Genomic DNA, 57,671 nt, shown 5'->3' with positions numbered 1-57,671 from the left:
CGCCAGGATTGCCGTCCAGAGCCAGGACGAGATGGGCGAACTGGCCCACGTGATGAACGAGATGTCGGGGCGGATCGAGCGGCAGCTGGAGCTGATCTCCTCGGAAAAAAACCAGCTGGATGCGATCTTGAACGGCATGGGGGAGGGGGTGATGGTCACCGACCGGGACGCCGTGGTGACCCTGGTGAACCCCGCTTTTTGCACCATGTTCGCCACCGGCGCCGAGCTGCAGGGGCGGCCGCTTCTGCAGATCACCCGCCACCCGGACCTTTACGCCGCCTGCAGGGAGGTGCTCTCAGCGCGGCAGGAGCAGCACCAGGAAATAGCCCTTGCCGGAGGGAAGACCGTGCTGGTGCACTGGGTCCCCCTGCGCGACGGGGACGGGCTGCAGGGGGCGGTGGCGGTGTTCCACGACATCAGCGCCTTCAAGAGGGTGGAAAAGATCCGCCGCGACTTCGTGGCAAACGTCTCTCACGAATTGAGAACGCCGGTCACGGTGATCAAGGGGTACGCCGAGACGCTTCTCTCGGGAGCGCTCGCGGCCGACCCTGAGCGCGCCGAGCGTTTCCTGCTGATCATCCAGAACCACGCCGACCGCCTTTCCGGCCTGGTCCGCGACCTCTTGACCCTCTCCGAACTGGAGTCGGGGGAGATGGGGATGCAGTTGAAGCCGGTGGCGCTCGACGAGGCGATCCGGCAGGCGCTCCTCCTGGTGGGGCAGCGGGGCGAGGAAAAGGGGGTTCAACTGGAGCAGCCGGCGGGGGAGGCGGGGTTGACCGTCCAGGCGGACCGCGGCCGGCTGGAGCAGGTGCTGATTAATCTTTTGGACAACGCAATCAAGTACAGCGAAACGGGGAAATCCGTGGGAGTGGAGACGGCGCGGGAAGGGGACCTGGTGCGGGTTTCGGTGCGGGACTCAGGGATCGGGATACCGGAAAAGGACCTGCCGCGCCTCTTCGAGCGTTTCTACCGGGTGGACGAGGCGCGCAGCCGCGACAACGGAGGGACCGGTCTCGGGCTCTCCATAGTGAAGCACATCGTGCAGGCGCACGGCGGCACGCTGGAAGTGAAAAGCGAGCAGGGTAAAGGGTCCGTCTTCAGCTTCACGCTGCCGATAGCCAGATAAAGTTGGAACGGCTCCCAAACCTCACTAACGTCAAAGGCATTTAACAGGGATAAAGGCGGATGAAAGGGATAAAAGCGAACAGCTTCTGGTTTAACTCATAAAGCTTTTGCAGTTATCCCCTGTATCCCCTTCATCCCTGTTTAAAGCCTTGGGTTCTTAAGCTGAAGCTTGGGAACCAGAGAACCCGCCTTCGCCCTTTGGGCTACGGTGGGCAGGCGCCCATTGTCAATTGTCAATTGTCAATTGTCAATTGCTGTTTATTGCTTCCCCAAGCACCCTGCCGATGTCGCCGGCGGTGTAAGGCTTGACCAGTGTGGCGCAGAAGCCGAAGCTGCGGTGCTCGGACATGACGGGGTCGTTGGAGTAGCCGCTGGAAACGATCAACCGCGCCTCAGGGTCGAGCTCCAGGATCCGACGCGCCGCATCTTTGCCGCCCATCCCCCCGGGGACGGTGAGGTCCATGATCACGGCCGAGTAGCGTTCCCCGCGGGCGCAGGCGGCGCGATAGAGTTCGACCACCTCGGCGCCGTCGGAACATACATCCACACGGTAGCCGAGCTCGACCAGCATGGACTGGGTGAGGTCTCTGATCATCTCCTCGTCGTCCATGACCGCCACCATCCGTCCCCCCCCATGCAAACGCTCGGCCTTGTCCTGCCCCGCCTCTTCCGCCACCGAGTGCCCGGTGGAGGGGAGGTAGATGGTGAAGGTGCTTCCCTTTTCCGGAGCCGAGTCCACGAGGATCATGCCGCCGTGCCTGGTGACGATGGAGTGGGTCGATGCAAGGCCAAGGCCGGTGCCGCTGGTCTTGGTGGTGAAGTACGGATCGAAGATTTTTTCCAGGTCGGCCTTGGGGATGCCGCATCCCTGGTCGCTGAAACTCAGCCGTACATAGGGGCCCTGCGTGAGGCCGAAGCGGTTTCCTGCTTCCATCACGGCATCCTCGCCCGTTACGGTGAGGGTTCCCCCCCCCGGCATGGCGTGCACGGCATTGATGATGATGTTGTTGAAAGCCTGGTTTATTTGTCCCTCGTCCGCCTCGATGACGCAAAGGTCGTCGGCGATGTCGATGACCCCCTTGACGTTGGTGCCGCGCAGAACCAGCGAGAGCGATTCCCCGACCAGCGGCTTGACGGAGAACGCCTTCTTGATAGGCTGCCCACCCCGGGCGAAGGTCAAAAGCTGGGAGGCTAGTTCCGCCGCTCTCTGGCAGGCCTTCTCGGCCTTCAACAGCGGTGCCCCCGCCTTGTGTGCCGCGGGGAGCGCCAGTTGGGCGAAGCTGATGTTACCCACTATCCCGGTGAGGATGTTGTTGAAGTCGTGGGCGATGCCCCCCGCCAGCACCCCGAGGCTTTCCAGTTTCTGCATGTTGAGCATCTGCGCCTCGATCCGCTTGTTCTCCCGCTCCAGCCGCATCTCCTGGGTGATATCCTGCCCCAAGACCAGAAGGTGGGGCTTCCCCTCCACCTCAAAGCGCGAGAGGTGGCAGCGCAGGGTGACCTCGTTCCCCCCGGCGGTGTGCAGCTGAGCCTCTAAGGGGCGCGCGCCGCCGTCGGCGAGAACCTCTTCCGCGATCGCGGTCAATCCGCCGTCGCGCCAGGAGGCCGAGTTTCTGAAGTTGCGCCCGAGCAGGGACTCCTTCCCCCAGCAGGAGATATCGGCCGCCGCCTGGTTCAAAAGGATGCAGGAGCCGGTTTCCCCGTCGAAGACGATGATCCCCATGGGGGAGTGGGCCAGCAGGGTCTCCAGCAGCATGAGCGCCTTCCCGCGTGCCTCCTCCGCCTTGATGCGGTCCGTTATGTCGGAGATGATCCCTATCAGCGCCTGCAGCTTGCCGTCGGGAGTCTCCAGTCTTCTGCCGGAGAGGTAGCCCCAGAAATCCCCGTGCTCCCCGCACAGGTAGCGGCGTTCCGTGCAGGCCTGCTCCATTTCTCCGCGGATCAGTTTCTCCATAAGTTTGCTCCCCACCTCGCACTGTTCCGGGTGGAGATGGCTTTTGTAGTCGGAGCCGATCAGCTTGTCGTGAGGGCAGCCGAACATCTCGGCCATCCTCTTGTTGGCGAAGCGGATGACCCCCTGGGGGTCGACCATGATGATGCCGGCCTGTGAGGTCTCGAAGATGACGCGCAGCCGCTCCTCGCTTTCCCTGAGCGCCTCCTCCGCCGCCTTGCGTTCGGCCACCTGTGCCTTGAGAGTTCGATTCAACTGCCTGAACTTCATCACGATGACGACCAGGACCGCTATGACGGAACCGCAGACCAGCAGTATTTGGAGTATCACGCGATAGTACTTGCCGGGGGCGGGGTCGAAGCTCACGCCGGTGCTGTCGAAGCCTTCCGGGACCATGCCGAGCTTCGCGAACGACTCGCCGATCTGGCGCCAGCGCTCAGGGTTCTGGTACCCCAACTCAACCAGGGTGGGCTGGATCAGGGCCTCCATCTGGTTCGCCTCGAAGATGAGCCAGTCGCGGCTTTTTTCCCGGGAGTACTTGGCGAGGATCAGGTCGACTATTTCGGACTTGTTGGCCATGGCATAGCGCCACCCCTCCAGCGTCGCCTTGCGGAAGGCGCGGACCAGTTCCGGCCTACTCTCGATGTTGGCCCGCGTGGTGAAGAAGTTGTCGCCGTAAAAATCTATGCCGTAGGTAAGCGGGGAGAAGAGGAGGTAGGGTACCCCTTCCTGCTCCAGTATGAAGGGCTCGTTGAAGCTGTACCCCATCATGACGTCCGCCTTGCCGCTGATGAGGCCGCGGGGGTCGCCGTTATGGGGGACCTGCACCAGCTCTTTTTCGCTGACGCCGTTTTGCCTCAAAAGGGTCAGCATGTCGCCGTGCTGGTTGGAGTACATGAACCTGCGGCGCGCCATGTCGGCGATGGAGCGGATTCCGGTGCTGCGGGGGGTGATCAGGACGGCGGCCGAATGCTGGAAGATCTGCCCCAGCACCACCAGGTCTTCGCCGCGGGCGCGGCGCAAAAGGATTGCCGAGGTCCCGACGCCGAACTCCGCCCTGCCGGAGAGTACCTCGTCCTCCACCTCGGTTCTCGGCCCACCCTCCTTGATGGTCACGTCGAGGCCGGCCCGGCGGTAGAACCCTTTCTCCAGCGCCGCGTAGTACCCCGCGAACTGGAAATGATGCAGCCATTTCAGCTGGACGGTCGCCTTTTCCAGCGCCAGTGCCCCCTTCGGGACAAGGACGAGGGCGATGACGGCGAGGGAGACTGCAATGAGCGGGAGGCGGCGCCCCCGGCGATAGTGGTTCATACACATTCCTCAAGGACCGGCAGCGCCGGTGCCGGCGGGTCAGCGCGGCCCGCAGTATTCGGCGAGGTAGGCCCGGATCCGTTCCAGGTACTCGTCCCCGTTTTGCGGGGTGTCGCTCATCAGCTTCATCAAAAAGAGCAGGCGGCGCTCGGCGTCTTCCTTGCTCTCCAGAAATTTCACCCCTAGCAGTTCGTCGCAGCCGTGGACCACCTCGCAGGCTATCTGCAGGGGAGGGAGCGGCTTCTCATCCACCTGGAACTGTAAAACGCAATTGTCCCCAGCAGCGAAGGAAACTGCGGCGTCCAGGCGCAAAAGCGCGCCGTTCAGGGATATGTTCTCCAGACAGCCGGTGTGACGGCTCTCACCTGCCAGCAGTTCGACACTGTGGGACGAGGGGGCTCGGTAGAATTGGCGCGAATAGTTCATGTTTGCCACTCCAGTTGATGTCGGACTTTGTCTCAGTGCCTGCATCGTCAACAGTATCGGCTTGCAGGCCATGATGCTTGAGAGGTTTTACTTGAAAATATCACAGCTTCCTGACCATTTGACAGTGGTATCTACGGAAATTAATATCTCTTGAAACTGAACCCTCACTCTTGTATAAGATAAAAACATTCACAGAGAAGCTTTGCCAATATGTTGCTGGATCTATAATAGAGACAACCCTGGTAATGCCACACTTCACCCCCGCATATTGCTTCTGCAGCTGTAGTTTCGGCACTAGCCGCCATGTACTGTCGTCTCTTTTTCCGTCCCCATTTAACATCTTGGTTAGCGACGATCTTTCGCCGAGCCTCCGTCAAGAGTCCCACTTTCAACGGGTGAAGAGTGCTGCGGAGCGTTCCAGATGCTGATCGCGCCTGCCCCCGCTAGAGCGGATATCCCCTGTTTCCCTATTTTGTTCCTTTTCCTTTTGGCCGCCCTTACTGCGGCGGGAACCGTCCCTTTGCCGATCCTCTTCGTCTATCTTGTTTCCGGCGCCGCAGCCGCTGCGGCTTACGCTGCCGATAAGTGGGCGGCGGAACACGGCCGCCGCAGGGTGGCGGAGAGAACCCTGCACCTGCTGGGGCTTGTCGGGGGATGGCCGGGCGCGGCCCTGGCCGGGTGGGCGTTCAGGCACAAGACCCGCAAGCGCCGATTCGTCCTTGTTTTCAGGATCACCGCGGTGATTAATTGCGCAGCGCTGGCGGCTTTGGTGGCCTATTGTTATGACATGCGATAGCTGAAATGCTTTTGGGAGGGACCATTGCACTATTTTCAGCAGACAGGTACGAACGACTCTCTGGACCACGCGCAGCAGGAACTGAAGGCTGCCAGGCTTGAGCTGCAGGCGAAAAGCGCGGAGCTTGAACGCGCTCGAAACGACCTGGAGAATTTTCTGAGCTGCGCCTGGACCGCCACCGCCTTCTTCGACCGCGAACTCAGGCCGACTAGACTGACGCCGACCCTGGCGCAGCTTTTGGATCTTTCCCCCGACGACACCGGAGAGCTTTTGCCGAAGCTTTGCCGCAGGCTCGACTGGCCCAACGCGGATGCGGAACTCCGGAGCGTGGTCGGCGGCGCCGTCGTCTCGGAGCGGGAGGTGTCGGACCTGCTGACGGGGCACCAGTTCCTGCTGAGGTTCTTCCCCTATCTGAACGCCGAGGGAGAGACCGAGGGGGCCGTGCTGAAGCTGATAGACATAAGCGATTACAAGCTTGCCGATCAGCGGCTCCTCGAATACCGCGCGGTGTTCGAGTGCACCGGCGACATGATCTACGTGTTCGACCGCAACTATCTTTTCCTCCTGGCGAACAAGGCGTACCTCGAGTGCCACCGGGTGCGGCACGAGGAGCTTGTCGGCCGCACGGTGCAGGATCTTTTGGGACCAATGATGTTCGCGGAGGTCAAGGGGCACATCGATGCCTGCTTCGCCGGCGAAGAGGTGATCTTCGAGAGCCGGTACGACTACCCCGCCAAGGGGGTTCGGGACATCCTGATCACCTACACGCCGCTTAAAAAGGGGGACCGGGTCGACAGGGTCGCCTGCCTGATCAAGGACATGACGGAGCGGACCCAACTGGAGGAGCAGCTGCGGCATGCGCAAAAGATGGAAGCGATCGGCACCCTCGCCGGTGGGATAGCGCACGACTTCAACAACCTTTTGACCGTCATCGCCGGCTATGCATCCCTGATCCAGTTCAATTCGCAGGGAAGCGAGGTCGCCTCCATGGCCGCCGAAATCCAGGGGTCGGTGGAGCGGGCGGCGGAAATGACCCGCGGTCTCCTTGCTTTTTCCAGGAAGCAGGCGGTGAACCTGATGCCTGTCGAACTGAACCAGCTCGTCGAGGGGCTGCACAAGAGCCTGAGGCGGCTCATCACGGAAGATATCGAACTGGCGGTCGAGGTCTCCAGCGTCCCGCTTATCGTCTCCTCGGACAAGGGGCAGCTGGAGCAGGTGCTCTTTAACCTGGTGGTGAACGCGCGCGACGCCATGCCGTCGGGGGGGAAGCTCTTGATCCGGACCGAACGGCTGCAGCTAAACCACGCCCTGATCACGGTTGCCGATACCGGGGTAGGGATGAGCCGCGAGGTGCAGGACCGTGTCTTCGAGCCTTTTTTCACCACCAAGGAACTGGGAGTCGGGACCGGGCTCGGGCTTTCCACCTGCTACGGCATCATCAAAAAGCACAACGGCATAATAGAGCTGCAGAGCGAGCCGGGTGCCGGGACCGTTTTCAGCATCTACCTGCCGCTCTCCGAAGAGCTGCCGGAAGCCGATAGCGCCGGCGGCCGGGCTCAGTGGGCGACCGGCAACGAGACGGTGCTCTTGGTCGAGGACGACGAGACGGTGCGGACGATGACTCGTCTTTTGTTGCAGCATAACGGCTATCGCGTGCTCTGCGCCAGGGAGGGGGAGGAGGCGCTGAATATCTTCGCCGAGCAAGGCGACGGGGTGGACCTGCTGCTCACCGACCTCGTCATGCCGCGCCTGAACGGGACTGAGCTCGGTCTGCGGATCCACGCCCAGAGGCCAGATTTTCCCACCATCTTCATGAGCGGGTACCCGGCGGACATCGTGTCGCAGAAGGGGATCGCCGCAACCGTTGACTACCTCGCTAAGCCGATAAAGCCGGAGCTCTTGTTGCGCCGGATCCGCGAGGCGCTCGATGCGCCCGGTGTCGCGTCTGGCTAGCTGCTTAGACACTGAAAAGGGAAAGCACAAAGAAGCCCCCGCGCCAATTGCAGGCACGGGGGCTTTTTCGTCTGCGGCAGACAGCACCGAGCCCTCCCCCTCCCTTGACGGGAGGGGGAATTTGCGGGGCAGCCAGGTAAAACTCCCACTGTCATAGCGCGTGTGGGAGTATGTTGAAGCATTGTTATAAAACAATAATCTTATACCGGAGTGTCAGCAACATATAGTATCAGCATCTGCGCTTGAATACAGGAGTTTTTCTGGTAAACATTTTGGCTGTCAGTATGTCCTGCAATTTCACTTCTTTTGACTTTGGTCAAATCCTTTCATACTAGTTTGTAGCATCTAATACAGCGCTTTAATTTTGCAGAACCACTACACATGACGACAGGAGGGAAAACATGCTGAAGAGGAACCTGGCTTTGACAGCGGCAGCGGCGGTTGCGGCGGGATTTTTGTCGCTCCCCGCGCTGACCACTGCGGCAAAGTCCAACCCGGCGGCTAAAGTCGCCAGCGACGGCAGGGCGAAGTGCTACGAGTGCCATGACGAGGTGAAGGCCCTGAAGGAAGGTTCCAAGCACGCGAAGCTCTCCTGCAAGGTCTGTCACGAGAAGCTCGACGCCCACATGAACGATCCGGAAAAGAACAAGCCGGTGACGCTGATCGACCAGGCCCTCTGCGGCAAGTGCCACAAGGAGCAGTACAACAGCTTCTACGAGGACAACTACGAGGCGGCGGCCAGGAAGGAGAAGGGAACCCCCACCGGCCGCTCTCCGCTTCAGGACAAGCTTTTGGCCGGCCACGGTTTCACCTTCGAGCATGACGAGCCGCGCGGCCACGCCTTCATGGTGATCGACCAGTTCGCGGTGGACCGCTTCCAGGGGGGGCGCTTCCAGCTCAAGGAGGGGTGGAAGGGGATAACCTCCACCGGAAAGACCTGGGACGTGCTGACCGATACCGGGAAGAAGCTGCCGGAGACGGCCATGGCGGGGAACGCGACCTGCATCCAGTGCAAGACCTCCGACCATCTGCTCAAGTGGAAGTTCCTGGGGGATAAGGACCCCAGGGCCAAGTGGGACCGCACCTCCAACGTGGTTGACGTCGCCAAGGACACCCACAACCCGGTAGGTTGCGTACACTGTCACGACCCGCACGGGACCCAGCCCCGCGTGGTGCGCGACGCCCTGATCCAGGCGATCCAGAAGGACCCCAAAGGTAACATCTTCGCCAAAAACGGCGCCACCGACCTGAAGGTGATCGACTTCCGCGACTTCAGGAAGATCGGCGTGATGCAAAAGACCGACTCCCGCATGATGTGCGCGCAGTGCCACGTCGAGTACAACTGCAACGCCGGGACCCAGTGGAGCGACGGCAAGAAGGTCGGGTACGATGACCTGAGGACCAACCATTTCCCGCTCAAGAACTCGCTGCAGCTTCTGAAGCATTACCAGGAGCTCAACTTCTTCGACTTCAAGCATGCGGTAACCGGGGCGCGCCTGATCAAGTTCCAGCACCCGGAGGCCGAGACCTATGCCGGAAGCGTCCACGACAAGGCAGGGGTCCAGTGCCACCAGTGCCACATGCCGAAGAAGAAGGGAAAAGACGGCAAGATGTTCTCCACCCACGGTGTGATCCGTCCCAAAAACCACATCAAGGAGGCCTGCCTCGGCTGCCATCCCAAGGAAGGCAAAGACAAGAAGCTCTACCAGTTGGACGCGGTGCAGAACTATGTGAAGGGCAAGATGCGCAAGTCCGAGTACTGGCTGGGGCAGTTGATCGACACCTACGCCGCGGCGCAGCGGGCCGGCGTGTCGCCCACCGTGCTGGACGAGGCGCGTCTCAAGCACGAGGAGGCGCATGCCCTGTGGGAATACTGGACCGCTGAGAACTCCGACGGCTTCCACAACCCCGAGCTTGCCCGCGAGTCGCTGACCGGCTCCATCGCAGCCTCCAAGGCGGGGGTGAAGATCCTCAACGACGCCATGTCGGTGGCTAAAAAGGACGAAGCTAAGAAGTAGCAGGATCAATACGCCAGCCCAGGCCGGCGGCAAGCATCAAGGAGCCCCGTTTCCCTCAGGAAACGGGGCTTTTTGCGTCTGCGACTGTCATGACAACTTCAGTGTTGTGGTTAATTGACAACGCAAATTCACGCAGCTCATTGAACTAAAATAATTTACGTTTGCGGAATTGCCCATTAAGAAACCGGGAAATAGTTCCGATAGGAGTAATCGTTGCGTCTTTAACGATAACTCCCGAGTGTCGTACTCCTGACCTGAAGGAAATGTTTACTCATAGTTGAACGAAAGGGGAGAGCATCGATGCTTTACGTCAACGCCCATGGTAGGGGCGGGTAGTGATCTTCTTACGGTAGCTGTGACTGTTATCAAACACTTTACACAAGGAGATAATCATGAAGTGGTTTTATGACTTAAAGCTTGGCACCAAGCTGATCAGCGGCTTCATATCAGTCGCCGCCATCGCGGCGATCATCGGGTACTTCGGCATAAAGGAAATGCACGCCGTCGAGGAATCTGGTACGGCCTTGTACGAAAAAATCACCGTGCCGATAACGGAGCTGCAGGATATCTCGACCGCCTTTCAGCGGGTGAGGGTGAACCTGAGAGACCTCTTGCTGGCCACGACCCCGCAGGACGCCCAGGACAAGGTGAAGCGTATCGTGGAGCTCAGGGAGGAGATCAGAAAGGCGTCCGGGCAGTTCGAGAAGACCATCCTGACCGACGAAGGGCGAAAGCTGTTCGAGGAATTCAAGCAGTCACGCAGCGTCTACGGTCCGCTCATTGATCGCATGGTCCAGCTTGCACAGGCCGGGCAGGGCAAGGAAGCCCTGGCTCTGATGCGAGGGGACGGGGCCGTTGCCTCCAGAAATGAGCAAAACGCCATCGAGAAACTGGTAGATGCCAAGTTGAAGCAGGCGAAACTTTCCAGCGACGCGAACATCGCTCTTGCCGACAAGGCCACCAAGATAATGCTGGTCCTCATCGCCGTCGGCGTGCTTCTGGCCGTGGGACTCGGGCTCTTCATCACCCGCATGGTGCAGGGGCAACTTGGCGCCGATCCCAAGGAGGTGGCTGAGGTCGCCAACCTGGTCGCGGCGGGCGACATGACGGTCACCATCGATCTGGCCGGAAAGCGCGACGACAGCGTCATGGCGGCCATGCAGAAGATGGTCGACTCCATCAAGGCGCTGGTGTCTGACGCTTCCATGCTCGCCGACGCGGCCATAGCCGGAAAGCTCGCCAGCCGCGCCGATGCGAGCAAGCACAAAGGGGATTTCCAGAAGGTCATCACGGGGGTCAACGACACCCTCGACGCGGTTATAGGCCCCCTGAACATGGCGGCGGAGTACGTGGACCGTATCTCCAAGGGGGACATCCCGCCCAGGATCACCGACAACTACAACGGCGACTTCAACGAGATCAAGCTGAACCTCAACAACTGCATCGACATAATGAGCAACCTGATCGTCGAGATTAACAAGGTAACCCTGGCGGCGGCGGAGGGAAGGCTGGACGAGCGCGCCGACGCGGGGCACTTCATCGGCGAGTGGAAGGAAGTGGTGACCGGCGTGAACAACATCGTCACCAACATCGTGAATCCGCTGATGATGATGGCCGACTATGTGGACCGCATCGCCAAGGGTGACATGCCCCCGGCGATAACGGCCGAGTCCAAGGGTCAGTACAACCTGATCAAAAACAACCTGAACGTGCTGATCGAGGCCATCAACAAAATCACCGACGCGGCCAAGGAGGTCTCCAACGGGAACCTGATGGTGACCCTGAAGGAGCGCTCCGGGCAGGACGAGCTGATCCAGGCGCTCTCGGCCATGGTCGGGAAGGTCACCGAGGTGGTAACCGAGGTGAAGATGGCGGCGGACAACGTAGCGAGCGGCAGCGTGCAGCTCTCCGCCAACGCCCAGTCCATGTCGGAAGGTGCCTCGCAGCAGGCGGCGGCGGCCGAGGAGGCCTCCTCCTCCATGGAGGAGATGTCGGCCAACATCAGGCAGAACGCGGACAACGCCATGCAGACCGAGAAGATAGCGGTGAAGTCGGCTGCCGACGCGCATGAAGGGGGCAAGGCGGTGGCCGAGACGGTGCAGGCGATGAAGGACATCGCCGGGAAGATCTCCATCATCGAGGAGATCGCGCGGCAGACCAACATGCTGGCCCTGAACGCGGCCATCGAGGCGGCGCGCGCGGGCGAGCACGGCAAAGGGTTCGCGGTGGTGGCAAGCGAAGTGAGAAAGCTCGCCGAGAGAAGCCAGGTGGCGGCAGGCGAGATCTCTGAACTCTCCGTTTCCAGCGTCGAGGTGGCCGAGAAGGCCGGGGAGATGCTCTCCGGCATCCTCCCCGACATCCAGAAGACGGCCGAACTGGTGCAGGAGATCAACGCCTCCAGCAAGGAACAGGACACCGGCGCGCAGCAGATCAACAAGGCGATCCAGCAGCTGGACCAGGTGATCCAGCAAAACGCATCGGCCAGCGAGGAGATGGCCTCCACCGCGGAGGAACTCTCCTCCCAATCGGCGCAGCTGCAGTCGACCATCTCCTTCTTCAGGGTGGACGGTTCCAATGCGCAGCACGCCCCGGCATCGAGGCCGCTTACCAAGTCGGCGGCGAAGAGCGAGGCGAAGGTGGCCAAGCAACCGGCCAAGGTGCAGACAAGGAAAGCGGTGGGGCACGACCTCGTCCTGAACGAGGTCGACAGCGACTCCGACTTCGAGCGGTTTTAAGCGGAAACAGTTGGAGCCAGGGGGACAGGCACCTGCGGAGCCAGTCCCCCCCTCTGCTAGGCTTAAGCTTTGCGCCGCATTGGGTTCCCAAGCTGGAGCTTGGGAACCAGGAGAACACCGGCTAAAAAAGGGAGCCCCGTTTCCAACAGAGACGGGGCTCTCTTTCGCCTGGGCCTGGTATAAGACGGATCGGGCAGCAAGAGCTCCCCGTTCTGAATTAGCCCGAAAGATTACTGGCATAGCGATTTATCCCTCTTACGTTTTTCTCCCACCCATTGTCTAAAACTCCCATTGAGTGACCGTACGGCCATCCCGACAAGATACCAATCAGGTGAAACTGCCAAGGACCGAGATAATGCAGTGACTGACCATCTACACTCGATGTGTATTCAATGCAGCTAACCGGTAAGGGAGGTAGTCATGAAGTGGTTTTATGATTTAAAGCTCGGCACCAAGCTGATCAGCGGATTCATATCGGTCGCAGCCATTGCGGCGATCATCGGTTACTTCGGCATCAGGGAAATGCACGCCGTCGAGGAATCTGGTACGGCCTTGTACGAAAAGATCACCGTGCCGATAACGGAGCTTCAGGACATCTCGACCAGCTTTCAGCGGATAAGGGTGAACCTCAGGGACATGATTCTGGCCACGACCCCGGAGGAGGCCCAGGACAAGGTGAAGCGGATCACGGAGCTAAGGACTGAGCTCGACAAGTCAACCGGGCAGTTCGAGAAGACGGTCCTGACCGACGAGGGGCGCAAGCTGTTCGCTGAGTTCAAGCAGGCAAAAGATGCCTACGCCCCTGTGATCGACAACATGATACGGCTTGCCAAAGCCGGGAAGCACGATGAAGCGCTGGCCCATATGCGCGGCGACGGGGCCGTCGCCTCCAGAAACGAGCAGAACGCCATCGAGAAACTGGTGGATGCCAAGCTGAAGCAGGCGAAACTCTCAAGCGCGTCGAACACGGCGCTCGCCGCAAGCGCCACCAAGATCATGCTGACCCTGATCGCAATCGGCGTGCTTCTGGCCGTGGGGCTCGGCCTTTTTATCACACGCATTGTGCAGGCGCAGCTAGGGGCCGATCCCAAGGAGGTGGGCGATGTGGCCAACCGGGTCGCGGCCGGCGACATGACGGTCACCATCGATCTGGCCGGCAAGCGCAACGACAGCGTCATGGCCGCCATGCAGATGATGGTCGATTCCATCAAGGCGTTGGTGTCTGACGCCTCCATGCTCGCCGACGCCGCCATAGACGGGAAGCTCGCCAGCCGCGCCGATGCGAGCAAGCACAAAGGGGATTTCCAGAAGGTCATCACGGGGGTCAACGACACCCTCGACGCGGTTATAGGCCCCCTGAACATGGCGGCGGAGTACGTGGACCGTATCTCCAAGGGGGACATCCCGCCCAGGATCACCGACAACTACAACGGCGACTTCAACGAGATCAAGCTGAACCTCAACAACTGCATCGACATAATGAGCAACCTGATCGTCGAGATTAACAAGGTGACCCTGGCGGCGGCGGAGGGGAGGCTGGACGAGCGCGCCGACGCGGAGCACTTTGTGGGCGAATGGAAGGAAGTGGTCACCGGCGTGAACAACATAGTCACCAACATCGTCAACCCGCTGATGATGATGGCCGACTACGTGGATCGTATCGCCAAGGGTGACATGCCCCCGGCGATAACGGCCGAGTCCAAGGGGCAGTACAACCTGATCAAGAACAATCTGAACGTGCTGATCGAGGCGATCAACAAGATAACCGACGCGGCCAAGGAGGTCTCCAACGGGAACCTGATGGTGACCCTGAAGGAGCGCTCCGGGGAGGACGAGCTGATCCAGGCGCTGTCGGCCATGGTCGGGAAGATCACCGAGGTGGTAACCGAGGTGAAGATGGCGGCGGACAACGTCGCCAGCGGCAGCGTTCAGCTCTCCGCCAGCGCCCAGTCCATGTCGGAAGGTGCCTCGCAGCAGGCGGCGGCGGCCGAGGAGGCCTCCTCCTCCATGGAAGAGATGTCGGCCAACATCAGGCAGAACGCGGACAACGCCATGCAGACCGAGAAAATCGCGGTGAAGTCCGCCGACGACGCGCATGAAGGGGGCAAAGCGGTGGCCGAGACGGTGCAGGCGATGAAGGACATCGCCGGGAAGATCTCGATCATCGAGGAGATCGCGCGCCAGACCAACATGCTGGCCTTGAACGCGGCCATCGAGGCTGCGCGCGCAGGCGAGCACGGCAAGGGGTTCGCGGTGGTGGCAAGCGAGGTGAGAAAGCTCGCGGAGAGGAGCCAGATCGCCGCGGGCGAGATTTCGGAACTCTCCGTTTCCAGCGTGGAGGTGGCCGAGAAGGCCGGGGAGATGCTCTCCAGCATCCTCCCCGACATCCAGAAGACGGCCGAACTGGTGCAGGAGATCAATGCCTCCAGCAAGGAACAGGACACCGGCGCGCAGCAGATCAACAAGGCGATCCAGCAGCTGGACCAGGTGATTCAGCAAAACGCCTCGGCCAGCGAGGAGATGGCCTCCACCGCGGAGGAACTCTCCTCCCAATCGACGCAGCTGCAGTCGACCATCTCCTTCTTCAGGGTCGACGGCTCCCAGGCGCAGCATGCGACGGCGCCGAAGCCGCTTACCAAGTCGGCGGCGAAGAGCGAGGCGAAGGTGGTCAAACAGTCGCCGAAGGTGCAGACCAAGAAGGCGGTGGGACACGACATCGACCTGAGAGACACCAGCAGCGACAGCGACTTCGAGCGGTTCTAAGGGTAAAACCGGCACCTTCCCCCACCCCCTACCCCCTCCCGCAAGGGGAGGGGGGACTTTACCCGCTGAAAGGAAAGCCCCGTTTCCATGGAGACGGGGCTTTTGCGTGAGCTTAATTTAATTCGCAACCCGCATTAAAGAGTTTCAGCAAATCTAAACGGCACCGATGCGATTATTATCAACCACACCAGGAGATCACATGGCCTTCACTTTTTTCATGCGGGACCAACCGACGCTCGAACACGCCGCCGACCACATGATCGCCTACGCCTCCGGGCGGAGCAGGATCAAGATCTGGGACGCCGGCTCCGCGCTCGGACAGGAAACCTACACCATCGCGATGATCTTCGCGGAAAAGATGAACTCCTTCGGGTTCAAGAACCTCCGCATCGACGCCACCGACTACGACAGCGCCAACAACTTCGGCGACGTGGTCAAGGCCGCCACCTACCCCTACGAGGAACTGCAGCGCACCCCGGTGCCGCTCTTCTCCAAGTACTTCGAACCGGCGGAGAAGCCCGGCCAGCACCGGGTGGTGCAGCTTTTGCGCGACAGGGTGTTCTTCCAGTACCACGACCTCCTCTCCCTCCAACCGGTCGGAAACGACTATTGCCTGGTGGTATGCAAGAACGTCATGCTCCATTTCCAGTACAAGGAGCGAGTCGAGGTCTTCAGGATGTTCCACAAGGCCCTCGCTCAGGGCGGGTACCTGGCGACCGAAAATACGCAAAAGTTGCCGCCGGAGGTGGCCCACCTCTTCGAGCAGGTGGTGCCGGACGCCCAACTTTACAAGAAGGTCGGCGGCTGACGGTGAAGATCGTCCCGCTACATAAGCACTTCGACCAGCGCTGCAGAACTTGAGTCGAAAGAGGATCGACCGGATCTATTCGGGGCACGACGAGCCGCTTCTTTCCGGGGGAGGCGCCATGATAGCGCAGACCATTCGCCACGTGCTGGCGAGCGCGGTTACTGAATGAGTCGCTCCCCGCACTGGATCGGGAGGGCCTGTTTTTGCGTATAGAAAAAAACGTAGCACTATATACCATTTCTCCTACAGTCAGGAAGATTTCTGCCGATAGATCAGCTATGTCAGCCCAAAGGGGTTGGAGCGGCGCGTATCTATTTCGAAGCAGTACTAACTGGCACTAGGGGGGATTTATGACGTGGTTTCACAATTTGAAGCTGGGCGCAAAACTGATGACGGGGTTTATCTCCGTCGCCCTCATAGCAGCGGTGATCGGCTATGTCGGCATCTGGAAGCTGAAGGCAATCGACGAGGCTGACAGAAAGCTGTACGAAAAGATCACTATCCCTATTTCCCAGCTCCAGGACATCTCCACCTCCTTCCAAAGAATCCGCATCAATATCCGAGACATGGTCGCGGCGACCGCTGCCGCCGACCGCAAAGGCTTCGGTGACCGCATCATCCAGCTGCGCGAAGACATCAACAAGACCTCCGGCGAGTTCGAGAAGACCATCATGACTGAAGAGGGACACAAGCTCTTCGCCGAGTTCAAGCGGGCCCGCGGCGTGTACGGCCCGCTGCTGGACCAGATGATTCAACTGACCCAGTCGAATCGGACCCAGGAGGCGCACGCGCTCGTGCTGGGGGAGGGCGCCAAGGCGGCCAAGGAGGAGCAGGCAGCTATCGACTCCCTGGTGGAAGCGAAGCTCGCCCAGGCGAAGCTGACTGCCGACGGCAACAACGCCCTTGCCAAGAGCGCCACCACCATCATGCTGGCCCTGCTCGCGGCCGGGGTGCTCCTCGCGGTCGCCCTGGGGTACTTCATCACCAGGCTGGTGCAGGGACAACTCGGAGCGGACCCCAAAGAGGTGAGCGAGGTGGCGAGCCGGGTCGCGAAGGGTGACATGTCGGTCGCCATAGATCTCGCCGGGAAGAAGGGGGACAGCGTGATGGCCGCCATGCACACCATGGTGGAGTCCATCAAGGCGCTCATCGCCGACGCGGCCATGCTCTCCGAGGCGGCCGTCGCCGGAAAGCTAGCCACCCGCGCCGACGCCGGGAAGCACGAAGGGGACTTCAGGAAGATCGTCAGCGGGGTGAACGATACCCTCGACGCGGTGATCGGGCCGCTGAACGTGGCCGCCGAGTACGTGGACCGGATCTCGAAAGGGGACATCCCCCCCAGGATCACCGACAGCTACAACGGCGACTTCAACGAGATCAAGAACAACGTGAACCAGTGCGTGGAGACGTTGAATGCGCTGATCTCGGACATGAACAACATGTCGGCCCAGCACGACCTGGGGGACATCGACGTGCAGATAGAGGCCGAGAGCTACCAGGGGGTCTACCGGGAGATGGCAACCGGGGTGAACAACATGGTGAGCGGCCACATCGCGGTGAAGAAGAAGGCGATGGCCTGCATCGGCGAGTTCGGGCGCGGCAACTTCGAGGCGCCGCTGGAGCAGTTCCCGGGGAAGAAGGCCTTTATCAACGACACCATCGAGCAGGTGCGGGTGAACCTGAAGGCGCTGATAGCCGACGCCAACATGCTCTCGGAGGCGGCCGTCGCCGGAAAGCTAGCCACCCGCGCCGACGCCGGGAAGCACCAGGGGGACTTCCGCAAAATCGTGCAGGGGGTGAACGAGACGCTGGACGCGGTGATCGGCCCGCTGAACGTGGCGGCGGAGTACGTGGACCGCATCTCCAAAGGGGACATTCCACCCAGGATCACCGACAGCTACAACGGCGACTTCAACGAGATCAAGCTGAACCTCAACAACTGCATCGACATCATGAACAACCTCCTTTTGGAAGCGGACAAAGTGGTGCGTGCCGCGGCGGAGGGAAGGCTGGATGAGCGCGCCAACCCGGAACTGTTTGTCGGCGGCTGGAAGGAACTTGTCGTAGGGGTGAACAACATCGTCGCGAACATCGTAAATCCGCTAATGGTAACGGCCGATTATGTCGATAAGGTAGCAAAAGGCGTGATACCGCCGGTGATCGTGACGGAGTACAAGGGGCAGTACAACATCATCAAGGAGAACCTGAACGCGGTGGTGAAGATGATGAACGAGCTCCTGGAGCAGACGGACATCATCATCAAGGCCGCGGCGGATGGAGAGCTGGACCGGCGGGCCGACGCCTCCCTCTTCGTGGGTGGGTGGAACAAGCTGGTGGCAGGGGTGAACGACACGGTCACCAACATCGTCAACCCGCTCATGGTGACGGCCGACCACGTGGACCGCATCGCCAAGGGTGACATGCCCCCGATGATAACTGCCGAATACAAAGGGCAGTACAACCTGATCAAGAACAACCTGAACGTGCTGATCGAGGCGATCAACAAGATAACCGACGCGGCCAAGGAGGTCTCCCACGGGAACCTGATGGTGAGCCTGCAGGAGCGCTCCGGGAACGACGAGCTGATCCAGGCGCTGTCGGCCATGGTCGGGAAGATCACCGAGGTGGTGACCGAGGTGAAGCAGGCGGCGGACAACGTCGCCAGCGGCAGCGTGCAACTCTCGGCGAACGCCCAGTCGATGTCGGAAGGGGCCTCGCAGCAGGCTGCGGCGGCCGAGGAGGCCTCCTCCTCGATGGAGGAGATGTCGGCCAACATCAGGCAGAACGCGGACAACGCCCAGCAGACCGAGAAGATAGCGGTGAAATCCTCCGAGGACGCGAAGGAAGGGGGGAAAGCGGTGGCCGAGACGGTGCAGGCGATGAAGGACATCGCAGGGAAGATCTCGATCATCGAGGAGATCGCGCGGCAGACCAACATGCTCGCCCTGAACGCGGCCATCGAGGCGGCGCGCGCCGGCGAACACGGCAAAGGGTTCGCCGTGGTGGCAAGCGAGGTGAGAAAGCTCGCCGAGAGAAGCCAGGTGGCGGCGGGAGAGATCTCGGAGCTCTCCGTTTCCAGCGTCGAGGTGGCCGAGACGGCAGGGGAGATGCTCTCCGGTATCCTCCCCGACATCCAGAAGACGGCGGAGCTGGTGCAGGAGATCAACGCCTCCAGCAAGGAGCAGGACACCGGCGCGCAGCAGATCAACAAGGCGATCCAGCAGCTGGACCAGGTGATCCAGCAAAACGCCTCGGCCAGCGAGGAGATGGCCTCCACCGCGGAGGAGCTCTCTTCCCAGTCGGCGCAGCTGCAGTCGACCATAGCCTTCTTCAGGGTCGACAATTCCGCCGCCGGAGCGCATCAGGCGGTGAAGCATCTTACCAAGTCCGTCTCGAAGGGTGCCGTTAAGGTCAAGCAGACGCCCTTGACCAAGCGCGCTATGGGGCACGACCTGTCCATGTCAGATCCGGAGCAGGACACGGAGTTCGAAAGGTTTTAAAACCGACCGGCCGGGGGAGCGCAGCCGCTCCCCCGGCCAGCGCATCGCCAGCACAGATTTCCACTGACGCCGGACTTTCTTCGCGATCTCGACATGCGACAGCGGGTGCCGGTTATCCAGCTTTAGCACCGGATCCAGACGGCAGGCAGGGAACGCCGGGGCGCCTGAAGCGAGAGGCAAGGCTATAGGAGGGGGAGAAGTATGGCTACCCAGTTGCTGAAGATCACCAAGAAGAAAGATGTGACCCTGGTGGCGATCAACGGGGCTATGACCATCGGTCAGGCGTCGGAGCTTAAGGCGGGTCTCTTGAAGGCTTTCGAGACGGGAAAGCCGGTGGAGATACAGCTTGCCGGGGTGACGGAGGTGGACGTGACCGGGCTGCAGCTTATCTGCAGCGCGCACAGAAGCTCGGTGGAACGAGGGTGTGCGCTGACGGTTTCCGGGGCCGAGGCCGAGGATTTATCCCGCGTGGCCCGACAAGCCGGCATGCTGCGCCACGTCGGGTGCACCCACGACGTGACCAATACCTGCGTTTGGAAAACGGACGACTGAGATGAACATCAAGCTGCGGCAAAAGGGGGGGACCATGCAGGATAATTTTATCCAGGCCTTCAAGGACGAGGCGAGGGAACTGCTGGCGGACCTGGAGGATGCGCTCCTGGAGATGGAGGAGAATCCGGGAGATCTTGGCATCGTCGGTCGCGTCTTCCGCACCATGCACACCATCAAGGGGTCCGGGGCCATGTTCGGCTTCGACGACATCGCGGCCTTCACCCACAACGTGGAGACCGTGTACGACCTGGTGCGCAACGGCGAGTTGGCCGTCAGCAAGGAGCTGGTCACCCTGAGCCTGGAGGCGCGGGACCGCATCCTCGCCATGCTGGAGGCGGCCGAGTGCGGACTTGCGGTGGACCAGGGGCTGAACGACCGTGTCATCGAGCGTTTCCGGGCGCTGGTCCCCGGCGGCTCGACCGGAGCAGGCTCCTCCCACGCTTCCGCCGCAGCAACGGCACCGGAACCGGAGGAGCAGGCGGCTGTCACCTACCGGATCCGGTTCCGTCCATCCCCGGAAATCTTCAACGCCGGCATCAATCCTCTCGCCCTGATCGCCGAGATGCAGGAACTCGGCCCCTGCACCGTAGTGGCGCATGCCTCCTCGATAGAGCCCCTGGAGAGCTTCGAGCCCGAGCAGTGCCACCTTTTCTGGGACATCATCCTCACTACCTCCGCGGGGGAAGACGCCATCAAAGATGTCTTCATTTTCGTCATCGACGACTGCGAAATCTCTATTACCGCGATCGACGACGGCTCCAGGCAGGACGAGTACAAGAAGCTGGGGCAGATCCTCATCGAGCGCGGCGACATGACGGCGCAGCAGATGGAGGCGATCCTGGGGCGCCAGAAGAGGTTCGGCGAGCTTGCCGTGGAGGCGGGGGTGGTCGATGCCGAAACGGTGACCTCGGCCCTTTTGGAACAGCGCCATGTCAAGGAGGTGCGCCAAGAGCGCCAGTCGCAGGGGCCTGAGGGCGCATCGAGCATCAGGGTGGCAGCCGAGAAGCTGGACGTGCTGGTCAACCTGGTGGGTGAGCTGGTCACCGTTCAGGCCAGGCTCAGCATGGTGGCCCAGGAGCTCAAGAAGCACACCGAACTGGTTTCGGTGGCCGAGGAGGTGGAGCGGCTCACCAACGACCTGAGGGACAACGCGCTCGACATCAGGATGCTCCCGATCGGCGCCACCTTCTCCAAATTCAAGCGGCTGGTGCGGGATCTCTCCTCGGAACTGGGCAAGGAGATCGAGCTTACCACCGCGGGGGCGGAGACGGAGCTCGACAAGACCGTCATCGAAAAGCTGAACGACCCGCTGGTGCACGTGATACGCAACAGCATCGACCACGGCATAGAGACCCCGGAGGAGCGGACGGCCAAGGGGAAACCAAGGGCCGGCACCATCAGGCTCTCCGCGGTCCACTCCGGCGATAGCGTGCTCATCACCATAAAAGACGACGGCGCGGGGCTTAACGTCGACGCCATAAGGGCCAAGGCGGTGGAGCACAAGATCATTCAGCCTAACGCCGAACTCACCGAGAAGGAGATCTGGAACCTCATCTTCGCCCCCGGTTTCTCAACGGCCGCCAAGGTCACCAGCGTCTCCGGGCGCGGCGTCGGCATGGACGTGGTGAAGCAGGCGATCGAGGGGCTGCGCGGCACCATCGACGTGAACAGCTCGGCTGAGGGGACCAGCATCATGCTGAAGATCCCCCTCACCCTGGCCATCATCGAAAGTCTCCTGGTGCAGATCGGCAAGGACAGGTTCGTCTTGCCGCTCTCCATGGTGGACGAGTGCATCCTGCACTCCAAAGGGGATATCGACAAGAGCCACGGGCGCGAGATCCTGATGGTGCGCGAGAAACTGGTCCCCTACGTCCCGCTCAGGAGGATGTTCCGTATCCCGGGGGACGCACCCGACATCCAGCAGGTGGTGATCTGCCAGCTGGAGGGAAAGCGGGTGGGCCTTTTGGTCGACTGGGTCATAGGCGAGCACCAGACGGTGATCAAGTCGCTGGGGCGGATGTACCAGCAGGTGGAGGGGATGTCCGGCGCCACTATCCTAGGCGACGGCTCGGTCGCGCTCATCCTGGACGTACCGACCATCATGCAGGCGGCGGAGCATGCGCCATGAGTGGTCCGATGCGTGCCTGCGCTGAGCCCGCAGCAGGCAACCGGGGAAGCTAAAGGCAAACAATCCGCGGCGGAATCTGCGCCGGCGCGGCACACGGAATCCGGAGTCCACTGGTGAGGCGTCTCACTCTTTTACTCGCTGCGTTTTGCTTTCTTTTAGCCGCCTCCGCGGCTTTGGGTGCGGACTCCAAGGCGCGCATGATCCGGGTCGCCGCGTTCAATTTCTACCCCTGCATCTTTCAGCAGGAGGGGAAGGTCCAGGGGGGCTTCGTGGACCTGATCGACGAGGTGGCCCGGCGCGAAGGATGGAAGGTCGAGTACCTCTACGGCGACTGGGCCGACGGCATCTCCCGCATCAAGAACGGGGAGGTCGACCTCCTCACCGCCGTCGCCTGGACCCCCGAGCGCTCCAAGTTCCTCGACTACTCGAAGACCCCTCTTCTGACCGTGTGGGGGGAGTTGTACGTCCGCCGCCAGTCCCAGCTGAGCAACCTGAAAGAGATCCAGGGAAAGAGCGTCGCCGTGATGAAGGCCGACTTCAACGGCGCCAGCTTCCGCAACATGATCGACAAGTTCGGCATCAGCTGCCGATTCGTCGAGTACGGCAACTTTGAGCAGATCTTCGACGCCGTCTCCTCGGGCAAGGTGGACGCCGGCGTGGTCAACAACACCTTCGGCACCGCCAAACAGCACCAGTACGGTCTCGCCTCCTCCGGGATCATCTTCAACCCCTTCGATATCTATCTCGCCGCCGGCAAGGGCGAAAACGTCCAGGTGCTCGCCGCCTTGGACCGGTACCTGGCCGCCTGGCGCGCCGCAGAGGGCTCCCCCTACCACCTTGCGCTCAAGCGCTGGTCCTACGGCAACGCGGCCGCGCTCCACGTCACCCCCCAATGGCTCTTTCCCGCCTTGATCGGCTGCGTCCTTATCTGGGGGGCGGCGACTGCGTTCATCGTACTTTTGCGCAGGCAGGTGAACCGCAAGACCCGGGAGATGGCGCGACAGGCGGAGGATCGCCTGAGGATCGAGGAGACCCTCTTCTTCATCAACGAGTGCGGTGCCCGACAGCGCGAGGACGAGCTCCTTGCCGGGATCTGCCAGTACCTCTGCGCCTGCCTGGATACCGACTACGCCTTCGTCGGAGAGCTGTTGGCGGAGAAGGGGCGCATCAGGACCCGCAGCTTCCAAGGGCGAGGCGGCGGGATCGAGGACCTGGAGTACGACCTGCTGGGCGCGCCTTGCCAGGATGTGGTGGGGAAAGCGCTTCGCATCCACCCAAGCGGGGTCAGGGAGCTGTACCCGCTGCAGCGCATGCTGCAAGATCTGGAGGCGGAGGGGTACGCCGGCTTACCGCTCAGGGACAGCCAGGGGAACGCGATCGGGATCCTCGCCATCTTGAGCCGCCGGCCGCTGGCCAACCTCCCCATCATCGGGACAGTGCTCCGGATCGCCGGCGCGCGGATGGCCCAGGAGCTGGAGGCGATGAGCCACCTGGAAGACCTGAACCTCAAGGACTTCACCATAGAGAACATCAACGACGCCGTCTATTGGGTGACGCCGCAAGGAAGCATCTGGTACGCCAACCATGCCGCCTCGGCCATGCTCGGCTACAGCAGGGAGGAGTTTCTCTGCATGGCGGTAGCGGAGCTGAACCCTGCCTACCCGATGGAAGTCTGGAACGAGTACTGGCAAGAGCTGAAACTGAAGGGGACCCTGCAGCTGGAGACGGCGCACCGGGCGAAGGACGGCCGGATGGTCCCGGTGGAGATCACCTCCAACTACTGCAGCTACAACGGGACCGAGTTCAACTGCGCCACGGTGAGGGACATTGCCGAGCGCAAGCATATGGAACTCGCGCTGGAGCACCGGCTGGCGGTTCTGACCGAGCCGATGGTGAACCTGGCCCGGATTACGGTGGAGGACCTCTTCGACCTGGAAGAGCTGCAGGCGATCCAGGACAGCTTCGCCGAGTCCCACGGGGTAGCTTCCCTCATCACCGACGCTCAAGGGCGTCCCGTCACCCGCCCCAGCAATTTCTGCGAACTCTGCGAGGTGATACGCGGCACCGAGGCCGGGCTTGCCAACTGCAGGCACTCCGATGCCGCTCTGGTGGGGATGGACCGGTCCGGCCCCTGCCTGCAGCCCTGCCTGAGCGGCGGGCTCTGGGACGGCGGCGCGGGGATACACGTAGGCGGCTACCACGTGGGCAACTGGCTGGTGGGGCAGGTGCTGGACGAGTCCTGCGACCTTGAGCGCATGGTGCAGTACGCAGACGAGATTGGGGCCGATCCGGTGCGTTACCGCGACGCGCTCTCCCGGGTTCAGAGGATGTCCAGGGAGCAGTTCGAGAAGGTATGCCGCTCCCTGTTCCAGATCGCCGGGCAGCTCTCCCGGATGGCGATCCAGAACGTGCAGCAGGCCCAGCATATCGCCGACCGCGTCCGCAGCGAGGAACTGCTGCTGGAATACCGCAAGGTGATCGAGTGCTCCCAGGACCAGATCTGCGTCATTGACCGCGACTACCGCTACCGGATAGCCAACCGCTCCTTTTTGGAGTACCGGCGGATGAGCCTGGATGAGGTGGTGGGGCGGACCGTGGCGGAGGTGCTGGGTGAAGAGCTTTTCGCGGAGGTTAAGCCGCAGGTGGATGAGTGTCTGGCAGGAAACGCGGTCAGCTTCGAGATCGAGACCGAATCGGCGGAGCAGGGGGCGCGCTCACTGGCGGTGGCCTACAACCCCATCGAGGACAAAAGCGGCAGCATCCGCGTCGCTTGCGTCATCAGCGACCAGACCGAGAAGAAACATCTGGGCGAGCAGCTGAGGCAATCGCAGAAGATGGAGGCGGTCGGCCACCTGGCTGGCGGCATCGCCCACGACTTCAATAACATCCTGACCGTTATCGTCGGCTACGGGAATCTCCTGGAGATGGACGGGAGCCTGACCCCGCACCAGAAGGAGCAGGTGGAACAGATCGTGGCGGCCTCGGAGAGGGGGGCGCAGCTTACGCGCGGACTCCTTACCTTCAGCCGCAGGCAAATCATGAACCCGTGCGTGCTCGACCTGAACGCGCTGGTGAACCAGATCCAGAAGTTCCTGTTGCGCATCATCGGCGAGGACATCCGACTCCGTTTCAATCCGCATCCCGACGCGCTCAACGTCTGGGCCGATGCCAGCCAACTGGAGCAGATCCTGATGAACCTTGCCACCAACGCCCGCGACGCCATGCCCCAGGGCGGCGGACTCTCCATCGAGACGGGGGTGCAGGAGATCGACGAGGCGTACGCGCGTTCCCAGGGGTACGGCAGCCCCGGACGCTACGCCTGCATGATGGTGTCCGACACCGGCGAGGGGATGGACCAGAAGACCCGGGAGCGGATTTTCGAGCCCTTCTTCTCCACCAAAGTGGTCGGAAAGGGGACCGGGCTCGGCATGTCCATCGTCTACGGCATCGTCAAGCAGCACAAGGGGTTCATCAACGTCTACAGCGAGCCGGGGGAAGGGACCGCCTTCAAGATCTACCTGCCGCTGATCGAAAGGGAAGCGGAGCAGGAGGCGCGCCCCTACGCGAGCGATATCCCGGAAATGGGGTCCGAGACCATCCTGCTGGCGGAGGACGATTCAGGGGTGAGGAGGCTGGTCGAATCGCTCCTGGAGCAATACGGCTATCGCGTCATCCTGGCCGCGGATGGCAGCGAGTGCGTGCAGAAATATTTCGATCACCGGGACGAGATCTCGCTGATCCTGATGGACGTGATCATGCCCGGCAAGAACGGGCGCGAGGCGTTCGAAGAGATTCGTACCATCGACCCCAAGGCGAGGGTGCTCTACTCCAGCGGTTACACCGCCGACTTTATGAAGATCCGGGGCGTGTTCGAGGAGTCCGTCGACCTGGTCATGAAGCCGGTCCAGCCGGTGGCGCTATTGAAAAAGGTGAGAGAGGTGCTGGATCGGTGAAGCGAGATAAAGATAAAGATAGAGATAAAGATAAAAAAGGGGGACAGGCTACTTTTTGATTTCAAAAAGTTGCCTGTCCCCTTTGCTGTTCCTGCCACTGGCGATATTCAGCCTTAACTTGCGGTTCTAAGTCTAAACCTCAATCTTAATCTTAGTCTTTATCTCTATCTTTATCTTTATCTTTATCTTTATCTGGGGTTTCAGACTTGATTTATCCCCGACAGCCTCCAGGGGTTGTTCCCTACCGGCCTTGCGAAGGTCCAAAGTTCTTCGAATTTGACCGGCTCGGTCTTGCTTCCGGTTATCACCTGCCCGTTTTCATCGGTGGTGTAGTCGAGGAGGTTGGCGTAGATGCGGGCGGTGACGTAATCCTGGCCCGCCTCCTGCCACACTTCAGTGATCTCCACGTTCCTAACTGCTATGTTCTCCAGCCTGTTCACCTGCCTGTCGCGCAAAAGCCGGTCGATGTCGTCGCGGAAGATCCCCTTCATCTCCTCGGTCACCAACGGGGCGAGGACAGCAAGGTCGCGGTTCATCCATCCGCCCTGGATCTTGAAGAAGTTGTCCATGACCAGGTCGTTGAAGCGCCCCTCGTCGAAGCCGGGGTCCATCTGACGCAAGTGCGAAAGGCCGGTAGCGACGTCGTTGTAGGACGGTTCAATCACCCGGTAAGGGGCTGAAATGGTGGCGCCCTGCTGCTCGTAACCGCCATAGGAGTAGCTGCCTGCGCCCTGCAGCGCCGCCTCGCTTCTGCGCTTTTTCACCATGCGGTAGATGAGGTAGCCGATGCCGGCCAGGAGCAGGATCTCGAAGATGCCGATGCCGCCACCCGCTCCGCCGACCCCGCCCGCGCCTGCCATGCCGCGAAAGAGCATGCCGCCCAGAAGGCCGCCGGCGACACCGCCGGCCATGGAGCGGAGAAAAGAACCGCCCTGCTGCTGCATCGGGCCTGCTGTCGGGGGGACCTGCTGCCGGTAGGCGCTCCCCTGTGGCTGCGCGTAGGACGGAGCCGCCTGCCCGGAATAGCTGCGCGTGCCGCGGCTCCCCATGGAGCGGCCGCCGCCGACCCGTGCCTCGGCGCCCATCTCCAGCACGGTCACGCTCAGAAAGAGGACTGCTGCGGCTAAGGTGAATGCTCTTGCTAGATGTCGTTTCATGTTGTTCTGTCTCCTTGTGTGTCTAGTTGCATTAGGGATTGGTCTGCAGGGTGTGCCTGAAGGTCTTGGCCGCGCGCTGTCCCTGGCGCTTGGCGAGCCAAAAGCCGATAGCCTCCCGCACCAGGTCAGATACGTTCTGCGAGGTGGACTCGGTGAGCCGCTCCAAGAGGTCTTTCTCCTGGTCGCTTACCCGGAGCGACACCACGTTTTTCAGAACCTGGTTCACTTTCTTGCGCGGCGATTTTCTTTTGGCGCCAGGCATTTTTCTTTCTGCTGTTTCAGCGTATTTGCTTGATTCGTCGTGCATTTCTCCTCCTTTTGCAGCGGATGCAATACCCGCATCGGGGCGCGCGTTGAGGCGCTTGGGAAAGGCCGGGGTAAAAAAAAAGACCTTTACCCACGGCGAATGTCTTCGCTTGGGTAAAGGTCTTGCTGTTAGATGAATCCGTATCCCCTGGTCCGGGTGTTGCCACCGTCTTGACGAACCAGGGGTCGGCCATTTCTCCGGCCGATAGCTACTCCCCTTTACAGGTGGCCATAATATTAACTGTCTGACGCTATGTCAACCCTTTCTTCCAAAAAAAGTATACGAACTTCGGCTTGCGCAAAATGGGCTCAACCACCTGGGCCGGGTCCGTGACTGTTCCCTCGCTTGGAAGATAGGATCGCTTCAAGGATAAGATGGTTAAATATTCTTAACAATTTGTGGCGATGCTATACAATTGTCCGCGAGATTCAGAAGAGGCCTACGCCTGTGGCTGTCGGGGAAGGCCTCGGAGGAGGCGAGGGATGAACATCAAGCCTGCGACCAGCATCATTCGCTATACCAGATTTTTCCGGCTGATACGGGCGAACCGGGTGCTCGACTACGGCACCGGGTCGCTCAGGAACGCTCTCTATCTGACAGAACAGGGATTCACCGTCTATGCTGCCGACGTCCTAGAGCAGGTGAAGGTCCTGAAGGCTCATCCAAAGGCGAAGGCCCTGGAGCGATTGCTTGACGTCTCGGAGCTTGCGCAGAGCGATCTCTGTGTAGATCTGGTGCTTTCGACCTATGTCTTCAACATAATCGAGACCCGGGCGCAACGTAAGCAATACCTTGAGAACGTGGTGGCGAACCTGCGTGAGGGGGGATACTTCCTCATCGAAGTCAACAGCAGGCCAGATGACATAAGTTGCGCATCCCCCTTGCATCATTACCTGAGCTGTGACGACAAAGCCCGCAGTTACACCCACGACGATCTTGACCGCTTCCTGGTTCCTTACAAATTCGAGCCCATCTGTCATTACTACAGCACGCATGCATTAGCTGCAGTTTATCGGTTGACAGAGAGGAAATTTTAAGACATAAAACCTGTCAACTTGGTAAATGTGTAGCAGGTAAGGTAGAAGGCGTGTCCAGGTGAACTGCGGTTTTCCGTGTGGAGGCAGGCATGGCTTTAAAAGATGTAAAGATTTTGGTCGTCGATGACGAGATATTTTTTCGGAAGGTTTTACGTGACCTTTTGGAGAAGATCGGTTTCACCGTAGTAGGCGAGGCTGCGGATGGTGGAGAAGCGGTAGAGAAGTTCAAGGCCCTGCGCCCCCACATCGTCATCATGGACATCTACATGCCTGACAAGAACGGGATAGATGCGACGAGAGACATGGTGGCCCATGACAAGAATGCGAGGGTGCTGGTTGCCAGCGCCTCCACTTTCGACAGTGATACCCAGGCCGCGCTGGATGCCGGCGCCAAGGCGATACTTATGAAACCGTTCGTTCCCAAGGAAGTATACGAGACCATAAGGAAGCTTTTGACCGGCAAGTAGTTGGTATGAGGAAGTAGCAGGAGAAAAGCGGTGCAGAAAAAAAGGCTCGAAGCATTCGGGCTTTTTTATTGTCCTGGAATTTTTTCTACATTGAGAGCAGCTTTTGTGTTGACTGTCGGAAATCGATTTGCTATAAGACAGGACTCGTTGAGCGGGAATAACTCAGTGGTAGAGTGCAACCTTGCCAAGGTTGAAGTCGCGGGTTCGAATCCCGTTTCCCGCTCCAAATAACTACAAAGAATCCCAGCGGGTTCTTCCCTTTAAGCCCCGGCTTTCGCATGAACTTTCGCATGCAGCCGGGGCTTTCGCTTATCTGCCCTTTTTGAAGTCCCTCCCGACGTAGGCGAGGGTCTTCAAGCGCTCCTGTTCCAACCCCTCCACGTACCTCCACGTACCTCCACGTACCTCCCGTACACCATCTGCTCGCGGTGTGCCCCATCAGGTTTACCAACCGGTTCTGTCCGTCCTGCTCGCCGACCCCTTTTCGAAACGGAACACCTCCACAACACCTGCACGAGTCAGAAAGATTCCAACCAAAGCAAGCTGCCTATATTGGGGGATAAATCTAAGTTTTTTGCTTCTCAAATTAGTCGTTTTAGCCTATAAAGGTGTCCTGATTTGACCCAAAACTTAGGCATACAGAACAGCAGTTTTCATTACCCGGTTAATTCGTATTTTTTGTTTAAACAGTTTAATAGAAGGGTGGACATGGATCAGAAAATCGCCATTATTATTGGAGCAGGTCCAGCAGGGCTTACAGCCGCGTACGAATTGTTGGATAAAACGGATATAGTTCCAATTGTTTTTGAAATGACTAACGAAATAGGTGGCATTTCGAAAACAGTCGAATACAAAGGTAATCGCATTGATATAGGCGGTCACAGGTTCTTTTCCAAGTCTGACCGAGTCATGAAATGGTGGCAAAATATCTTCCCTCTCCAGGGGGCGCCTGCCCGTGACGACCGTCAATTGGGACGTAGTGTGTCATTGGCGGATAAATGCCAGATACGCCATTTGAGGGAGCTATCCGAAACCGTTGTTTCAGCCCCTGATCCAGAGAATGTAGATGAAGTCATGCTGGTCCGCCGTCGCCTCTCCCGGATATTCTTTTTGAGGAAGTTCTTTAATTATCCCATCAAATTGACTGTTGATACCCTGGCAAATCTTGGCTTAATCCGGATTATCAAAATCGGGTTTAGTTACATTTGTGTCAATCTCTCTCCGATACAAAAGGAAAAATCTTTAGAGGATTTTTTTATCAATCGTTTCGGCAAAGAATTGTACCTGACCTTTTTTAAAGATTATACGGAAAAGGTCTGGGGTGTTCCCTGTAATGTTATAAAGCCAGAATGGGGCGCACAACGTATTAAGGGCCTCTCAATTACTAAATCCATCATTCATGCGGTATCTGGAATATTTCGAAAGGATAATGGTATAGACCAGAAACAAGTCGAGACCAGCCTGATTGAACAGTTTCTTTATCCAAAACTCGGACCGGGCCAAATCTGGGAGAAGTCAGCAGAAATGATTGAGGCCTCAGGTGGACAAGTAATTCGCTATGCACGGGTGACAGGTCTAGAGACAAAGGACAACAAGATAATTGCTGTCACTGTTAGGAACGAACAGACCGGAGAGGTCACTTGCCATGAAGGAGATTACTTTTTTTCCAGCATGCCCGTCCAGGAGTTGATTGCAGCTATGGGCAATGCAGTTCCGCAACCGGTCAATGAAATTGCAAATGGCCTCATGTACCGGGATTTTATAACCGTTGGCCTACTTTTGAAAAAGCTTCAAATCTCTAATGACACCTCTCACAAGACCATAAACAACATTGTCCCGGATAACTGGATATACATTCAAGAACGGGAGGTGAAACTTGGAAGGCTCCAGATTTTCAATAACTGGAGTCCCTACATGGTGCGTGACCCGAATGCAGTCTGGATGGGGTTGGAGTATTTCTGTACTGAGGGGGACAGTCTTTGGACGATGGCTGATGCTGATTTCGCAAGCTTCGCCATTAACGAATTAGCTAGCATTGACATCATTGATCCTTCTGACGTAATTGATTTTACTGTTATACGCATACCAAAAGCATACCCAGCCTATTTTGGGTCTTACGATAGCTTTGGGTCCATTCAAGCGTTCACCGATAGGTTCACCAACTTGTTCTTAGTGGGCCGCAACGGCATGCATCGATACAATAATGCCGACCATTCAATGCTAACATCAATGGTCGCCGTGGAAAACATCATCAATGGCATTGAATCAAAGGACAATATCTGGTCGGTTAATGCTGAAGAAGAATATCATGAGACAAAAGGTTAGTATCGATCATCTCATGCCAACAGCTATGGTTGCTATCGGTACATTCAGAAAGGCAGCAATAACTTAGTTTTTTTGCAGATGTTGCGAATAGCAAATATTCCTTTTTAAGAGGTCAATTTTAAAATGAATGGCAATATGATGACAAATGAGGCAATGAAGGGTAAATCTCTGAAAGGAATAAAAATGCGGCGAGTGATTTTACTCAGCCTCGCACTCTTGTGCATTACTATAGCAATATACTACCAAGCTACAGGATTTAACTTTATACTTTTAGACGATAATGACTATGTAACTAGCAATGCCCATGTGATGGAGGGACTATCGTTTGAGTCCATAAAATGGGCTTTCATGTCAAATGTTTCAGGACATTGGCACCCCCTTACATGGCTTTCGCTTATGATGGATTATCAATTTTTCGGTTTAGATCCGATGGGCTATCATCTAACTAATATAGTTATTCATGGATTTAACACTGTCCTGTTGTTTGTTACTCTTAACTACATGACGAAAGCATTATGGAGAAGTGCTTTTGTCGCTGTACTTTTTGCTCTGCACCCTCTTCACGTAGAATCTGTTGCCTGGATTTCAGAGCGCAAAGATGTCTTGAGTGGTTTCTTTTGGATGCTAACTGTTCTTTCATATATTGCTTATGTAAAGAGTTCAAAAACATACACATATTTTCTCTCGCTTACATTTTTTGTCTGTGGGTTAATGTCTAAATCAATGCTTGTAACACTTCCACTTACAATGATTTTATTGGATTTTTGGCCCCTCAACCGTTTCTCTCCCAGAGAGAAGGCACTGGAAGAATATAAATTGATGGGGAGAGTGTTTGCGTTATTTTCATTTTTAAAAGAAAAAATCCCATTTTTTGTCTGTGTGCTTATTTCTATGACTGCAACAATATATGCCATGGGTAAGGGCACTGGACAGTTGAAAACTTTTGGTGAGATTCCATTTGGGCTCCGTATTGAAAATGTCATCACAGCATACGTAAAATATGTCAAAAATACTTTCTGGCCCACCGATCTCGCCTGCTTTTATCCATTTCCTGATTCTTTCTCACTCTGGCAGGTCTTCGGCTCGCTGTTCTTTATACTGCTTGTGTCTGCATTAACTATTTGGGGCAGACGTCGCTACCCTTATTTAGCGGTGGGTTGGTTCTGGTTCCTTATCACTCTTTTGCCTGTAATTGGTTTAATTCAAGTTGGTGATCAGTCGATGGCTGACAGATATACTTATATCCCTCTGATTGGCCTTTTCATCATGGTTACCTGGGGGATCACCGATTTAACAAAGAATCTGCAACGCCAGCCAGTCATTCTTGCACTTACTGCTAGTCAGCTGATATTTGCATCAGCCATATTGACCTCAAACCAACTTTCTTTTTGGCGCGACGAACTTACTCTTTTCAGACATGCACTTGAAGTTACAAAGCGAAATTATTTTGCGCATACTCATGTAGGAGTTGCTTTACTTAATCAGGGGAACACAGATATTGCAATCCAAGAATTTCAAAAAGCAATTTCCATCAAACCGAATTACGTACTCGCTCATAACGATCTGGGAGCTGCTTACGCTAAACAAAGTAAATACGACCAGGCCATTACTGAATTTCAAACGGCTATTACGATAAATCCGCGAGCTGTTGTATTCCATAAAAATTTGGGAGATACTTTTGCACAACAAGGCAATCTTTATGCTGCGATTCGAGAATATCAGATTGCTCTTACCTTAAATCCTGGTTCAGCTGAAATACATTTCTATCTAGGCAATGCTTTTGCTCGACTAGGAAATATTGATGCAGCGGTTAAAGAATATCAAACAGCTCTTGCGATAAATGCAAATTTCTCTCAGGCGCAAACTAATCTGGAAACTGTTCTCAACAACAGACTCGGTGTTTACAGGCCCTGATAAATTACCCAATAGAACACCTCCTGAGTTTGAGCACCACTGGTTTTCCAGACAGTTGACACCGCTAAACTGCGCAGTTAAAAAAGGGCCACAGTGGAAACTGTGGCCCTTTTTTTCATCTGCGCGGCAAGTGGAGCAACGAGTGCTTATGGTCACGCATCTCTGCTGAATCCCGCTTGTTCACTCCCTCACGACTACTGCCGCACTACTTGCCGGGTTTGTTCAGAGATTGGAGAGCTGCATTTATGTCCTTCAGTTTTTGGTGGAGAGCCTTCAACTCTTCAGGTGTATAGACCTTGGTACCTTTCTTGATTTCCGCATTGAGCTTTGTAATTTTTTGCTGAATGCTGTCCACTTCGTCTTTGCAATTTTTCGAAATGGTCAGGCACTCATTCTTTTTCATGTCTTCCATTGCAAAAGTCAAAGAGGAATTTGTCATAACGAAGGCTGCCATTACTACTAAAGCTGCTTTTTTCATCGTACCCTCCTTAGATAGAAGTTTCTTTTAAAAACATAGCATTGGCGCCATCTGTGTCAAGCCGCTCTGCGGAATATGCTCAATTAGATATTATTCATTTTATAGGCGCCTTGAGAGAGTGTTGCGTTAGTTACTGTCATGCTTGAACTTATAGAAAAGACTAATGTGCTTGACGGGAGGAGTTTGTGCGCCTTTCAGTCTTTTGTCCCTGCCTCCTTTTCCCCTCTTTCTTGACGCTCGTCAATTGCGGCTGGAACCCATTTCCGTACCATGGCACCATCCTGATTTATTTATGCGCTAAGCTCTTGATTTTTTCCCGAATCGTCCGAAACGAGGGTAGGACCACCACGGTGGACCTGACCGCGCTGGCCAGGGATATCGAGGCGGCAGCATGGCGGCCGGGTTGGTTACGCAGGTGAAACAGGCAAGGTAGCGACTTTTTCCTTCACGTTTAAAACAGGCAGCAGCTAGAGGTAGCTTTTTCCATATGAACAAATTGATCCACAGATTCATCCCGCACCATCCCGGTACCTATTCCCTCATGCTCGCCCTTTGCTGGACCGCGGTGATGGCGCTTTCGCTGGCGGGAAGCCTGACGAGCCTGCGGCGCGAGATAACCACCATCGCTGGGAACATCGCCGGCGCCTACATCGACAAGGACGTCCTCTACCGTAACTGGAACGCGCTTCACGGCGGCATCTACGTCCCTATTAACCAAGGGCTCGCGCCGAACGCCTTCTATCCCCCCTCCATGCCGGACCGGGACGTCGTGACCCCGTCGGGGCGGCACTTAACCTTCGTGAACCCGTCGTACATGATGCGGCAGATCTACGATCTCTCCCGCAAAGAGGACGGTATCACCGCCCACATCACGAGCTTGAAGCCGCTCAACCCGAAGAACGCGCCGTCTCCCTGGGAAGCGGAGGGGTTGCGCGAGTTCGAGCGCGGGGGCCGGGAGGCACGCGGCGTCGTCTCTGAGGGGGGGAAGCGCTATGTGCGTCTCATGCGTCCCCTGGTGACGGAAGAAAGCTGCCTCGCCTGCCATGCGCAGCAGGGGTACAAAAAAGGGGACATCCGGGGCGGCATCAGCATCAGAATGCCGATGGGACTACTGGAGGCGGGACTCGGCAAGCAGTTGAAGCACCTGGCGCTGGCCCATGCGGCGGTCTGGCTGTTGGGTCTTCTCGGGCTCTTCGCCGGCTCCCTCGGTCTGCGGCGCCGTACCGCGGAGCGCGACTTGGCCCTGCAGGAGTTGAAGCAGGCGAATGCCCTGCTGCAGAGCCAGGCGACCACCGATCCGGTGACTGGGATCTTGAACCGCCGCAAGTGCTGTGAGCTTTTGGAGAGCGCCATAATGGAGTCGAAGCGCTACGGCTTGCCGCTGGCTCTTATCTTCTTCGACGTGGACCGCTTCAAATCGATCAACGACACCTACGGCCATGACGCAGGCGACAGCGTGCTCAGGGAACTGGCGGGGCTGGTCTCGGGAATGATCCGCAAGACTGACATCTTCTCCCGCTTCGGGGGGGAAGAATTCGTGCTGGTGGTGCACAACAACGACGGCAGGACTGCGCGCATGCTGGCCGAGAAGATCAGGAGCCGGGTGAGCCAGCACAGCTTCATCCACGTAGGGCAGGTGACCGCCAGCTTCGGCGTGGCGCGGCTCTACCCGGACGACAGCGCCGAGAGCCTGGTGAAGAGGGCCGACCAGGCGATGTACAGCGCGAAGCACGCCGGCAGAAACCGGGTCGAGAGCCTCTGCGATTGCCACAGCGCCGCCGCATAGGGATCTCCCAAGGAACTGCTGGAACCGAAAAATAAGCCTGTCCCTGAAGCCTGAGCGGAGTTGTAACCGCTCAGGCTTCGTTATTTTATGCCTCAGACACTGGGCAATGCGGCTTTATTGACCTGTGTCAATTCCCATCGCCAAGCGGGCTTTTACTATCCTGTTACCAAATGGTAACGGGGGGCAAAAATGTCTGAAGCGGAAAACGGGCCTGACGCGGCTGTCTACCAGGCGATACTGACCAGCATGGGCGAAGGGATCATCTTCGCGGACCACGAGAACAGGATCGTCTTCGTGAATGCGGCGGCGGAGCAGGTGCGCGGCATCAAGGCGGAGAAGTTTCTGGGGCGCGACCTGATCTCCATCCATACGCCGCCGGCCCGCGAGCGCATCGCCTCGATACTTGCGAGGCTTCGCGACGGAAGCGTCGCCTCCCACACGCGCCCCCTGGAGACCAAGGGGCGCAGCTTCGAAAACTGCTACTATCCCATCCGCGACCGGGGGGAGCGCTTTGTCGGCACCCTGATGATCAGCAGGGACATTACGGAACGGGAGCGGCTGAAGGAGGAGAACTCGGTGCTTAGGGAGCAACTCCTTACCGAGTACGCCTGCGGCGGGATGATCGGCCGCAGCCGGGCCATGCAGCCGGTGTTCCAGGTGATCCGCTCCACCGCGCCGCTGGAGTCGACCATTCTGGTCACCGGCGAAAGCGGCACCGGAAAGGAGCTGGTGGCGCGCGAACTGCACCAAAGGAGCCGGCGCAGCGCAGGCCCCTTGGTCAAGGTTAACTGCGCGGCGCTTCCGGAGACCCTGCTGGAATCGGAGCTTTTCGGTTTCGAGAAGGGGGCGTTCACCGGTGCGCTGCGGGAGCGCAAAGGGAAGTTCGAGCAGGCGGTGCGCGGCACGCTCTTTTTGGATGAGATCGGCGAGATGCCGCTTTCGGCCCAGGCCAAGCTTTTGCGCGTGCTCCAGGAAAAGACCGTGGAACGGATCGGCGGCAGCAGGGAGATCGAGGTGGACGTCCGCATCATCGCCGCCACCAACCGCGACCTGCGCCAGGACGTGGCGGCGGGGCTTTTCCGCGAAGACCTCTTCTACCGCCTCAACGTGATCCCGATCGACCTCCCCCCCTTGCGCGAGCGGCTTGAGGACATCCTCCCGCTGGCTGCCGTATTTCTCTCCCGGTTCTCTGAGGAGATGAGCCGCCCCCAGCTAAAGCTCTCGCGGGAGGCGAAGCAGGCCCTCTTGAAGCACCCCTATCCCGGAAACGTGAGGGAGCTTAAAAACGCCATGGAACGCGCCACCGCGCTCTGCACCGAAGACACGCTCGGCGTCGACGACCTCCCCGCCGAGTTCGCGCAGCACGCGGCACAACTCCGCCCATCGGCGGCGCCCCTGCAGCCGGCGCCGGGGCCGATGCTGTTGGCGGGCCTGGGCAACCGGGAGGCCGAGCTGATCCAGGAGGCGCTGGCGCTTTGCGGCAACCAACGCGGCGAGGCCGCGCGCCTGCTCGGCATCTCCAGAAAGACGCTCTGGAAGAAGATGAAGCGTCTGAGCGGCTAGACTCATCCAATTCCCTTCCTGTTACCTGCCGGTAACAACACGTTACCGGCAGGCCACGCCGGTTCCCGACGTCCTTTAAATCACCGCCCAAATTCCAACCACTTAGGTCATCGTTTCCCCTGGCACGCTACCTGCTCAAGGAATAGGGTGTAAAGCCCTGAAATCTACAACGAGAGGAGAATGGAATGAGGATGCTGCGAGGATGCGTTGTGCTGGCGCTGGCGGGCTTGGTGGTCGCAGGCTACGGCTGTACCCCGAAGAAGATCGAACCCGCGTCGACCCAGGTGATTCCGGACGGGACCATCGATCCTGCGAAGTGGGGCGAGGTCTACCCGGAACAGTACCGGCTCTGGCAACAGACGGCTGAACCGACCCCGGCTGGGAAGAGCAGGTACAAGAAGGGGTGGGACGTGGGCGAGGAACTTCCGGACAAGCTCGACGAGTACCCGTTCCTTGCGCTCCTCTACAACGGCTGGGCCTTCGGATCGGAATACCGGGAGCCGCGCGGCCACCGCTACATGGTGCAGGATCAGCTCGAGGTGGATCCCGGCAGGTACAAGGCGGGCGGTTCCTGCCTGACCTGCAAGACCCCGTATGCGCCGATCCTGCAGGGGCAGATGGGGAAGGATTATTTCGCCAAGCCGTACCAGGAAGTCAGGGCGAAGATACCCAAGGAGCACCAGGAGTTGGGTGTTTCCTGCATCGATTGCCACGACAACCGCGACGCGTCGTCGCTAAAGATCTCCCGCGGCTTCACCCTGGGCAAGGGTCTGAAGGCACTGGGTGTGGACCAGGCGCATCTGACGCGCCAGGACATGCGCACCTTGGTCTGCGCGCAATGCCACGTTACCTACAGCATCCCCAAGGACGCGGCGGTCAAGTCCACCGACGTCTTCTTCCCGTGGCAGGGTAGCGCCTGGGGGGATATCAGCATCGAGAACATCATAAAGCAGCTGCGCAACAACCCGCCCAGCGGCGAATGGACCCAGAGCGTCACCGGCTTCAAGCTCGCCTTCATCAGGCACCCTGAGTTCGAGCTCTTCTCCCGGAACAGCCCGCACTGGCAGGCCGGCGCCTCTTGTGCCGACTGCCATATGCCCTCGGCGGAGGTTGCCGGACGCAAGGTTTCCGACCACCGTGTCATGAGCCCCTTGAAGAACGATCTCAAGGCGTGCAAGCAGTGCCACGAGGAGACGCCCGACGCGCTGCGCGACAAGGTATTCGCCATCCAGGACCGGGTCATGTCCCAGTACATCCGCGCGGGGTATGCGACCGCGTCGGCTGCGAAGCTCTTTGAGATAGCGCACAAGGCCGGCGCTGCCGGAAGGACGCTGGAGCCGGCTCTTTACGCCCAGGCCAAAGACCACTACGAGGAGGCGTTCTACCGGGTCGTCTTCATCGGTGCGGAGAATTCCGCCGGTTTCCATAACCCGGCAGAGGCGAGCCGCATCATGACCGACGCGGCGGGCCATGCCGCGAAGGCTCAGGCACTGCTGCGCCAGCTTCTTGCTAAGGCGGGGATAGAGGCGCCGGCCCAGGTGGATCTTGAATTGGCCAAGTACCTCAACAACCGGGGCGTGAAGAAGCTGATGTTCAAGCCGCAGCACGAGATCAAGGACCCGCTGGCGGGTAAGTAGGCGTAACCTGTAGCACGATTGATCCGGGGAGCCGCGGCAAGCGGCTCCCCGGATCGCACCTGTCAGCTTTTTTTGTCATGCAGTAGGGAGGGAGCAACAGATGAAGCGACGCATCAGCATCGTCATGCGCAGGAAGGTCGCGCTCAAGAGAAGGCTTACCCGCCTCCCGCGGAAGTGCCGGGCGCCCATCCGGGGGGTGCGTCCTCCGATGTCTTTCCGTTACGCCTTCTGGAGCCTCGTGAGCGCCGTTGCAGGCATCATGGCGATCTGCCAGACCACCGCCATCTTCGGGCATCCCCTGTTGATCGGCTCTTTCGGAGCCTCGGCCGTGCTCCTTTTCGGCGCCACCGACTCGCCGCTGGCTCAGCCGCGCAACCTGGTCGGCGGGCACCTGCTATCCGCCGTGGTGGCCGTGGTCGTGGTGGCTTTGGCAGGCTCGACGCCGGTGACCATGGCCATCGCCGTGGGTGTCTCAATCTTCGTGATGAATCTCACCCACACCACCCATCCCCCGGGAGGTGCCACGGCGCTCATCGGTGTTCAGGCGGCGGCAGGACCCGGCTTCGTGCTGCTGCCGGTTCTCGCGGGAGCGCTGATACTCCTTGCCGTCGCCTGCTTTACCAACAACGTCGTCTATCATCGCTCCTATCCAAAGCATTGGTTTTAATGGGAAGGGGAGATTAGCCCGTCGGCATCAAATGACGCTTGCCTTACTGTGACGGCAATTGTTATCCTGCTTCGTCAGCAACAATCCCATTAATCAACCAGAGGTCCCCCACCTAGATGAAACAGAGCACGCCGGTCAGATCCCCACTGCAGAGCCTTTGCCAAACGAACATCATGGGGTGCACCAACTGCGGGAAATGCGTCCGCGAGTGCGCCTTCCTGCGCAAATACGGCACCCCCAAGAAGATAGCCGCAGAGTTCGACCCGGCCGATTCCATGTCCCTGCACCGCGCCTTCGAGTGCAACCTCTGCGGGCTCTGTTCCGCGGTCTGCCCGGAGAAGCTCAACGTGGACGGCATGTTCCTGGAGATGCGGCGGGAGGCGGTGGACCGCGACCTGGGCGCCTATCCGGAGCATAAACCCCTGCTCAATTACGAGAAGGTGGGGACCTCGCGGCGGTTCAGCCTCTACCGGCTCCCCGAGGGGTGCAAGACCATCTTCTTCCCCGGCTGCTCGCTGCCGGGGACGCGCCCGGACGCGGTGCACAACCTCTTGGCGCTCATGCACCAGGCTGACCCGACTGTAGGCGTGGTGTTCGACTGCTGCCTCAAGCCCTCCTATTCGCTGGGGCGCGAGCAGTACGTGAATTCGATGTTCGAGGAGATGAACGACTGGCTCCTGCAGCACGGGGTGCAGGAGGTGCTGGTTGCCTGCCCCAACTGCCAGGTGATGTTCGAGCGCTTGGGGCACGGGATGCGGGTGCGCACGGTATGGGAAGCCTTGGCCGAGTCGGGGCTGCAGCCGGAGCGGGTGGCGGGGACGGTGACGGTGCACGACCCTTGCGTGATCCGCAATTCAGAGCCGGTGCACCAGGCGGTGCGCACGCTTTTGGAGCGCCAGGGACTGGTGGTCGAAGAGATGAAGCATGCGGGGAAGAAGACGGTCTGCTGCGGCAAGGGGGGCGGGGTGAACCTTTTGAACCCGTCGCTGGCAGGGGAATGGGGGGAGCTGCGCAAGAAGGAGGCGGACGGCAGGAGGGTGATCACCTACTGCGCCGGATGCGTCCAGGCGCTGGAGCAGCACACCCCGACCAACCACCTGGTGGACCTGCTCTTCGCGCCGGCACAGACCCTGGCGGGCAAGAAGAAGGGGGCCAAAGCCCCCATCACCTACCTGAACCGGCTGCGTCTCAAGATGTCGTTCAAAAAGAAGAAGGGGAATGCGGTGCTGAGGGAGCGGAGCTTCGTCGCGCAGCAGGCACTGAAAAAACGCAGGTGGAAGATCCCTTTCACGCAGATCATTTGCGGGATAGCCGCGGCTGCAGCCGGAATGCACTGGCTCTCCCTCTGGCGCTAGACACGGTGTCACCCCCTCACCTTTGACTGCGTCTCCTGCAACTGCCGATGGAACTCCTCGGGGTCGCTGGTGGGGCGGCGGCAGCTGCGGCTCTCGCAGAGATAAGCCATGGCGAGCCCGCCGTCCGCCTTTTTCTCCCTTACCAGCGGGAGCAATTCCCCCGCCTGCTCCAATTCATCCCCCTCGCAAAAGACCACCAGGGCACGGTTGGGAAGAAAGACGCCGCGCAGCTTTTCCAGCAGCGGCCCGGCCGCCTCGCGTTTGCCCTGCGGCGCCACTATGACGATCTCGCGCGGCAGATCCTGCAGGTAATCGAGGGCCAGGAGCATCTCCGAGAGTGCCGTCGGGGCGGAGGCAAGCTGGATCGAGAAGGCATCCAGCGCCCGCTGCGCCTGGTCCAGCATCCACTGCTCGCCGGTGAGCGCGTTGAGCCTCAGGAGGTTCATGATCATCACCGAGTTGCCGGAGGGGATCACGCCGTCGTAGGCGGGCTTCTCCCTGGAGATCAGCTCCTCGTGGCGGGGCCCGGTCATGAAGAACCCCCCCGTCTCGCTGTCCTCGAACTGCTCCTGCACCTGTTGCGCAACTTCGAGTGCGCGCTTGAGCCATGGCAGTTCGCCGGTCGCCTCGAAGAGGTCGATGAGGCCTGCGATGAAGAAAGCGTAGTCGTCGAGGAATCCCTCTCCCTTCGCCTCTCCTTCCTGGTAGCTGTGGCAAAGCCTTTCCTGCGACATCATGCTTTGCAAAATGAAGTTCGCTGCCCTTCGCGCCGTGTCCAAGAGCGCCGGGTCGTTCAGCACCAGCCCCCCGCGCGCGAAAGCGGATATGGCGAGGCCGTTCCAGGAGGCGAGGATCTTTTCGTCCCGGAGGGGAAGCGGGCGCCGCTGCCGCGCCCGGTAGAGTTCTTCTCTAGCCTCGTCCAGCAACCGCTCCAGTTCCTCCTTGGGAAGCATCAGTTCTTCAGCCAGGTGCTGCATGCTCTTCTCCCGGTGCAGGATGCTCCGCCCCTCGAAATTTCCCTCACTTGTGACGCCGTAGCAGGCGGCCACGACCCGGGCGCGCTCGGTGCCTAGCACCGCGTCCAATTCCTCCGGCGTCCAGGTGAAGAAGATCCCTTCCTCCCGGTGACCGCTCTCGGTGAGGCTGTCCGCGTCGGTGGCGGAGTAGAAGGCTCCCTGCGGGCTCATCATGTCGCGCTGCAGGTAGCGCAGAATCTCCCGGGCGACCTTTGCGAACTGCGGATCGCCTGTCGCCTGATAACCCTCAAGGTAGGCTGCCGCGAGTCTTGCGTTGTCGTAGAGCATCTTCTCGAAGTGCGGGATGAGCCAAGCCGAGTCGGTAGCGTAACGGTGGAAGCCCCCGCCCGCCTGATCGTAGATCCCCCCCGCCGCCATGCGCCGCAGGGTGTACTGCGCCATGAAGAGCGAGTTTTTGTCCCCCCGGCGCAGGTGGTCGCGCAGCAGAAGGCCCAAGGGGAGCGAGCTGGGGAACTTGGGCGCGCCCACGACCCCGCCGTTTTTGGCGTCGAAGCGTTCCTGGTACGCCTCGATCACCCGCTCCAGGGATATCTCATTCTGGGGTGGCTCGCCCCCCATCGGCGCCAGCATGCCGCGGATTGCCTCGGTGAGCTGTACACCCGCGTGGGTCACCCGGTCCGGGGCCTGTCGGTAGGTTTCCCGAATCCTTTGCAACAGGCTTAAAAAGCCGATGCCGCCGGCGTAGTCGCGGGGGGGGAAATAGGTGCCGCCGTAGAAGGGCTTTCGGTCCGGGGTGGCGAAGACGTTAAGCGGCCATCCCCCCTGCATCCCCATGGCGTGGACTGCGGTCATGTAGATGGTGTCGACGTCTGGGCGCTCCTCGCGATCCACCTTGATGGCGATGAAGTTGGAGTTGAGAAAGCGCGCGACCTCCTCGTCCTCGAAGGACTCCTCTTCCATTACGTGGCACCAGTGGCAGGTAGCGTAGCCTATGCTGACCAGGACCGGCCGGTTCAGCCGCTGCGCCAGCTCGAAGGCCTCGTCCCCCCAAGGGAACCAGTTCACCGGGTTGTGGGCGTGTTGCAAGAGGTAGGGACTTGATTCCAGAAAGAGGCGGTTCATGTACTTCGCCTCCCCTCCCGATTCCAGATGCCGCGTGCGCGGACGGTACGATTCCCCCCTGCGCCGGCGCGCCTGTTCGAACAGCTCGTCGGGGGGAGGGGGAACCTCGTCGCTACCAGGGAGCTGGGTATAGAGATGTTCGTTTTTCATGGTTGACCTCCGGGTGAAGATGGAGTGTATGGCGGCATTGCGCCGCGTCGTCAAGTGGGAACATCGTAAAGGGGACAGGCACCTGCGGAGCCAGTCCCCTGGCTGCGGTGTAGATCGTAAAGGGGACAGGCACCTGCGGAGCCAGTCCCCTGGCTGTGGTGTAGATCGTAAAGGGGACAGGCACCTTGCGGAGCCAGTCCCCCTGCGGCGGCAAGGATGCCGGGGATGGATTTCATATGAGGTCTTACTTTAGCAGGTTTGACGTGGTGCGAGGAAGAAACCTTATAGCCGGGAAGGGGAGGAAAGTGGCGCCAGTGCTGCTATTCCTGGCGGGAAGAGCGGCCTGCGTCGAGCATGGAGAAGTACAGCTCCGAGTGCTTGTTAGGGGGGGAGGCGAGGATGCCTTCCCTCACGTGGACCCTGCGCGGAGGACGATTATCGCGGGGTTTGCCATAGGAAGCGTCGGCCTGCAGGTACTCGTCCGTGATCAGCTTGAATTCATTGCGTGCCACCGCGAGAGTCACCTCGAAAACGCGGCAGATTAGGGGTTCTTTGAAGGTCTTGAGGAGGGTGGTGTAAAAACCGATGCTCCAGCGCTTATTAAGGAGGGCAAGGCGCAACTGGTCGAACAGCCTGTTTCCCGACGGCCCGCTCAGGTCCCATTCGACCACCGGCTGGGGCTCTTGTTTTTGCTTGAGATCGCTGCACCAGGTCCCAGGATGCTGCCACAAAAGGGAGTCTATGTGCATGGATTCGTCGCGCGCCAGTTTTTCGAAGATCCGTTTGCCCGCCAGGTCCACTCCCTCCAAAGCCGCCTGCCGATAGATGTCGTAGCTCTTTTTCTCGATGATCACCGCAAAACGCACCGCCTCCGCAATGAAGTCTCGCATCTTACGTTCCTTTAAAGTCGTACCCCTCAAGGTCAGCCGCATGCACCTGTTTTGGTTACGACTTTTTAACATTCGCAATGGTAGCTTCACTGGTAATGGGAGTCAACTTGGTTAATATTAAAGGGGGCGTGGCTGGGCGGTCATGAGGCGCACCCTCCTGGCCGTTCATGTGCAAAGGCTGCGTCTCCTCTCAATGACAGACAAAATGCCCACTTTCGGCGTCGTGTGTGGTATGGTGGCCCGCTTGCAGCAATTCACGTAACAGAGGAACAGAGTAAATGACAATCAAATGGTATCCGGGGCACATGAGCAAGGCCCTCGAGCAGATCTCCGAGCTGGTCCGCAAGATCGACGTGATCATAGAGGTGCTCGACGCTCGCCTTCCGTTCTCGAGTTCCAACCACCTGCTGGAGCAGGTGCGCCGGAACAAGCCCTGTATCAAGGTCTTGAACAAGAACGATCTCGCCGACCCCGCCATCACCAGGGCGTGGGTGCAGCATTTCCAGAAGGCGTCCGGTGTGCGCGCCCTGCCGCTGGTGGCGAAGAACATCCCCGAGGTGAAGAACCTCGTGAAGCTCATCAAGCAGGTTTGCCCCAACCGCGGCAACCCCGGCTACCCGATCCGGACCATGGTGGTCGGCATCCCCAACGTGGGGAAGTCGACTCTGATCAACACCCTGGCGGGGAAATCCCTCGCCAAGGTGGGGGACAAGCCGGCGGTGACGCTCAAGCCGCAGCAGATCGACCTGAGAAACGGAATACTGCTCTTCGACACTCCGGGGCTTCTTTGGCCGGTGATGGACGACCAGGGGGGGGCTTATCGGCTCGCGGCAAGCGGCGCCATAGGCGCCAATGCGCTCGACTACACCAACGTCGGCGTCTTTGCCGCGGCCTACATGATGCGCCGCTATCCGGAGCTGCTCAAGGAGCGTTACAAGCTGGCGGAATTGCCGGAGTTGCCGTACGAGGTGGTGGAGGCCGTAGGACGCTGCCTCGGTTGCCTCATGACCGGCGGCGTTGTCGACGTGCATCGGGCAGCGGAGACCTTTTTGAGGGAGCTGAGGGCCGGCAAGGCCGGGCGGATCAGCTTCGAGGAGCCCGGAACCGCGGCCGACATCGAGGCCGAACTGCTGAAGATGGCAGGGATCGACGAGCGGCCACAGGAGCAGATTTTCTGATCAGCCGCCAGCCGCCATCCACCAGCTCTCCTCCCTCCGGAGGGGGGAGGTCGGGAGGGGGGAAGATCACCACTATGGGAAGACTCCGCCAATCCGTATCCCTTTTCTTTGCCTGCTATATCTTGCCGCGCTGCCGACGGAGGCAACCTCTGCTCGTCATAGCCCAACTGCTCCTTTGGGCCCTGCTCGCCGTCCCCATCTGCGGCGCAGCCGAATCGGCGGCCGGCGCCAGGACGGTCATCGTCGGCGGCGACCGCGACTACCCCCCTTACGAATTCATCGACAAATCGGGCCATCCTGCCGGCTACAACGTCGACCTCACCCGGGCCATAGCCGAAGTCATGGGAATGAAGGTCGAGTTCCGCCTCGGCGGCTGGGCCGGGATGCGCAGCGCCCTGCAAAGCGGGCAGGTGGACGTGCTGCAGGGGATGTCGTACTCGATGGAGCGCTCCTCGGAAGTCGACTTTTCCGTCCCCCATACCGTCGTCAACCATGCCGTCTTCGCCCGCAAGGAATCCCCTTACCTCGCCTCCCTCACCGATCTGAAGGGGAAGACGGTGGCGGTGCACGGCGGCGGGATCATGCACGACTACCTGGTCCGGCAAGGGGTGGGGGCTAAGCTGAACCTCACCGACACCCCGGCCGACGCCCTTAGGATGGTCGCTTCCGGCCGGGCCGAGTTCGCCGTGGTCGCCATCGTTCCCGGGATGTACATGATCCGGGAGCTGAAGCTATCCAACCTGGTCCCGGTGCTGCGCAACGTCGCCACCCATCGCTACTGCTATGCGGTCAAGAAGGGGAACGCCGAGCTTTTGTCGCGCTTCAACGAGGGGCTGGCGATACTGAAGAAGACCGGCCAGTACGACGCCATTCACAACCGGTGGCTGGGGGTCGTGGAACCGCAGTTGATAGACTGGTGGACCTTCGCGAAATATGCGGCGGTCGTGGTGGTGCCGCTGGTGCTCCTTCTGGGAGGCTTCGCCCTTTGGTCCCGCACCTTGCACCGGCAGGTTGCCCTGCGCACGGCGGACCTCACCCGGGAGATCGCCGAAAGGCGCCAGGTGGAGGAGGAACTGCGCCTGAACCAGCAGCAACTGGTGCAGGCGGACAAGATGGCGGCCTTGGGGGTGCTGGTTTCCGGCGTTGCCCATGAGATAAACAACCCGACCGGACTCATCCTTCTGGAGGTCCCGATCCTGAAGCGGTTCCATGCCGACGCCGTCAAGATCTTGGAGCGCTTCTATGAGGAAAACGGAGACTTCACCTGCGGCGGGCTTCCCTATTCACGGATGCGCCAGGAGATCCCCCGGTCCCTGGAGAAGATCCAGGACGCCGGCAAGCGCATAAAAAGGATCGTGGCGGACCTGAAAGATTTTGCCCGCCGCGACGAAACCGACTGCAACGAGATCCTGGATCTGAACGCGGCGGCTAAGGCCGCGGTACGCCTGGTCGAGCCGACCATACACAAGGCGACCACCCGCTTCAGCGCGGAATACCGCAAGTCGCTGCCGCGCATACGCGGGAACCGCCAGCGCATCGAGCAGGTGCTGGTCAACCTGATCCTGAACGCCTGCCAGGCACTTCCCGACCCGGAGCGGGCCATCGAGCTGACGACCTGGCACGACGCCTTCCGCGATGCAGTGGTTCTACGGCTGCGTGACGAGGGGGCCGGCATCGCTCCAGAGCACCTGTCGCGCCTGACTGACCCGTTTTTCACCACGAAGCAGGACCAGGGGGGGACCGGCCTTGGGCTTTCAGTCTCGGCGGGGATAGTCAAGGAGCATGGCGGGATCCTGCAATTCGAGTCCAACGGGGAGGGGACCACGGTTACCCTCACCCTGCCGGTGTACCACGAGGAGAACAACGGATGAGCGAGAACGTCTATCCCGGTTTTGGGATCCTGCTGGTAGACGACGAGCCGGACTGGCTCGGTTCGTTGGCGCTGACCCTGGAGACCTACGGCGGGATCAACAACATCAAGACCTGCAGCGACAGCCGCGAGGTGCTCTCCCTCCTGGAAGAGGGGGGGATCGGGCTGGTGCTGCTCGATATGACCATGCCGTACCTCTCCGGCGAGGAGGTGCTGAAGCAGATAGCGGAGCAGCACCCGGAGATCGCTGTCATCGTGGTGAGCGGGCTGAACCAGGTGGAGACCGCTGTGCGTTGCATGAAACTCGGAGCCTTCGACTACTGTGTGAAGACTGACGAGGCGGACCGCATCGTGGGGAGCGTGCTGCGCGCCATACGGATGGTCGAGATGAGAAGCGAGTTCCAGGAGGTTTCCAGCCGCCTCATCTCGCGTGAACTCTCCCACCCCGAGGCGTTTTCCTCCATCGTCACCGCTGACCGGTCGATGCTGGACATCTTCTCTTATGTCGAGGCGGTGGCCAAGAGTCCCCAGCCTCTTTTGATCACGGGCGAGAGCGGGGTGGGGAAGGAACTGATCGCCCAGGCTGCGCACCGGTTGAGTGGCTGCCGAGGCAAGCTCATCACGGTGAACGTGGCGGGACTGGACGATACCGTTTTCGCCGACACCCTCTTCGGGCACGTACGGGGCGCCTTCACCGGCGCGGACCAGGCCCGGCGCGGCATGGTGGAGGAGGCGGCGGACGGCACCCTGTTCCTGGACGAGATCGGCGACCTGAGCATCCCGTCCCAGGTGAAGCTTTTGCGCCTGCTCCAGGAGCGCGAGTATTTTCCTCTGGGGTGCGATCTTCCCAAGCGCCTGAGGGCGAGGGTTGTCGTCGCTACCCATCAGAACCTTTCCGCCAAGGAGAGCGCCGGCTCCTTCCGCCGGGATCTCTACTACCGGCTGCGCACCCACCGGGTGCAGATCCCTCCCCTGAGGGAGCGCCGGGGGGATATCGCGCTTTTGCTGGAACATTTCCTGGCGGAGGCCGCCGAGACGCTGGGGAAAAAGAAGCCGACGCCGCCCAAGGGGCTGGCCCAGTTCCTTAGCACCTACAGCTTTCCCGGCAATGTCCGCGAGCTCAAAGCCATGGTATTCGATGCGGTCAGCGTGCACCGGGATCGCATGCTCTCCATGGACAGCTTCGTCAAGGCAGTGGAATCGGCTCAGGCCGAGGCTGGACCCACGCAAGCCGCAGCACCCAAACAAAATCCCTTCTCCGGGTTCGACGAACTGCCGACCTTCAGCGACGCTGCCGCGTTCCTGGTCCATGAGGCGCTGGACCGCGCCAACGGCAACCAGACCCTGGCGGCGAGGCTTCTGGGGATCTCGCAACCCGCTCTCAGCAAGCGTCTGAAGATGCGGCACGGCTAGCTCCTCGTAACAGTCTCCTATTCGGCTCCCATTCGATTGCCGCCGGTTATCTCTGCTCTAGCTCCCACTTTTCCTGTCACCTGAATTACAAGAGGTTCATCGCTTGGTCCCCCCTCCCCTTGCGGGAGGGGGTTAGGGGGTTCCTCGCCGCTTTTACTAGCTAATTAACTGCCATAACCTACGGTTATAATGATAATACGCGGTTATAGGTAAGGCTAACTTGCTGGAATCACTTCCTTTCGTCTCCGGTGCGCTCTTATTCTATTACTGAAGGTTATAACTGTTCCTGGTGCCACGGAAGCGGGAATTGACTATTAACTTCATGAAACCAGTAAGTTAGCTGAATCGCTGTTTTTGGCATCATGCCTGCTCTAGGAAGGTTAGAAAATGAAGCGAGGCGCAACGGCGCTCGCTAAAGCTAACCCCGACAGAGGAGGTCGTCATGGCAGCGATGTTTTGGATCCAGTTCGTGCTAGTGCTGGGAGCGGTGTTGATAGGTATCCGCAGAGGCGGAGTGGCCCTGGGGTTAATCGGCGGGCTAGGCGTCACGGTGCTGGTGCTCGGGTTCCGCAGTGTCCCTTCCGAGCCCCCGATAGCCGTGATGCTTATCATCCTCGCGGTGGTGACGGCGTCGGCGACCCTGCAGGTGGCGGGGGGGCTGGACTACCTCGTGCAACTGACTGAGAAGCTTTTGCGCGCTCATCCCAAGTACGTCACCATCCTCGCGCCTTTGTCCACCTTCTTCCTTACCGTATGTTGCGGCACCGGCCATGCCGTGTACGCGCTGCTTCCGGTCATCTCTGACGTGGCCCTGAAGACGAAGATCCGCCCCGAGCGCCCCATGGCGATCTCGAGCGTCGCCTCGCAGATGGGTATCACCGCCAGCCCGGTGGCTGCCGCCGTCACATTCTTCCTCGGCTTCGCCGCCAAGGCGGGGCACCCCGTCACCCTCATCGACATCATCTCCGTCACCATGCCTGCCGGCATCATCGGCGTGCTGGCCGCCGCCGCGTGGAGCTTCAACCGCGGCAAGGACCTCGACAAGGACCCTGAATTTCAGGCCCGTCTCGAGGATCCGGAGTTCCGCAAGGGGCTTGACGGTGAGGTCACTACTCTCGGCATGAAGATCTCCACCACCGCCAAGGTCTCCGTGGCCCTGTTCTTTGCCGGCGTAGGCAGCATCATCCTGATCGCCAGCTGTCCCTGGATTCTCCCTTTGACCGCTGAAGGCAAACCGATCGCCATGACCACCGTGGTCCAGTTTGTCATGCTTGCCTTCGGCGCCTTCATCATGTTCAGCGGCAACGTCAAGGCCAAGGAAATAGCCCACTCCAGCGTCTTCACCGCCGGTATGATCGCGGTTGTCTCCATCTTCGGCATCGCCTGGATGAGCGATACCTTCATCACCGCCAACAAGAAGTTCCTGGTAGACAACATCGGCGTCATGGTGAAGATGGCTCCCTGGACCTTCGCCATTGCCACCTTCTGCATCTCCGCCTTCGTTAAAAGCCAGGCAGCGACCTTGGCCATCACCCTTCCCCTGGGGCTCGCCCTCGGGCTCCCGGTACCGCTGCTACTCGGCCTGATGCCGGCAAGCTACGCCTACTTCTTCTTCGCCTTCTACCCCAGCGACCTGGCCGCCATCAACATGGACCGCACCGGCACGACCAGGATCGGGAAATACCTACTGAATCACAGCTTCATGATTCCCGGGCTGATCGGAGTCAGCGTCTCAACCGTGGTCGCCTACGCCATCTCGCAGATCCTTCTCTAAACCCGCTTCGCAGGGATGAAGGGGATGGAAGGGATATAAAAAAAGCTAAAAACAGCGGAAATGGAAAAAGGGTCCTGGCGGAATATGCCGGGACCCTTTTTTTAATCCTGTCGTTGCGTAAAAAACTCCCTCTCCCCCTGGGAGAGGGTACGAGGCTGTTAGGCGAGCTCGAAGTTGTTCTGGTAGGCCATCAGGGTATTGATCATCAGCGCCGCGACGGTCATGCGCCCAACGCCGCCAGGGACCGGCGTGATCCACTCGCACTTGGGCGCGACGGCAGCAAAATCCACGTCTCCAACCAACTTGCCGTTCTCCAGCCGGTTGATGCCGACGTCTATAAGCGTTACCCCGTCCTTGACCATGTCGGGCGTGACGAAGCCGGGGATGCCGACGGCAACGATGACGATGTCGGCACGGCGGGTCTCGTCGAGCAGCAGCTCACGCGGCGTCTCGATATGGGTCAGCGTGACGGTGGCGTTGCCGATGTCGAAGTCGTTGGAGAGCATTATGGAGATAGGCTTGCCGACGATGTTGGAGCGTCCGATGACCACGCAGTGCTTACCCGCGACCGGCACCTGGTAGAACTGCAGCAGCTTGCAGATGCCGTAGGCGGTCGCCGGGCGGAAGGCCTTTTGCCCGAGCGCCATGCGCCCGAAGTTGGTGGGGTGGAAGCCGTCGATGTCCTTCTCGGGTGCTATCGCGTTGATCACCCGCTGGGCGTTGATCTGCTTGGGGAGCGGGAGCTGGACGATGACCCCGTCGGTGGAGGCGTCGGCGTTGATCTGTTGGATCAGCCAGAGCAGCTCCTTCTCGGTCACGGTCTCGGGAAGCCGGATCAGGTTGCTCTCGAAGCCGGAAAGGGTGCAGGTGGTGACCTTGGATTTCACGTACGATTCGCTGGGTGCGTGGTTGCCGACCAGGACCACCGTCATGTGCGGTTTCCTGAGGCCGAAGTCGACGTGGCGCGCGACCTGTTTCGCTATGCCTGCGATCAGGCTGTCGGCGCATTTCTTACCGTCTAAAAGATTCATGCTGGTTCCTTAGCTATGGGTTGCATCCCCTGTAGATGACTTCTTGGGCCTGCTCAAAAATTTGTATCACAAAAAAAGCAACGCCTCAACAGCTACTTAGCTGGATGCGGTATACGTCATCCGTGCCGCCGGCAGCATGGCTCCGGTAGCCGATGCGTCCAGGCGGCAACGGTTGAGCCAGCTTTTTCACCTTCACATGGCAATTCGGGCGGTGAGCCGCTCTTGGTCCCCCCTCCCCTTGCGGGAGGGGGGGAGAGCATCCTCCGCAAAGTCCGGGATGACCCTCTTGGGAGCGGGAGCTGGTTCCCTGATAGCAGGCAATTAAAAGGGGTATGGGTGGTAACGTGTTGAAGTCGCGCCTGTTTTAACCGCTAAAAATATTAGCGCTATTTAATTGATAAACAGGAGGTATACCAATACTAAACTTTTCGTTGACAAAATTTCGGGAAAACAATAGAGTGCCGAAATACAAAAGGTTTACTGATACTAAACCGGGGAGGATTTCTTGAAAATCGGTGAGAGGTTGAAGAGGCTCAGGATGGTCAACTCGCTTACCCAGGAGGAACTGGCCAGCCGCGCCGATCTTACCAAAGGTTTCATCTCGCAGCTGGAGAACGACGCCACTTCGCCGTCGATTGCGACGCTGAAGGACATCGTCGACGTCTTCGGCATCAGCATGCAGGAGTTCTTCAGCGAGGAGACCGACCAGGACATCGTTTTCGGCAAGGAAGCCCGGGTTCAGGCTACCGATGACGGCGACAGCGTGAAGGTGGAGCTCCTGGTGCCGGGCGCGCAGAATCGGGATATGGACCCGGTGCTGGTGACGCTGGACCCCGGTGGTGAGATGGACGAACAGCCGATCCACGAAGGCGAGGAGTTCGGCTACGTGATCTCCGGGAAGGTGCAGCTCAGGCTGGACGACAAGCTGTACACGGTGGACAAGGGTGAGTGTTTTTATTTCGCTTCAGACCGCAAGCACGCGGTGAAGAATGTAGGAAAAAGCGCGGCGAAGCTTCTCTGGGTTGTGACGCCGCCGACGTTTTACTATTGATAAGAGGAGAGTAAGTGAAATGAGCAAAGTACTGATTATCGGGGCAGGCGGTGTAGGCGGGGTTGTGGCGCACAAGTGCGCTCAGGCCACTGCAATCACGGCCATCACGCTGGCATCGCGCACGGAGTCGAAATGCCGCGCCATCGCGGAGCAGATCGAGTTCCCGGTCGCCACCGCGCAGGTTAACGCCGACAACGTCCCGGAATTAATAGAGCTGATCGAGCGCGAAAAGCCGACGCTGGTGATCAACGTGGCGCTTCCCTACCAGGATCTGACCATCATGGACGCCTGCCTCGCGACCGGCGTCGATTATCTCGACACCGCCAACTACGAGCCGCTGGATACCGCGAAGTTCGAGTACAGCTGGCAGTGGGCCTATCAGGAGCGCTTCAAGGAGAAGGGGCTTATGGCGCTTCTTGGCTCGGGCTTCGACCCGGGCGTCACCAACGTCTACACCGCCCTCGCCGCCAAGAACTACCTGGACGAGGTGCATGAGATCGACATCATCGACGCGAACGCCGGCAACCACGGCCAGCCCTTCGCCACCAACTTCAACCCGGAGATCAACATCCGCGAGGTCACCGCTCCCTGCCGCCACTGGGAAAACGGCCAGTGGGTGGAGACCGCGCCGCTTGCCACCAAGCAGAGCTTCGATTTCCCGGACGGCATCGGCCCGATGAACATCTACCGCATGTACCACGAGGAGATGGAGTCGCTGGTCAAGCACATCCCGACCATCAAGAAGGCGCAGTTCTGGATGACCTTCTCGGACAACTACCTGAAGCACCTCGAGGTGCTGCAGAACGTCGGCATGACCCGCATCGACGAGGTCGAGTTCAACGGCCAGAAGATCGTGCCGCTGCAGTTTTTGAAGGCGGTACTTCCTGATCCCGGCAGCCTGGGTCCGCTCACCAAAGGGCGCACCTGCATCGGCGTCATCGCACGCGGCATCAAGGACGGCAAGAGGAAACAGGTCTACATCTACAACATCTGCGACCACGAGGCGTGCTACCGCGAGGTTAAATCGCAGGCGATCAGCTACACCACCGGCGTTCCCGCCGTGGTCGGCGCCATCATGATGCTGACCGACAAGTGGCGCGGCGAAGGTGTCTTCAACATGGAGCAATTCGATCCGGAACCGTTCCTGGAAAAACTGGGCTCGATGGGGCTGCCGACCGTGGTAGTCGACGGCGGCGAGTGGGCGGAACTTACGTGACCAAACTGCATGTGGAAGAAATGACGAGGCTTGCCCCATCTCCATCCTACGTGGTGGACCTGGGGCGGCTGCGCCATAACCTGGCCATTTTGAACGAGGTACAGAAAAAAAGCGGGGCGAAGATCCTCCTCGCGCTCAAGGCGTTTTCCATGTGGAGCGTCTTCCCGATCATCGCGAATACGCTCCATGGCGTCTGCGCCAGCTCCCCCTGGGAGGCGCGGCTGGGGATGGAGGAGTTCGGCGGCGAGGTGCACAGTTTTTCCGCTGCTTTCAAGGAAAGCGACGTGGTCGAGCTCCTCACCACCTCCAATCACCTGGTCTTCAACTCCTTCAACCAGTTGGAGCGCTTCCGGCCGCTTTGGGAGCAGTACGCCGGGAAAGTCTCGGTAGGGCTCAGGGTAAACCCGGGGCACTCCGAGGGGCACACGCCGATCTACGACCCGGCCGCGCCCAAGTCGCGCCTGGGAATCCTCCGTTCCGAGTTCGACGATAAATCGCTGCAGGGGGTGGAGGGGCTTCACTTCCACACGCTCTGCGAGCAGCTCTTCGAGCCGCTGGAGCGGACCGCGCGCGTCTTCGAGGAGCAGTTCGGGGAGTTCCTGCCGCGGATGAAATGGCTGAACCTGGGAGGCGGGCACCACATCACCCGGGAAGGGTACGACGTCGACGCGCTTATCAAGCTGGTGCGCTACTTCAGGGAGAAGTACGACCTGGAGGTCTACCTGGAGCCCGGCGAGGCGATCGCCATCGGCACCGGGATACTGGTTTCCGAGGTGCTCGACGTGGTGCATAACGAGGTGGACATAGCCGTACTCGACGTCTCGGCCACCTGCCACATGCCGGATATCCTGGAGATGCCCTACCGCCCCGAGATCCTGGGCGGGTACGATGCCGGGGAAAAGGCGCACGACTACCGCCTGGGGGGACCGTCCTGCCTGGCGGGCGACGTGATCGGCGACTGGTCTTTCGATCACCCGCTAGCCGTGGGGGAGAAACTCGCCTTTCTCGACATGTCGCACTACACCATGGTGAAGACCACAACCTTTAACGGGATACAACATCCCCATATCTGTACCTTTGAGCCGCAGACCGGCGAGCTGAAAGTCGTAAGGAGCTTCGGCTACCAGGACTTCAAAAGCCGCCTGTCCTGATGACGCAACATCCCCATTTCATGAAGCACACGGTGAACTGAATTATGGCCAAATGGACTATCAACGATTCCTCGAAGATCTACAACATCGACAACTGGGGCGCGGAGCTCTTCTCCATCAACAAGAAGGGGAACGTCTGCGTGCATCCGTCCCCCAACTCCAAGTACTCCATCGATCTCAAGGTGCTGGTTGACGACTTGATCAAGAGGAAGATCAAGCCTCCGATCCTCCTGCGCTTCATGAACATCCTGGAGGGGCGCATCGCCTCCATCAGCCGGGTGTTCAAAAACGCGATCAGCGACAACAACTACCCGGCCAAGTACCAGACCTTCTACCCCATCAAGGTGAACCAGCAGCGCCAGGTGGTGGAGGCGATCGCGAACTTCGGCAAGAAGTACAACATCGGCCTCGAGGTCGGCTCCAAGCCTGAGCTGGTGGCGGCGATCTCCATGTCGACCGGGAACAACCTCCCCATCCTCTGCAACGGCTACAAGGACACCGAATTCATCGAGACGGTGCTCTTCGCGACCCGCGTCGGCTACGACATCACCATCGTCGTGGAGAAACTCTTCGAGCTGGAGAAGATCGTCGAGGTTTCCAAGCGCACCGGAATCGTGCCGAAACTCGGCATCCGGGTGAAGCTCTCCTCCAAAGGGATCGGCAAGTGGTCCACCTCCGGCGGCGACGACGCCAAGTTCGGCCTGCGCATCTCCGAACTGATCGCCGCCATCGACATGCTCAAGCAAAACGACATGCTCGACAGCGTGAAGCTCCTGCATTTCCACGTCGGGAGCCAGATCACCAAGATCGACAAGATCAAGAACGCGCTCATCGAGGGGACCAGGATCTACGCGGAGATGAGGAAGCTAGGTGTCAACCTGGAATTCCTCGATATCGGCGGCGGGCTTGGGGTCGACTACGACGGTTCCAAGTCGAGCTACTTCTCCAGCGTCAACTACTCGCTCGAAGAGTACGCCAACGACGTCATCTACCAGGTGAAGAACATCTGCGACGACGCAGGTGTCCCTTGCCCGAACATCATCTCCGAGTCCGGGCGCGCCACCGTCGCCCACTACTCGGTATTGGTCACCGACGTCTTGAACAACAACACCCAGACGCTGATGCCGGACTTCGAGTCGATCCTGACCGAGCCGGAGAAGCTCTCGCCGACCGTTAAAAAGCTGGTCGACATCTACAAGAGCATCGACAAGCATTCCTTGCGCGAGGACTACCACGACACCATCCAGCTGATCCAGGAGTCGGTGAGCCTGTTCAACCTGGGCTACCTGAACATGGCAGAGCGCGCCAACGCTGAATGGATCTGCTCCAAGATCATCAGGAAGATCAACTCGATCGTGGAAAAGATGAAGCCGATCCCGGACGAGCTGCAGAATTTCCAGCTGAGCCTGAGGCAGACCTATTTCGCCAACTTCTCGCTCTTTCAGTCCATCCCGGACTCCTGGGCCATCGACCAGCTCTTCCCGATCGTCCCGATCCAGCGGCTGGACGAGAAGCCGGACGTGCTGACCTCCATCGCCGACATCACCTGCGATTCAGACGGCGAGATCACCAGCTTCGTCGGCGAGAACGGCAGGACCAAGGCGCTGCCGCTGCACAAGATCAAGGTGGACGAGCAGTACTACATCGGGTTCTTCCTGATCGGTGCCTACCAGGAGATCCTGGGGGACATGCACAACCTCTTCGGCGACACCAACGCGGTGCATATCACCTTCAACAAGAAGACCAATTATAAGATCGACACGGTCATATCCGGCGACGCCACCTGGGAAAGCCTCAAGTACGTGCAGTACGACAGCCAGGAGATTCTCAAGAGGGTGCGCAACAATCTGGAGAAGGACGTCTCGCTGCAGAAGGTCTCCATCGAGGAGAGCAGCCACTTCCTCGAGCTGTTGGATAAGACGCTGCAGTCATACACATATCTGGGGGAGTAGATCCCCCGTTACTGACACAGACGCGAATCAAGGAGAGGCAGCTACAAGCCTCTCCTTTTTTTATGTCTGCCGGATATGGCTGTGTCGGCATTTCTTACACTTCTTATGTTGGAAAATTTTACAAGATGGAGAGTAGAGAGAATAAAATTTTTAGGTAAGATTGTCACTGACAGCACTTACCGCACTGGCACTGAATATGCTGATACTTAACGTTCGGTACTGACTATGGAGGTTACCCATGCTCATTCAAGTGGCTTACGACGACGAGAAATATGACTACGTGAAGGACTTCATGCTGGAGAAGTTGATTGACACCGGCGCCATTTCCAAGTTCAGGCGCAGTTCCGGGTGGGTGCATGTAGGCGTTGACCCCATCCGCAAGCGCACCACCCAGAGCAAGGCGGTCGAACAAGGAAGCGGGAGCGAGGCAGAGATGAGGGGCGAGGTAGAGAAAAGAAGCGAGCCCTATACCGGGATCGAGAGAAGGGCTGTGAACGCCTGACCTCCATTGATCGCAATAAGGATCACTCCTTCCCCTCGGACTCCCGCCACTGCACGCACTCCTTGGGCCTCTTCGCGAGCTGGCAGAGGTTGTCCAGAATGTTGTAGTGGCTTCTTTCTTCGTTGGCAAGGGTGAGGTAAAGCCGCACCAGCACCGGATCTTCCTCTTTCTTGGCCATTTGTTCGTAGAGCATGACGCTCTCAGCCTCCATCTTCAGCGCTAGCTGGTACGCGCCCAGCGCGTCCTGCGTCTCCCGCGGGGCCTCCGGCCTTTCGATCAGGTCGGTGAAGACGCTCCTTGCCTGCATGAGCATGGTCGAATCCGCCATTCCCCAGTTCTTACCCTCCTTTAGGCTTTTGAACAGGTCGTAATGCTTTTGTTCGTCGGCTGCCAGACCGGTGAAGATTCCTTTCAGCTCCGGAATCCGGGCCGACTCGGCCAGTGTTTCGTAATACGCCTTCCCTTGCAGCTCGATCTTCATAGCAAAGTCAAAAACGTTCATGGCGTTCCTCCATTCACTTAACCGGTGGATGTTCTGTGGCAGTCGTTCTCTACTGAGTATGGGGAGCAAAGGGTTGCTATGTGAGGATTCTCATGGTAGTGCCTCTCTTTGTCAAGAGAAGGGTGCCGGAGCCTCTTTTGACTATGCAATGGCTAAAAAGCTTGTAGACAAATAAGACCA

At 59.3% G+C, this 57,671-nt stretch carries 38 protein-coding genes and 1 tRNA gene (1 of these 39 only partly in view); 30 read left to right on the top strand and 9 right to left on the bottom strand.

The window, feature by feature from the left end; all coding sequences use genetic code 11:
• On the top strand, nt 1–1,126 hold the 3' portion of the coding sequence (pnpS, locus tag GBEM_RS14735) for a two-component system histidine kinase PnpS (protein WP_012531379.1). 629 nt of this gene lie to the left of the window's left edge; the window shows 1,126 of its 1,755 coding nt (coding positions 630–1,755); its start codon lies off the left edge, out of view; it ends in the stop codon at nt 1,124–1,126.
• A gap of 246 nt (nt 1,127–1,372) precedes the next feature.
• Here the strand turns inward: pnpS and GBEM_RS14730 are convergent, their stop codons facing one another.
• Both GBEM_RS14730 and GBEM_RS14725 read right to left on the bottom strand, forming a co-directional pair.
• On the bottom strand, nt 1,373–4,387 hold the full coding sequence (locus GBEM_RS14730) for an ABC transporter substrate-binding protein (protein ID WP_012531378.1): 3,015 nt from the start codon (nt 4,385–4,387) through the stop codon (nt 1,373–1,375).
• A 39-nt stretch (nt 4,388–4,426) separates the two neighbouring features.
• Nucleotides 4,427–4,813, bottom strand: coding sequence for a PilZ domain-containing protein (locus GBEM_RS14725; protein WP_012531377.1), 387 nt, complete (start codon nt 4,811–4,813; stop codon nt 4,427–4,429).
• A gap of 421 nt (nt 4,814–5,234) precedes the next feature.
• Here GBEM_RS14725 and GBEM_RS14720 point away from each other — a divergent pair, with 421 nt between their 5' ends.
• From GBEM_RS14720 to GBEM_RS14675, 10 genes are all read left to right on the top strand, one after another.
• Nucleotides 5,235–5,609: a DUF1294 domain-containing protein gene (locus GBEM_RS14720; RefSeq protein ID WP_012531376.1), complete on the top strand. Its 375-nt coding sequence runs from the start codon at nt 5,235–5,237 to the stop codon at nt 5,607–5,609.
• 24 nt (nt 5,610–5,633) lie between these two features.
• Entirely contained in the window at nt 5,634–7,562 is a 1,929-nt protein-coding gene (locus GBEM_RS14715; protein WP_012531375.1) for a hybrid sensor histidine kinase/response regulator, read from the top strand.
• Nucleotides 7,563–7,963: 401 nt separating this feature from the next.
• On the top strand, nt 7,964–9,580 hold the full coding sequence (locus GBEM_RS14710; protein ID WP_012531374.1) for an ammonia-forming cytochrome c nitrite reductase subunit c552: 1,617 nt from the start codon (nt 7,964–7,966) through the stop codon (nt 9,578–9,580).
• A 392-nt stretch (nt 9,581–9,972) separates the two neighbouring features.
• Nucleotides 9,973–12,315, top strand: a complete 2,343-nt coding sequence (locus GBEM_RS14705) for a methyl-accepting chemotaxis protein (RefSeq protein ID WP_012531373.1) — start codon at nt 9,973–9,975, stop codon at nt 12,313–12,315.
• A 420-nt stretch (nt 12,316–12,735) separates the two neighbouring features.
• Entirely contained in the window at nt 12,736–15,078 is a 2,343-nt protein-coding gene (locus GBEM_RS14700) for a methyl-accepting chemotaxis protein (protein WP_012531372.1), read from the top strand.
• Nucleotides 15,079–15,277: 199 nt separating this feature from the next.
• Nucleotides 15,278–15,886, top strand: coding sequence for a CheR family methyltransferase (locus tag GBEM_RS14695; protein WP_012531371.1), 609 nt, complete (start codon nt 15,278–15,280; stop codon nt 15,884–15,886).
• Between the two features lie 350 nt (nt 15,887–16,236).
• Nucleotides 16,237–19,386 carry an MCP four helix bundle domain-containing protein gene (locus tag GBEM_RS14690; RefSeq protein WP_012531370.1) on the top strand — a complete coding sequence of 1,050 codons (3,150 nt, stop codon included), beginning with the start codon at nt 16,237–16,239 and terminating at the stop codon, nt 19,384–19,386.
• A 201-nt stretch (nt 19,387–19,587) separates the two neighbouring features.
• On the top strand, nt 19,588–19,938 hold the full coding sequence (locus GBEM_RS14685; RefSeq protein WP_012531369.1) for an STAS domain-containing protein: 351 nt from the start codon (nt 19,588–19,590) through the stop codon (nt 19,936–19,938).
• A 34-nt stretch (nt 19,939–19,972) separates the two neighbouring features.
• The gene (locus tag GBEM_RS14680; RefSeq protein ID WP_012531368.1) at nt 19,973–22,066 is read left to right on the top strand and encodes a chemotaxis protein CheA; all 2,094 of its coding nucleotides are present in this window, start codon (nt 19,973–19,975) and stop codon (nt 22,064–22,066) included.
• Nucleotides 22,067–22,179: 113 nt separating this feature from the next.
• Nucleotides 22,180–26,019, top strand: a complete 3,840-nt coding sequence (locus GBEM_RS14675) for a PocR ligand-binding domain-containing protein (protein WP_012531367.1) — start codon at nt 22,180–22,182, stop codon at nt 26,017–26,019.
• Nucleotides 26,020–26,219: 200 nt separating this feature from the next.
• Here the strand turns inward: GBEM_RS14675 and GBEM_RS14670 are convergent, their stop codons facing one another.
• Nucleotides 26,220–27,176: a Tim44 domain-containing protein gene (locus tag GBEM_RS14670; protein WP_012531366.1), complete on the bottom strand. Its 957-nt coding sequence runs from the start codon at nt 27,174–27,176 to the stop codon at nt 26,220–26,222.
• Between the two features lie 31 nt (nt 27,177–27,207).
• The gene (locus GBEM_RS14665; protein WP_012531365.1) at nt 27,208–27,483 is read right to left on the bottom strand and encodes a ribbon-helix-helix protein, CopG family; all 276 of its coding nucleotides are present in this window, start codon (nt 27,481–27,483) and stop codon (nt 27,208–27,210) included.
• 482 nt (nt 27,484–27,965) lie between these two features.
• Between GBEM_RS14665 and GBEM_RS14660 the strand changes: the two genes are divergently transcribed.
• The 5 genes from GBEM_RS14660 (at nt 27,966) to GBEM_RS14640 (ending at nt 33,226) form a co-directional block, all read left to right on the top strand.
• A complete protein-coding gene (locus GBEM_RS14660; protein ID WP_012531364.1) occupies nt 27,966–28,520 on the top strand; it encodes a class I SAM-dependent methyltransferase in 555 nt (184 codons plus the stop codon).
• A gap of 89 nt (nt 28,521–28,609) precedes the next feature.
• Nucleotides 28,610–28,987: a response regulator gene (locus GBEM_RS14655; protein ID WP_012531363.1), complete on the top strand. Its 378-nt coding sequence runs from the start codon at nt 28,610–28,612 to the stop codon at nt 28,985–28,987.
• Nucleotides 28,988–29,138: 151 nt separating this feature from the next.
• Nucleotides 29,139–29,213 (top strand) — tRNA-Gly (locus GBEM_RS14650).
• 482 nt (nt 29,214–29,695) lie between these two features.
• Nucleotides 29,696–31,312, top strand: coding sequence for an NAD(P)/FAD-dependent oxidoreductase (locus GBEM_RS14645; RefSeq protein ID WP_012531362.1), 1,617 nt, complete (start codon nt 29,696–29,698; stop codon nt 31,310–31,312).
• Nucleotides 31,313–31,435: 123 nt separating this feature from the next.
• A complete protein-coding gene (locus GBEM_RS14640; RefSeq protein WP_012531361.1) occupies nt 31,436–33,226 on the top strand; it encodes a tetratricopeptide repeat protein in 1,791 nt (596 codons plus the stop codon).
• 205 nt (nt 33,227–33,431) lie between these two features.
• Here the strand turns inward: GBEM_RS14640 and GBEM_RS14635 are convergent, their stop codons facing one another.
• A complete protein-coding gene (locus GBEM_RS14635) occupies nt 33,432–33,704 on the bottom strand; it encodes a hypothetical protein (RefSeq protein WP_012531360.1) in 273 nt (90 codons plus the stop codon).
• A gap of 487 nt (nt 33,705–34,191) precedes the next feature.
• Here GBEM_RS14635 and GBEM_RS14630 point away from each other — a divergent pair, with 487 nt between their 5' ends.
• From GBEM_RS14630 to GBEM_RS14610, 5 genes are all read left to right on the top strand, one after another.
• A complete protein-coding gene (locus GBEM_RS14630) occupies nt 34,192–35,490 on the top strand; it encodes a diguanylate cyclase (RefSeq protein ID WP_012531359.1) in 1,299 nt (432 codons plus the stop codon).
• A 189-nt stretch (nt 35,491–35,679) separates the two neighbouring features.
• Complete coding sequence (locus tag GBEM_RS14625) at nt 35,680–37,053, top strand: sigma-54 interaction domain-containing protein (RefSeq protein ID WP_012531358.1); 1,374 nt, start codon at nt 35,680–35,682, stop codon at nt 37,051–37,053.
• Between the two features lie 185 nt (nt 37,054–37,238).
• Nucleotides 37,239–38,690 carry an ammonia-forming cytochrome c nitrite reductase subunit c552 gene (locus tag GBEM_RS14620; RefSeq protein WP_012531357.1) on the top strand — a complete coding sequence of 484 codons (1,452 nt, stop codon included), beginning with the start codon at nt 37,239–37,241 and terminating at the stop codon, nt 38,688–38,690.
• Between the two features lie 100 nt (nt 38,691–38,790).
• The gene (locus GBEM_RS14615; protein WP_012531356.1) at nt 38,791–39,357 is read left to right on the top strand and encodes an HPP family protein; all 567 of its coding nucleotides are present in this window, start codon (nt 38,791–38,793) and stop codon (nt 39,355–39,357) included.
• Nucleotides 39,358–39,473: 116 nt separating this feature from the next.
• The gene (locus GBEM_RS14610) at nt 39,474–40,712 is read left to right on the top strand and encodes a (Fe-S)-binding protein (protein ID WP_012531355.1); all 1,239 of its coding nucleotides are present in this window, start codon (nt 39,474–39,476) and stop codon (nt 40,710–40,712) included.
• 8 nt (nt 40,713–40,720) lie between these two features.
• Here GBEM_RS14610 and GBEM_RS14605 read toward each other — a convergent pair whose 3' ends face one another.
• Complete coding sequence (locus tag GBEM_RS14605) at nt 40,721–42,961, bottom strand: thioredoxin domain-containing protein (RefSeq protein WP_012531354.1); 2,241 nt, start codon at nt 42,959–42,961, stop codon at nt 40,721–40,723.
• A gap of 320 nt (nt 42,962–43,281) precedes the next feature.
• Nucleotides 43,282–43,851 carry a ferritin family protein gene (locus GBEM_RS14600; protein WP_012531353.1) on the bottom strand — a complete coding sequence of 190 codons (570 nt, stop codon included), beginning with the start codon at nt 43,849–43,851 and terminating at the stop codon, nt 43,282–43,284.
• Between the two features lie 278 nt (nt 43,852–44,129).
• On the opposite strand from GBEM_RS14600, the gene ylqF reads away from it, so the two are divergent.
• The 4 genes from ylqF (at nt 44,130) to GBEM_RS14580 (ending at nt 50,086) form a co-directional block, all read left to right on the top strand.
• A complete protein-coding gene (ylqF, locus tag GBEM_RS14595; protein ID WP_012531352.1) occupies nt 44,130–45,029 on the top strand; it encodes a ribosome biogenesis GTPase YlqF in 900 nt (299 codons plus the stop codon).
• A gap of 74 nt (nt 45,030–45,103) precedes the next feature.
• Nucleotides 45,104–46,900 (top strand): transporter substrate-binding domain-containing protein, encoded by a 1,797-nt coding sequence (locus tag GBEM_RS14590; RefSeq protein ID WP_012531351.1) that lies wholly within the window; start codon nt 45,104–45,106, stop codon nt 46,898–46,900.
• A complete protein-coding gene (locus GBEM_RS14585) occupies nt 46,897–48,312 on the top strand; it encodes a sigma-54-dependent transcriptional regulator (protein ID WP_012531350.1) in 1,416 nt (471 codons plus the stop codon). The genes GBEM_RS14590 and GBEM_RS14585 overlap by 4 nt, the downstream gene beginning before the upstream one ends.
• A gap of 442 nt (nt 48,313–48,754) precedes the next feature.
• Nucleotides 48,755–50,086, top strand: a complete 1,332-nt coding sequence (locus GBEM_RS14580; protein ID WP_012531349.1) for an anaerobic C4-dicarboxylate transporter — start codon at nt 48,755–48,757, stop codon at nt 50,084–50,086.
• Nucleotides 50,087–50,244: 158 nt separating this feature from the next.
• On the opposite strand, the gene GBEM_RS14575 is transcribed toward GBEM_RS14580, so the two are convergent.
• Nucleotides 50,245–51,117, bottom strand: coding sequence for a bifunctional 5,10-methylenetetrahydrofolate dehydrogenase/5,10-methenyltetrahydrofolate cyclohydrolase (locus GBEM_RS14575; protein WP_012531348.1), 873 nt, complete (start codon nt 51,115–51,117; stop codon nt 50,245–50,247).
• Between the two features lie 505 nt (nt 51,118–51,622).
• On the opposite strand from GBEM_RS14575, the gene GBEM_RS14570 reads away from it, so the two are divergent.
• From GBEM_RS14570 to GBEM_RS14550, 5 genes are all read left to right on the top strand, one after another.
• Nucleotides 51,623–52,168 carry a helix-turn-helix domain-containing protein gene (locus tag GBEM_RS14570; protein WP_012531347.1) on the top strand — a complete coding sequence of 182 codons (546 nt, stop codon included), beginning with the start codon at nt 51,623–51,625 and terminating at the stop codon, nt 52,166–52,168.
• A gap of 19 nt (nt 52,169–52,187) precedes the next feature.
• Nucleotides 52,188–53,384 (top strand): saccharopine dehydrogenase family protein, encoded by a 1,197-nt coding sequence (locus tag GBEM_RS14565; RefSeq protein ID WP_012531346.1) that lies wholly within the window; start codon nt 52,188–52,190, stop codon nt 53,382–53,384.
• A 20-nt stretch (nt 53,385–53,404) separates the two neighbouring features.
• Entirely contained in the window at nt 53,405–54,535 is a 1,131-nt protein-coding gene (nspC, locus tag GBEM_RS14560; RefSeq protein ID WP_404813048.1) for a carboxynorspermidine decarboxylase, read from the top strand.
• 44 nt (nt 54,536–54,579) lie between these two features.
• A complete protein-coding gene (gene speA, locus GBEM_RS14555; protein WP_012531344.1) occupies nt 54,580–56,487 on the top strand; it encodes a biosynthetic arginine decarboxylase in 1,908 nt (635 codons plus the stop codon).
• Nucleotides 56,488–56,725: 238 nt separating this feature from the next.
• The gene (locus GBEM_RS14550; protein ID WP_012531343.1) at nt 56,726–56,989 is read left to right on the top strand and encodes a GSU3473 family protein; all 264 of its coding nucleotides are present in this window, start codon (nt 56,726–56,728) and stop codon (nt 56,987–56,989) included.
• Nucleotides 56,990–57,011: 22 nt separating this feature from the next.
• On the opposite strand, the gene GBEM_RS14545 is transcribed toward GBEM_RS14550, so the two are convergent.
• On the bottom strand, nt 57,012–57,491 hold the full coding sequence (locus tag GBEM_RS14545; RefSeq protein WP_012531342.1) for a ferritin-like domain-containing protein: 480 nt from the start codon (nt 57,489–57,491) through the stop codon (nt 57,012–57,014).
• Nucleotides 57,492–57,671: the final 180 nt, after the last annotated feature.

This window comes from Citrifermentans bemidjiense Bem, from assembly GCF_000020725.1.
GTDB classification, from domain to species: Bacteria; Desulfobacterota; Desulfuromonadia; order Geobacterales; family Geobacteraceae; genus Geomonas; species Geomonas bemidjiensis.
This window is presented reverse-complemented; position numbering and strand designations above follow the sequence as displayed.

Excerpts from the sequence above, each read along its gene's own strand:
- GBEM_RS14730 (WP_012531378.1), bottom strand. The coding sequence starts at position 4,387 with ATGAACCACTATCGCCGGGGGCGCCGCCTCCCGCTCATTGCAGTCTCC.
- GBEM_RS14690 (WP_012531370.1), top strand. The coding sequence starts at position 16,237 with ATGACGTGGTTTCACAATTTGAAGCTGGGCGCAAAACTGATGACGGGG.
- GBEM_RS14660 (WP_012531364.1), top strand. The coding sequence starts at position 27,966 with ATGAACATCAAGCCTGCGACCAGCATCATTCGCTATACCAGATTTTTC.
- GBEM_RS14710 (WP_012531374.1), top strand. The coding sequence starts at position 7,964 with ATGCTGAAGAGGAACCTGGCTTTGACAGCGGCAGCGGCGGTTGCGGCG.
- GBEM_RS14585 (WP_012531350.1), top strand. The coding sequence starts at position 46,897 with ATGAGCGAGAACGTCTATCCCGGTTTTGGGATCCTGCTGGTAGACGAC.
- GBEM_RS14610 (WP_012531355.1), top strand. The coding sequence starts at position 39,474 with ATGAAACAGAGCACGCCGGTCAGATCCCCACTGCAGAGCCTTTGCCAA.
- GBEM_RS14620 (WP_012531357.1), top strand. The coding sequence starts at position 37,239 with ATGAGGATGCTGCGAGGATGCGTTGTGCTGGCGCTGGCGGGCTTGGTG.
- GBEM_RS14680 (WP_012531368.1), top strand. The coding sequence starts at position 19,973 with ATGCAGGATAATTTTATCCAGGCCTTCAAGGACGAGGCGAGGGAACTG.
- GBEM_RS14705 (WP_012531373.1), top strand. The coding sequence starts at position 9,973 with ATGAAGTGGTTTTATGACTTAAAGCTTGGCACCAAGCTGATCAGCGGC.
- GBEM_RS14645 (WP_012531362.1), top strand. The coding sequence starts at position 29,696 with ATGGATCAGAAAATCGCCATTATTATTGGAGCAGGTCCAGCAGGGCTT.
- GBEM_RS14725 (WP_012531377.1), bottom strand. The coding sequence starts at position 4,813 with ATGAACTATTCGCGCCAATTCTACCGAGCCCCCTCGTCCCACAGTGTC.
- GBEM_RS14580 (WP_012531349.1), top strand. The coding sequence starts at position 48,755 with ATGGCAGCGATGTTTTGGATCCAGTTCGTGCTAGTGCTGGGAGCGGTG.
- GBEM_RS14625 (WP_012531358.1), top strand. The coding sequence starts at position 35,680 with ATGTCTGAAGCGGAAAACGGGCCTGACGCGGCTGTCTACCAGGCGATA.
- speA (WP_012531344.1), top strand. The coding sequence starts at position 54,580 with ATGGCCAAATGGACTATCAACGATTCCTCGAAGATCTACAACATCGAC.
- GBEM_RS14700 (WP_012531372.1), top strand. The coding sequence starts at position 12,736 with ATGAAGTGGTTTTATGATTTAAAGCTCGGCACCAAGCTGATCAGCGGA.
- GBEM_RS14550 (WP_012531343.1), top strand. The coding sequence starts at position 56,726 with ATGCTCATTCAAGTGGCTTACGACGACGAGAAATATGACTACGTGAAG.
- GBEM_RS14720 (WP_012531376.1), top strand. The coding sequence starts at position 5,235 with ATGCTGATCGCGCCTGCCCCCGCTAGAGCGGATATCCCCTGTTTCCCT.
- nspC (WP_404813048.1), top strand. The coding sequence starts at position 53,405 with ATGACGAGGCTTGCCCCATCTCCATCCTACGTGGTGGACCTGGGGCGG.
- GBEM_RS14670 (WP_012531366.1), bottom strand. The coding sequence starts at position 27,176 with ATGAAACGACATCTAGCAAGAGCATTCACCTTAGCCGCAGCAGTCCTC.
- GBEM_RS14575 (WP_012531348.1), bottom strand. The coding sequence starts at position 51,117 with ATGAATCTTTTAGACGGTAAGAAATGCGCCGACAGCCTGATCGCAGGC.
- GBEM_RS14615 (WP_012531356.1), top strand. The coding sequence starts at position 38,791 with ATGAAGCGACGCATCAGCATCGTCATGCGCAGGAAGGTCGCGCTCAAG.
- GBEM_RS14605 (WP_012531354.1), bottom strand. The coding sequence starts at position 42,961 with ATGAAAAACGAACATCTCTATACCCAGCTCCCTGGTAGCGACGAGGTT.
- GBEM_RS14655 (WP_012531363.1), top strand. The coding sequence starts at position 28,610 with ATGGCTTTAAAAGATGTAAAGATTTTGGTCGTCGATGACGAGATATTT.
- GBEM_RS14590 (WP_012531351.1), top strand. The coding sequence starts at position 45,104 with ATGGGAAGACTCCGCCAATCCGTATCCCTTTTCTTTGCCTGCTATATC.
- GBEM_RS14545 (WP_012531342.1), bottom strand. The coding sequence starts at position 57,491 with ATGAACGTTTTTGACTTTGCTATGAAGATCGAGCTGCAAGGGAAGGCG.
- GBEM_RS14635 (WP_012531360.1), bottom strand. The coding sequence starts at position 33,704 with ATGAAAAAAGCAGCTTTAGTAGTAATGGCAGCCTTCGTTATGACAAAT.
- GBEM_RS14665 (WP_012531365.1), bottom strand. The coding sequence starts at position 27,483 with ATGCACGACGAATCAAGCAAATACGCTGAAACAGCAGAAAGAAAAATG.
- GBEM_RS14695 (WP_012531371.1), top strand. The coding sequence starts at position 15,278 with ATGGCCTTCACTTTTTTCATGCGGGACCAACCGACGCTCGAACACGCC.
- GBEM_RS14685 (WP_012531369.1), top strand. The coding sequence starts at position 19,588 with ATGGCTACCCAGTTGCTGAAGATCACCAAGAAGAAAGATGTGACCCTG.
- GBEM_RS14600 (WP_012531353.1), bottom strand. The coding sequence starts at position 43,851 with ATGCGAGACTTCATTGCGGAGGCGGTGCGTTTTGCGGTGATCATCGAG.
- GBEM_RS14630 (WP_012531359.1), top strand. The coding sequence starts at position 34,192 with ATGAACAAATTGATCCACAGATTCATCCCGCACCATCCCGGTACCTAT.
- ylqF (WP_012531352.1), top strand. The coding sequence starts at position 44,130 with ATGACAATCAAATGGTATCCGGGGCACATGAGCAAGGCCCTCGAGCAG.
- GBEM_RS14565 (WP_012531346.1), top strand. The coding sequence starts at position 52,188 with ATGAGCAAAGTACTGATTATCGGGGCAGGCGGTGTAGGCGGGGTTGTG.
- GBEM_RS14640 (WP_012531361.1), top strand. The coding sequence starts at position 31,436 with ATGAATGGCAATATGATGACAAATGAGGCAATGAAGGGTAAATCTCTG.